A 56948-nucleotide genomic window follows, 5' to 3' on the forward strand; every position below is an offset into this window, starting at 1 on the left:
TCCTGGTGTTCATGGCGCGGTGGAACCACACTGACCCATCTCGAACTCAGAGGTGAAACGCTGCAGCGGCGACGATACTTTGGGGGTAGCCCCACGGGACAATAGCTCGATGCCAGGATAATATTAAAGAAAAGACTCCTTTGTAACTGACGAAAGGAGTCTTTTCTTATGGAATTGTGCAGTTCAATTGGCAGTATTTAAGGTTTTGACTGTTAGAACTTGAGGGGGTGTTGAGTCAGGGGGATAGAGAAAATCAACCTGGACAAGGCGACGTTGGTTGGCAGGAATATTTAGGGTTACGAGAGGTTCACCTTCTTGACCACGTCGTTGTACTAGATGGATATATTGAGTAAGGGGGCGATCGCGCTCATCGTTATACCGGATGCGAACGCTGCCACGAAAGAACACTTGACGAGCAGGTGGCTCTAGAAAACGTAATCCTTGCTTGCTAAGCGTATCCTCCTTCAAAGGTGTTTCTAGGGAAATAGCAACTGTTTGAGGTTGGTTAGTGGGATTAGTTAGCGGCAGGGTTAAGTTGTACTCCATTGCGTAATTGCCATGAGCTTGGTAAGCGGTGTCAGGATAGCGAGCTAGCAACGGAGCGCTTTGAATCTGAGTAGTTCCTAAAGTGCCAGCTAGTAGTGTGCTGAGACCATACGAAAAAGCTTCTCCAACTGCAGGAATTGTCAGGAATTGGCTAGTAGGGTTATCTACAAGTTGCGATCGCCAGGTAGATCCTTGAGCAACTCCCGCGACTCGGCTATAGATCACTTGGCCTGTCTTGACATCCGGGGGTGTGGGTGTGCGATCGCGTGGCCCTGATAAGTCACCATTGTTTAAGAGAGTTTCCCATTCTTCTAGGGTGGGAGCCTGTTCCGTGCCCTCTGTATTGGCACGCGCAAACATCCCTAAGGTAGCCATGTAAACGGGGCCGTTGCTGCGTAAGCGCATGAGAGTAGAACGACCATTGATTGGTGGGTCAAGAGTGGCTACTGGAATCGGGAGATTGAGCAGCATACGGCTTTCTCCCGGTGGAATGACCAGTTGTGCTGGGAAGTTGTCCTGCCGTTTACCTCGCAGAACATCATTCATAGCGCGATCGCCTGGGCCTGCATACACACTACCTGTTGGATTCTCAACGTAGGGAGGTAGCTCAATAAAGGGTGCATCGGGCTGGCTGAGATAACTGGCAGCTTGCAGAATGTCAACCGTGACTGGTTGGGTGCTGGAATTGTGGAGGATGGCACCCAAATAAAGTGTTTTCAGATCCTCAGGAGTCGTCGCTTTAGCGATGTGATGAGCGAAGAGATCGAAGCGGCCTTGCAATGGGACGTTGAGATGAGCAGCAGGAAAGCGCTTGCCTGTAGATGGAAAAGTTGAAAGGAGAATGCCTTCCTTTTGCACAACTTCTGGGCTGTTGCTATTGAAGACCAGAACATCGTCTAACTGACCGAGCAACGGTCTGACTTCTTGCAGCCGCACAAATTCTTCAGAGGGTGGTGGGGAAGGTGGAGCGGGAGTAGCTTGAGCCAAAGTTAATAGGGGCAACAACGAGAACATGCGATAGTTCACTCGAAACATGTCAGTAATAAGAAGTTTACGGGGTGTAGGAAGTTTCTATGATTGGGTTTGAGAAAATTTAGCTGGAGTAAATGCAGTCACCTAGAGGCTGAGCAGGCGCTGCATAATGGTTAAAAAATCTGACACCATGAATTCGATGTTCTGTGGAGTCAAAATGGGTACGTGAACAAAGAGGCAATAATTCTGTAGCTTTTGCTCTCTGCTGTATTTCAAGAGAGAGTAATAGAGCCAGTTACAAACGAATTGCCCTGCATCATGGCTAATAGCTGTGGTCGGTAAGTCTGCGATTAAAGATTCTAAATTTAGAGGGGTGGTAATAACTTCGCTGTCATGTTTGCCATTGGACTCGACCGTGAGTAGACTACGACTTTCTGCCATACCACAACAAAGAATGATGTGGGGTTGTAATTCATCTACTTTGGCTAGAAGCTGACTGGGGGCGAGATCAAAATCAACTGGAATCTGGCGGAGGAAGTGCAGTTGCTGAGGATAAGGATTTTGGTGGGAGACTATCTCCAGTAAGTCATCGGAAGAATTCGATCGCTGGTGGGGTTGCCAGGTGTCAAAAGAAGTGAGAAGGATACTTCGTGGCATGAGAGGTAATCTACAACCAACTACAATAAAAGTATGAATCAGCACAGGGAAGTGGATTAATGGCAGTCATTGCGGTCGTCGATTATGACATGGGCAATTTGCACTCCGTATGCAAAGGTTTAGAGCGAGCGGGAGCCACACCTCAAATTACTGATCGCCCCCATGAAATTGACCAAGCTGATGCCGTGGTATTGCCTGGTGTAGGAGCTTTTGATCCAGCAGTGCAACATTTGCGATCGCGCCATTTAGAAGCACCAATCAAACAAGCGATCGCTAGTGGTAAGCCATTTCTAGGCATTTGCTTAGGTTTGCAAATTTTGTTTGACGGCAGTGAGGAAGGCCAAGAACCAGGCTTAGGGATTGTGCCAGGAGTGGTGCGGCACTTTCGTCGTGAGCCTGGAATTACAATTCCCCACATGGGTTGGAATCAACTCAACTTTACGCAATCTCAGTTACCCATCTGGCAAAGCTTGCCTGCTCAGCCTTGGGTGTATTTTGTCCACTCTTACTATGTTGACCCTATTGACTCCCAAGTTCGGGCTGCCACAGTGACGCATGGCACTCAAACCGTGACAGCGGCGATCGCACAGGGAAATTTGATGGCAGTGCAATTCCACCCCGAAAAGTCTTCTGAATCAGGTCTACAGATTTTAGCGAACTTTGTCAGTCAAGTTCGATCTACTGTTTTGGCTTAGGCGCTGAGCTTAGGCGCGAACATCGCAAGCATGTTTATTCCTGCTGAGATGCCTATGGTAATCGCTCACCGTATTAATTCATGAGTTTAAGGATTTATGGCAATCGCCAACTGAAAACTTTACCTGGACAGGGCACTCGACCGACGTCAGCGCGGGTTCGGGAAGCTTTGTTTAATATCTGGCAGGGAAGGCTTGAAGGTTGCCGTTGGTTAGACTTGTGTACCGGGAGTGGGGCGATGGGCGCGGAGGCTCTCTGTCGTGGCGCTACTTTTGTCTTAGGAATTGAACAATCGAACCGAGCTTGTAGCTTGATTCGGCAAAATTGGCAGCAGGTAGCCAAACCAGACCAACAATTTCAAGTGTGGCGAGGGGATATCTTACAGCGCTTATCAGGAGCAGCGGGGAAACAATTTGACTGCATTTACTTTGATCCGCCCTATGCCAGCAATTTGTATCAACCTGTTTTAGAAGCGATCGCGCATTATCAGCTTTTAGCACCCGGTGGTGAAATTGCTGTGGAACATGACCCCCAAGGTTGGACGATCACTCAGATACCAACGCTAGAAGTTTGTCGTCAGAAAACCTATGGCAACACCGCCTTAACGTTTTACTGCCAAGCCCCAATTTGATTTGCAGGGCTAGAAACAGATTTGGGCAACCTAACAAGTAAAGACAGCTTAATAACTATGTTGAGCGATCTCTGGGGGTAATGGCAGCTTGGAGCGATCGCAACTTGTAGTCAAAAATTAGCCCTGGCTCCAAGGGTAAAACTCCTAATGAACCAGGGCGAGGTGTTACAGACCGAGCTGATTGCCGCGACGGTACTGTAGGTACGCTGCGACAAACAATCCAGCTAAGGTAATGGGAATCAAACCGAGAACAATCCCCGAAAGCAAAGGCTCTACCACGTCAAATCTCCTTATGAGTGTTTGCAGTACGTTAACGTTTCTTGCCTGTTTTTCATACTACTAGCTCTTGCTAGGAAAAAAAGAGTTTCATCAAACCTTTAGTCTTCTATGCAGCAGTGGGATCGGAGGCTTCGCTCACCCGTCTGGAAAAACTCTCCAAACTTGCCTGCACGCTTTGAAACTTTTAAGCTATGTTATTGAATGAAAAATTCTTTGTATATCTCCTTCACAGTTAGAAAACTTTTGGATAACCAGACGATTAAGCCCGAAATTTTAGTTCAGAAGATCAGCTTAATTGCGCTATCAATTTTGCTGACGATTTTGTTGGTGATTCTGGGTGTCCACCAATGGCAAGTTTCTGATCCTTATGTCAAGAGTGTGTTGTCTCTAAGAGGAGACCCAATTCTAGGCCATGCCATCTTTCAAATGAATTGTGCTGGATGTCATGGGCTAGAAGCGGATGGTCGTGTGGGTCCGAGTTTGCGTAATATTTCTCAGCGAAAGTCGAAGCTGAAGCTGATTCATCAGGTGATTAGTGGCAGAACGCCCCCAATGCCACAATTCCAGCCGAGTCCGCAAGAAATGACAGATTTGCTGAGCTATCTAGAAACGCTTTAACTAGCCGATTTGAAATTGTTGAGCATAGAAGCGAGCATAGCGATCGCCTTGGGCTAAAAGTTCCGCATGAGTCCCGGACTCCACCACACGGCCTTTTTCTAGCACCAAAATGCGATCGGCCCGCCGAACTGTGGCAAGACGATGGGCAATGATAAAGACTGTACGGCCTTGCATCAGCCGTTCTAGCGCTTCTTGTACCAAGGCTTCAGATTCGGAGTCTAGAGCTGAGGTGGCTTCATCGAGGATGAGAATGCGGGGGTCTAGGAGCACGGCACGAGCGATCGCAATTCGTTGGCGCTGCCCTCCTGATAAATTAACGCCACGTTCTCCGACCCAAGTTTGATAACCTTCCGGAAGCTGGGTAATAAACTGATGAGCATTGGCAACTTTGGCAGCAGCTTCCACAGCATCCAGGTCGAAGTTAGCGCGACCAAAGGCAATGTTTTGGGCGATCGTCCCAGAAAACAAGATCGTTTCTTGGGGGACAATCCCAATCTGCTGCCGTAAACTGCGCAAAGTGACATCGCGGATATCTACGCCATCAATCAGCACTTGCCCTACCTGAGGATCGTAAAACCGAGGTAAAAGGTTCACAAGAGTAGTTTTTCCCGCTCCAGAAGCACCGACTAGGGCGATCGCTTCTCCAGGCAAAGCTAGAAGGCTGAGGTGTTGCAGCACAGGCTGATCGGGTTGGTAGCTAAAACCAATGTTGCGGCATTCCACTTTGCCAGTTACCGCAGGCGTGGGTCGAGCATTAACTTTTTCAGTCACCGCAGGTTGAATGGCAAACAATTCATAGATCCGATCAACCGAGGCTTCTCCTTGCTTGAACTCGTTGTAGTTATCAGTAATGTGGGCGATCGGATCAATTAGTAAACCTACACCCGCCACATAACTACCAAACTCAGCTCCAGTTAGGTTGCCTTGGGAGATCTGCCAACCGCCCAACAGCAGCAGCAACAGCACGCTCAACGCATAGAGAAAACCCACCACGGGAAACTGTACCGCTCGTAACCAAGCCGCTAAATATTTGGCTTGGCGGTTGCGCTCTGCTTCGCGACTAAAGCGATCGATTTCATAGTCTTCGGCAGCAAAGGCTCGCACTAAACGAATACCACTGAAGACTTCGGTGAGCAGGGAGGACAAATCAGAGACGCGGTTTTGGCTGGTGCGAGAGAAAAGCAGCATTTTTTGACCGAACCAGCTAATCAGAACCCCCATCAGCGGGGCAACGAGAAAGGTGGCGAGGGTCAATTGCCAGTTGAGATAAATCATGTAGCCCAACACGACTACGAGTTGCAACACGCAAGGGATAAAGTCATGAAAGATTTTGTTCACAACTTCGCCAATGCGATCGATATCTTCGGTCAGGCGGTAGGTTAAGTCTCCGGTCTGAGCAGTTTCAAAATAGCTGAGGTTGAGGGTTTGCAGATGGCTATAGACTCGCCGCCGCAGGTCATAGGCGATCGCTAACGCTGCCTTAGCCATCAGCGAATCTTGCCCATACTGAGCCGTTTTCTGCACCAGAAACCCGACGGCAACTACGCCTGCGACTTGAGCCAGCTCCCTTATATCTCCTTTAGCAGTGAGACTCAGCAGCTTCCCTGCTAGCCAGACTAAAGCAGGCCAAAAAGCGGTAAATACCAGGGTGCAAGCAAAAGCTCGAGCGATCGTGCGCCAATGAGGTTTGAGATACGGCAGTAGCTGCCAATAGTGCGATCGTGTCTTCAAGGGATAGCGTCCAGCAAGTGTTCTCTCCTTTGTCTGACGCTACCAGCTTTTGGTAGTTTCTGAATGGCTTAGCCTGAGGAAACTTAGGCGCGTTTCCAGTTCTTTTTGACCACCCAAATAATAAAGGCTGCAATCAGAATGCAGAGGACGACTTTAGAGAGCGGGCCGATATATTGATCCACCAAATGATAGTTTTGGCCAAGTGCATAACCTGCGTAAGTCAACAGGCTCACCCATAAAGTGGTGCCTAGGGTGGAGTAGATCAGGAACGGTACCATTGGCATACCGCTAATACCCGCAGGGAGAGAAATCAACGTCCGGACACCAGGGACAAGACGGCAGAAAAAGACAGCTTTGGCATTGTAGCGATCGAACCAGTCATCGGCTCGGTCAATGTCTTTGCTAGAAATAGACAGCCATTTGCCATAGCGATCGGCTAAAGCCTTCAACCGTTCTTCCCCCAGTAACTTGCCTGCATAGTACCAAGGCAAGGCTCCTAATACTGTGCCCACAACCCCTGCTAAGACGGCATAGAAAAACTGCATTTTGCCCTGAAAAACTGTGAAGCCTGCCAGAGGCATGATCAGCTCGGATGGAATGGGTGGAAAGAGATTTTCCAAAAACATCAATAGACCAATACCCACGTAGCCTAGGGAGTTCATGGTGTTAGTAATCCACTCAGCCATCTGCTCAATTCCTCACGGGTGATTTAGAACATAAACAAATGGGGCGCTGAGAACGCCCCAATTTAGAGAATGCTAAAAACTAGGTTTAGGTTCCAGCAGTCCAAGAGTTAATGTACTCAATCTGCTCAGAGGTTAGCGTATCAATTTGCACACCCATTGCTTGCAGTTTCAAACGCGCAATTTCGCGATCGACTTCGGTGGGGATAGAGTGAATGCCAGGAGCCAAATTCCCCTTGTTCTTGACTAAGTGTTCGCAAGCGAGAGCTTGGTTGGCAAAGCTCATATCCATTACAGCGCTGGGATGGCCTTCTGCTGCGGCCAGGTTGACCAAGCGGCCTTCTCCTAGTACTACAACCGATTTGCCGTTTTGCAAGCGATACTCTTGGGTAAAGTTACGAACATCCTTCACTTCGGTCGCTTTAGCACCCAAGGATTTGAGATCAATTTCGATGTCGAAGTGACCAGAGTTACAAACGATCGCACCATCTTTCATGGCTTCAAAGTGCTCAGCCCGGATGACATGCTTGTTGCCTGTAACGGTAACAAAGATATCGCCGATCGCGGCAGCTTCAGACATGGGCATGACCCGGAAGCCATCCATGACTGCTTCGATCGCCTTGATGGGATCAATTTCGGTGACGACGACGTTGGAGCCTAGTCCGCGAGCCCGCATTGCTGTACCCTTACCACACCAGCCGTAACCTGCTACGACTAGGGTTTTACCAGCTAGCAGAATGTTGGTGGCGCGGATGATGCCATCCAAGGTGGATTGGCCTGTGCCGTAGCGGTTATCGAAGAAGTGCTTGGTGTCGGCGTCGTTGACGTTCATGGCAGGGAAAGTGAGCACGCCATCTCTGAGCATGGCCTGCAAACGCACAATCCCAGTGGTGGTTTCTTCGGTGGTACCAATCAGGTCAGCGATTTGATGCTGGCGCTGTTGAATCAAGGTCGCAACCACATCGCTACCGTCGTCGATGATGATGTTGGGGCGATGATCGAGCGCAATTTGGACGTGACGGTGGTAGGTGTCGTTGTCTTCGCCTTTTTGAGCATATACAGAGATACCGTGGTCAGCGACTAAGCTGGCGGCCACGTCATCTTGAGTAGACAGAGGATTGCTGGCAATGAGGATAGCATCGGCTCCACCCGCCTTGAGCGCGATCGCCAAGTGAGCAGTTTCCGTGGTAACGTGGCAGCAGGCAACGAGACGCAGCCCTTCAAAAGGCTTTTCTTGAGCAAAGCGATCGCGGATCTGACGTAGAACAGGCATTTCGCGCCCAGCCCATTCGATCCGCTGTCTGCCTTGGGGTGCAAGTGATAAATCTTTGACTTCGTGCTTCAGCCGGATGGGAGTCGCGGTCATGAAATTGCTTCCTTAGAATATTGAACTCACTGACTTAAACTAGACTAACCGCATTTGCTGATGATCTAACACCTGAAATGGGGTCTGATTCGCTGCATAGACTACAGGGGTTTCTCTTCAACCTGAGTTAAGTTTTCTGCCAGCAGAGGAGCTAGTTTGCTATTCAGGCGACCTGCTCGCACAAATTCTGCATAGGTGTCAGCTTCGATCGCCGTGAGTTCTTCCCATAGAAGCTCATGGCTAAAATCGCGTAGGTCAGGATACTCATTGTGGAGTTGGTCAATCTCACTCTGCAAATCGCTGAGCTGACCTTTGACCAATGCAGTTTGGTAGCGATAAAATTCGGGGTCAATTTCGGGGCGATCGCTTTGCGTCAAGTGTTTTTTGACTCGATTGATCGCCACCCAACGAGCGATCGTCTCTACATATTTTTGCTGGATGGGTTGATCGCTGAGGAGCCCTAGCCGCTCTAGCAAAGGTTTGACCGTGAGTCCTTGAACTAAGAGAGTGAATAGAACCGCCCCAAAAACAGTAGCAATCACTTCTTCTCGCTCTCCCAGCATCGTGGGCACACTCAAGGCTAAGGCAATAGAGACTGACCCCCGCAACCCGCCCCACCACAACACCGTCTGATCCGGTAAGGAAATGAGAGATTTAGCGACCCCATTACTCAGGGCACCTAAAGCATAGATAGCGATCGCGCGGGAGAGCAGCATGGCTCCAATGGTGATGGCGATCGTGCCTAAGTTAGCGCCCAGCACCGAAAAATGAATTTGATCACCAATCAATAAAAAGACAATCGAGTTGACGAAAAAGGCCAAGAAGTCCCAAAACTCAGTGACTACCAACCGAGTTCGAGGACTCATGCCAATGCGAGAACCAAGGTTGCCCAAAATAATGCCAGCCGTGACCACACCGATCACACCAGAGCCACCCAAATCTTCGGTAATTAAGTAGGTACCGTAGGCTGAAACGAGGGTCAGAGATTGCTCCACCAAGGGTAAATCAAACCGCTGGGTCAGATAGGAAAGGCCAAAGCCAATCAGACAGCCCACGCCAATCCCGATCCCAACCACCCCAATTAAACTAGCGAGCAGATCTGAGATATCCCAGTTGCTAGTGCCGAGGGGCAGGCCCACCAGAAACCCAAAGGCAACCACAGCCATACCATCGTTAAATAGACTTTCGCCTTCCATCAAGGTGGTCAACCGTTTACCTGCGCCTAACTCTCGAAATAAAGCAATCACAGACACCGGATCGGTGGCGGATAAGCTAGCCCCGACTAGCAGGGCTGTGGTCAAGGAGACCCCTCCTAAGTAGATCAACCCCCAAGCGACCCCGGCGATCGAAATGACCACCCCTAGCACTGCAAATAAGCTAATCGGGATCAAGTCTTGCTTGAGATTAGACCACTTGATATTCCAAGCTGCCTCGAATAACAGCGGTGGTAAAAAGATAGACAGAATCAGCTCTGGCGAGAGATTCACTAAGCGAATATCAATAAACGCCAGCCCTAGCCCCACAATCACCAACAGTAGTGTGTAGGGAATTTGGCGAAACCAGCTAATGATCCGGGGTAGGGTGGCCACACTTAAGGAAACAGAGAGCACCAGGAGGAACTGCTTGAGATTTTGCTCAATGGCTACTCCCTCTGTTACTGCTTCTACAGCCATAGTTCTGAAGTAATGAACAACAAATCACAATCGTGACTTGCTGCCATAGTGACATACTCACCCCTAATGCTATCTAGATGCTATTGGATTGAACCCAGACGCTATCAGTACATAAATACTATAATCATATAGAAGTACAACGGCTCAATTCAATCTTAAAAAACGGTTGATTTTTCAGCGTTTCAGGGTGGTTATTACCCTAAAATACGACCTCCATAGGCACCCTATATGTAGTGACTATAAACTACAATAGATCTAGTGAGATTCAAGTTCTAAATATGCAGATCGGTCGCTTTTTTTCGTTACAGCAAGGTCGCGTCGGTCAATATTTATCGCCGCGAGTTTTGGTCGTGCGTAGCCCGTTCCAGAAGCTACCAAAATCGGGTGGGCCCACTGCCGCTTGCTACTTTGGTTTTGACAAATTGAGTAAGGCTCAAGCTTTCGCTAAGTACCTTTCAGGCTTGGGTTATAACTATCAGCTCCGACGAGGGAAAATGCTGCTTCAGTACGCCTATGAGATCGCTCTACCGCAGCATACTGACCTAGCAAAGGTGTTGGCTTATTGGGATCGGATGGATGGTAAGCGGCCCAATTTGAGCGTTGATCGAGCTAATATTCGCGATCGCGCCTTGCAAGTGGTGCCTCCTGGATTAGCGGCTTAAGCGTGGCGTAGCGGGCTTGTTTTCTCTTGAAAGTGTTGTGGTAATGCACTACAATAAGGATAGTGATTCAAGTTCTTGCGCCATGACTAAGCACTACATTCTCAGCGTGGACCCAACCGCCAAATATGACTGGGACCGTTGCACCCTCCGCGACCCCATCACCGCCAATCGCCCTGACCTAGCCGAGCTGATTGCTGAGGCAGTAGGGAAAGCGGCTGGCTCCTATTTGGTAGCGGTCAATATTGAAGTTCAAGTGTTAGAACAAACCGCACCGAATGCTCAAACGAAGCGTCTGCTTCCGAGTGATCTGGACGCAGCCGTGCGATCGCAGCGAGTGCAGTTAGAAGAATTAGCTGCGTAATTTAGCTACTAGCGGGGAAGCCCCGCGCTGTACCTGAAAGGTCAGCGTCGGGATGAGAAGCGCGTGACTGAGGGTGCGCTGCCTGACCGATTCCGCAGGACAGGGAAGGTAACAGCGCCCGAAGAAACACACTATTTATAGTGCTTATCAGAAATTCAAAAATACGCTAAAATAAGGACGTGCTAAAAGCAACCAAGGTACGAATTTATCCGACTGATGGGCAGGTCATTCAGTTGTCCAAAGATTTTGGCGCAACTCGATGGCTCTGGAATCAGTCGCTTTCCTTAATGTCCGCGACCTACAAGGAAACGGGTAAAGGCGTATCTGCTTACGACATGAAGAAGCGGATACCAGAGCTAAAGAAGGAGTTCGAATGGCTCAAGGAGACTTACTCACAGTGCCTCCAGCAGTCGATCCTGAATCTGTCTCAAGCGTTTATCAACTTCTTTGAAGGGCGGGCAAAATACCCCACATTCAAAAGCAAGTTTGATAGACAGTCGCTTCAATATCCTGCCAACGTAAAACTTCACGGCGATGATGCGATTAAGTTCCCTGGAAATCTAGGCACCGTAAAAGCTAAAATCCATCGCATTTTACCTACAGGCAAGATTAAGACCGTTACGGTATCTAAGACCCCTGAAGGACACTACTTCGCCTCTTTGTTGATCGATGACGGTACGGCTAAGCCTGAAATCAGCAGCGACGGTAAAGCTGTTGGGATTGACTTGGGATTGATTGATTTTGCCGTTACTTCCGATGGCTCAAAGTTCTACAATCCCAGGCACCTCAAGAAACATGCCAAGAACTTAAAGCGCAAGCAGCAAAAGCTATCCAGAAAAACCAAGGGCAGCAAGACTCGCATAAAAGCGCGTCGCCTGGTCGCTAAAGTTCACGGCAAAATTGCCAGAGTCAGAGAAGATTTTCTCCACAAACTATCTCGCAAGCTAGTCAACGAAAACCAAGTTGTAGTGGTGGAAAATCTGGCAGTCAAGAACATGGTAAAAAATCATACTCTTGCCAAAGCCATCAGCGATGCGGGCTGGGGTAAGTTTTGCACCATGCTCAAGTACAAAGCCGAGTTTGACGGCAAAACCTATCTTGAAGTAGACAGATTTTTCCCGTCGTCTCATTTGTGTTCAAACACGCTGCTACAAATCCCCAAAATGGATCTCTCTGTCCGCTTCTTTGATTGCCCGCACTGCCAGCAACGGCATGAGCGGGATGTAAATGCGGCAATCAATATCAGAAATGAAGGCTTGCGATTACTGGCGTTGGGAATCAGCGCTACTGCCAATCGAGGGAGTGTAAATCCGAAGGGTTCTGGACGTAAAAAATCCATGAATTCGGAGGTAGCTCCCGTTGAAGTTGGAAGCCCGCGCTCTATCGTTTAGCGATGAGCGTCGGGTAATTCACGCTGATGCCTATTGCTCTCCGGGCTGGGTTGCTATTCTCCTCAGCCTCCGATTGATTCCTGACACTCACATTCAAGTTCTCAGTTTGCTTAGGAAAGATATCTATGAAATTCAGTATTAGTCAGTATCCCGCCGCGATCGCTCAAGCTGCTCAAGCGGTGAATGAGCTAGAACACCAAATTGGGGAAGCCCGCCAGCATATTGCTCGCTTAGAAGGCAATGCTGACTTGGTCGTGGCGTTTGAAACCAACTTGAAGAATGACAACCAACGCAAGGCGCGCCGCTTCGAAGTGCTGCAAGCAAATCCTGAATATCAGCATGCGATGGATGCCCTGCTGCGCCTGAGTACCGAGAAATCCAATGCCTTGGCTCATCTAGAGCACTTGCGCAATGAGTTTAGCGTCGCCAAGTTAGAAGCGCGTCTAGCGATCGCTCAGCAGCTGACTGGCCTAGAGACCCGCGAGTTTGTTGGGCTGTAGTCACCTAAGCGTTAAGCTTCTCTCCTCTCGAAGCAATTTTTGAGAGGAATGTAGTAGCAGTAGGACCCTTGTCCTGCTGCTTTTTTCTTAAATGTTGAACTGTTATTTCTAATTTGATTACTTATAGAAACAAACAGCAATAAAAAAGTGGCCCCCGCCGCGAGGTGAAGGTCACTTAGTGATTCAAGTTCTTAATTTAAGCCTAGTAGATGAGGGAGGTTTATGCAAGAAAATGTGGTGGAATTAATCCGAGAGCTGATGAAAACTCAGCAGATGAGCATTCGCAAAATCTCGGCACGAATCGCTAAAGAGCATGGAGGCAGCGCTTTGGGCTATACTCAGCAAATTAATCGAATCCTGAATGATTCGGACTACGATCCCAACTTTTCTACCGTTCAAAAAGTGCTTGCTGCTCTCAATTGTTCTTTCTGGCAATTGACAACCGCTCAGAGAAATTTTGACTTCAAAGCGATAGAAGGACGCTTAGATCGCTTTGATACGGAAATTACAGACCTAAAGTTGGCAGTTGACCAACTTCGTGGATCAGTTGAAGAATTGGTGCAAGAATTACGGCCTATTCAGCCAGAAGTAAAGCGACCATCAGCTTCTATTCGTTCGTCTAGTTAATTTGATTATGAATACAATTCTCACGCCGACAGAAATTTCTGATTTTCGCGCCGAACTGAGCGATTATCCCCAGGCTTTAGTCGCTTTAGATGTAGTTGAAGACTGTGAGGGCGATTTAGAAGATGCCGCGATCGCCCTAGCAATTCATGTCGGGCAGCAACCCACCACATCTGAGGGCTGGATCGCAGGATTGGCGAAGCGCTGGCGACCTAGGCTGTGCCAAGCTGAATTGCGAGCTGATTTAGAAACTAACCGTGTGGCAACTACCATCACACAGCTAGTCACGACAAATGCTCTACCTTGGGAACTGGCTACCCTCGTGAGTATCTACGCCGCTAAAGCTGGAATCGATGATTTCTGCAAGCCGCTAGAAGAAAAGCTCTAGTGCTTTTAGGGTTTGGGCTGGTTGGGAGGAAATTCACGAGATTGCACTTCGGTAGCAAAGGTTTGTACCGCTTGGGTAATGCTCTCTCGTAAGTTGGCGTAGGTTTTGGCGAAGGGGGGTTGCCAACTGGAAAGCCCTAGCAAATCCGCTGTGACCAACACCTGACCGTCGCAATGAGGACCAGCACCAATGCCAATAGTCGGAACGGTGAGTTTTTGCGTGATTTGCTGGGCTAATTCAGTAGGGATATGTTCTAAGACGATCGCGAAGGCTCCTGCTTGCTCAAGGGCGATCGCTTCTGCCAAAATCCGCTCCTTCGCTTCTACGGATTTGCCTTGTTGACGATAGCCCAGTTGATGCACTGACTGGGGGGTAAGACCGACATGCCCCATGACTGGGATGCCAACTTGGACTAAATGAGCAACGGTATCAGCGATCGCGGGGTAGCCACCTTCTAGTTTCACGGCTTGGGCACCTGTTTCTTTGAGGACTCGCCCTGCTGAGTGAATGGCCTGTTGCCAACTCTCCTGATAGCTCAAGAAGGGCAAATCCACCACGATCAGCGCTTGCTTCACCCCACGACGGACTGCTTTGGCATGGTGCAGCATTTCTTCTAAAGTGATGGGCAGGGTGGTGTCGTAGCCTAGCGCCACCATTGCTAGGGAATCTCCGACTAAGAGTACATCGGCCCCCGCTTGATCCAGAATTTGAGCGAAGGCGTAATCCCAAGCGGTAAGTACGACGATGGGACGACCTTGCTGTTTCCATTGGCTCAATTGCTGGATTTTGACTGTCATGGTTGTCTGGTTGAACAGGAGATCTAGTCTTACTTGTTAAGCTGGCGATCGCAACTTGGTGTTTACTTTTGGTCTAAGACCAAGATCTTGGGTGAGACCTAACCCCCAGCCCCTTCCCTGTAGGGAAGGGGAGTAGAATTCACGGGTTTTAGTCTTTGAAGCTTTTTAGGGCGGATTCGGCCTTTTCTTCGCCTGCTTTGTCACCTTGGCGTTTGAATAAGTCGCGGGCTTTTTGGAAGGTGTCTTTGGCTTCGTCTAGGCGATCGCGGCCTCTAAGAGCAACGGCTAGGTTATAGACGGTTCTAGCATCATCGGGAGCAGCTTCTAGAGCTTCGCGATAGGCAACGATCGCTCGCAGGAAGTTTTGCTCTTCTAGGTAAAGGTCGCCAATGGCGGTGTGCGCGTCGGTCAAACTGGGTTTAATGGCCACTGCTCGTTGGTAGGCTTGTAAGGCTCCAGTGCGATCGTCTTGGTTTTGCAAAATTTTGCCGATTTGCAGATGGATATCAGCGTTGCGGGGTTCCATCTGGGCAGCACGTTCTAGGGCAGTAATACCGCCACGGGTATCGCCTTGATTGAGGAACGCAACACCTAGGTTAATTTGTGTGCTGGCCCGGTTGGGGGCGAGTTGAGCAGCACGTTGTAAGGTAGAGGTCGCTTCTCGATAGCGCTTTTGCTCCAAAAATAAGGAGCCGAGGGCTTCGTAGGCTTTGGCACTGTTGGGATTAATGCCAATCACCTTTTGATAAGCGGCGATCGCGTCGTTGTTGTTGCCTTGCCGCGCCAAGACAATCCCAAGCCCTAAATAAGCTTCTGTGTTTTTGCCATCTAGCTGAGTGGCTCGCTGATAAGCAGCTGCCGCGCCTGAGTTGTCGCCTGAGCTGGCTAAGCTGTAGCCAAGGGCATACTGAAAGTCGGCGTTTTTCTCGTCTAGGGCTACGGCTTGACGGTAGGCGGCGGCAGCAGCAGGAAAATTGCCTTGGCGAGCCTGCAAGTAGCCAATCCCGGAGAAAATCTTGGCATTCTTACTGTCTAAGCTGGCGGCTTGTTGGTAGGCCGCTAATGCCCCAGAAAAATTCCCAGTGTCAACGAGTTTGCGACCTTCCTGGAGGAGACGGCTGAGTTCTTGACTGTTGGCACTGCTGGTTTGAGCGATCAGACGGTTGGCGATCAGACGGTTGGCGATCGCTGGGTGCTGGCGGCTTGCTGTCGTTGTCTGCTTTGCTTCAGCGGCTTGAGTGACGGGTGCAGCTAAGGCCAAGCTGGCTAACCACAGCGTACTCACTGCTAATAGAGTTGGTTTATACACGGCCAATTTCCTAGACGACATTTGCAAGTGTTAAGGGCTACTGGGATTTCCAAAAAGGATCAGGAAGGAGACTACCGAGATCCGTCGCAAGTTCCACTCGGAGCAAAACTTTTATGATTGAAACTAGCTGAGGAAGCTGCACCCTGACCTGAAGCTTGAACTTTTTAAGTATTGTTGCAGGAGGACAATTGATGATTTTATCAACAACTGATGTCATTCAAGGGGCAACTGTCGAAGCGTACTTGGGTATCGTGACCGCTGAAGTGGTCTATGGCAGTAATGCGCTGCGAGATTTTTTTGCGGGAATTCGAGACATTATTGGCGGGCGAACAGCTAGCTATGAGCGGGTCTTTGAGCAAGGCCAACGAGACGCACTGGCAGAGCTAGAAAAGCGGGCCGAGCGTTTAGGAGCCAATGCTGTGATTGGCATCGAGATTGATACAGGCACGATCAGCCTCGACCAGTCTGGAGTTTTGTTGTTGATTACAGCGACCGGAACGGCAATTCGGCTGCGCTAGGACTGAATCACCCTTACTACTAATGGCTGAGAAAGAATTGCTAATTACCACCTTGACTGCCAAAAAACAGTCCAAATTCTACCTAAGGACGTAGAGCTTTTTTGATAATTGGCTTATCAGCTTTCAAAACTTACTTTACCAGAAGGATAAATTTTAGAATATGTGAACATGAACTCAGGGATAGTAGTTACATTGTGATAGAGACTACTTTTCGAACTTAATTTGCCGACAATAAGATGGAGGTTTAAAGCTTAATAAAAGAAGTGAAAAAATGTGAAGCTGTCGAGCTAAAGTTAAATTAGACTCGCCTGAAAGGATTGCTACGGGGGCGATCGCCAACCTTGGTCAAAGCTCCCTAAGACAAATTAAGTTGAGCTAGATGAGAAATCTGGATAAATTAATCCCAAAAAGCTAAAAAATTTATGATCCCCACTTTCTCCAGCAAAACTAATTTTAATTTCTATATTTAGAGGGCCAATCTAGCTAAACCCTTATTCCCGGCGATAGATGCCAGTAGTTGTAGAGACGGCTTAAAGTGAGTTTCAAATGTTGATATTGCTAGAGCAAATACTTTAAGACACTTATACAGTGGGAGGGAAAAGATAGAGCTATGGCATACACAAATCGGCCAGCAGATAGCGTAGTAGAAAGATCAGCTTACGGTCCAGTGGCTGAGTATCATGATCGAGTCCGTTGGGGTCCTATTTTGGCAGGTTTGCTCACCGCTTTGGCTAGCCAATTGGTGCTGAGTGCTCTCGGTGCAGCTATTGGGCTATCTAGCATCGCTGGGTCTGGTGCTCCCCGCTCCAATGCTGGAGATGTTGGAACCGCTGTGGGCATCTGGAGCATTATTAGTTTATTTATTTCTCTGTTTATTGGTGGTTGGATTACAAGTCGCACCTGTGGTCCCATGAACCGCAGCACGGCTCTGTTAAATGGTGCGATTCTTTGGGCAACAACCCTAGCAATTAGCTCTTGGTTGTTGGCTAGTGGTGTATCTGGTACTTTTGGTTTGCTAGTGAATAGTGCTGCCGATGCTGCCTCTGCCGCAGCGCAGCCCGGTGGGATTGACATCCCTGACCCAAGCGCTATCCAAAGCCCTAATCTTTCGACTCAAGGTACTCGCGACTTAGCGGGTAATGCCGCAAAGGCAGGCTGGTCTTTCACCTTTGGCTCCTTGCTCGGTTTGGTAGCTTCGATGATTGGTGCTTCTGTGGGTGCTCGTAGTCCTCGAACCAACGGCAATCACCAGCACAGCTAGTTGAGAACAGCTAGTCATTGACTGCTAAAAAGACTGCTAAAAACTTTCTCATAGCCCTGAGCTAAAGTTAAATCCATGCTATGCAGCACTTTCTCAACTTGAGGAGGTGCTATTTTTTGCGATCGCCCTTCTTGTCTCAACTTGATATTCCGAGCCCGACTCGACTAGTGGTGACCAAAAGACATAGGTTAGAATCAGCAAGCCTTAAAATTGAGTTTTACCATGTCTCCCTGGTGGAAGTTGCCCATTGTGTCTATGACAAGTGCGAGTAAATGTTTAACGGCAAGTGAGCTGACCTCACAGGTAGAATCGCCCAAGCAGCGTCGGTCATGGCGACAGCAAGTGTTGGCTGCGGTGCTGGGGTTGGTGATTGCGATCGCGGGGTTCTGGTCGGTGGGAGCTTCACCCGCTTGGGCAGGCATCGACGACGATCGCTTTGATGGCAATATCTTTGCGCTCTATGCAGGCAATGGGGCACTGGTCCCACCGAGAACCACTTTGGCAGATTCCATTCAGCGTCATAAGCCTGCGTTACTGGTGTTTTTTGTGGATGACAGCAAGGATTGCAAGCAGTTTTCCCCAGTGGTCTCGCAGCTCCAGGGTTTTTATGGCAAGGTCGTGGACTTTATCCCCATCAACGTGGATGCCCTACCAGTTAAGTCTAGCTATAGCCCTACTGAACCAGGTTACTACTACGCTGGCATTGTGCCTCAGACAGTAGTGATCAACCAAGAGGGTAAAGTGGCGCTGAATGCGAAGGGTAAGGTTCCCTTTGAAGCAGTGGATGATGTTTTCCGAGAAGTCTTTAACCTGCTGCCCCGCTCTGAGTCTGTACCGCTAAGACGGCGCATGTTTAATGAGTTCAACTCTGAGTTGACTGAACAAGCAGCTCCGAAGAAGTAATGGGGTTGCTGAATTAGAAATGAATCTGGCCTCATCCCCAACCTTGCTCTCTAGGGAGAAGGAAGCAGAAACTCAATTCCCTCTAGGAGGTTGGGGTGAAGGTGGATCGAGTGATTTTCGACCGGACTCAGCAATATCAAATTATTGAGGTAGAGGATTGGGTAATTAGGGTCGCCAAACAGGAAATTCATTGACTGTTTCTTCGGCTTCAGAGTCGGTGATCCTCGTGTTCTCAGAGCCATCCACATTGATCGTGTAAATCTCGGTCTTCCGCTTGTACGCGATCGGTTTCAAAGCATAAACCAGTCGCTTGCTATCCGGGGACCAACTCGGAGATAAACTCCGATTACCGAATGGATTCTGCGTTACCTGAGTCTGACCAGACCCATCCGCATTCATTACATAGATGTTAAAACGCTCCTGGCGAAGTGAAGCAAAAGCAATTTGCTTACCATCCGGGGACCAGCTCGGAGAATCATCCGGTACTAGGTTATCTGTCAATCGAGTTGGGTTAGACCCATCCGCATCCACGACATAAATCTCAGTATTGACCATACTAAGGCTTGTCACATGCTGGCTAGAGGTAAAAGCAATGCGTTTGCCATCAGGAGACCAGGATGGCGACATGTCGCCAGCATCCTCGATTAGTTTGATTGGATTAGAGCCGTCAGCATCCATCACATAAATGGCACCCATCGGGAAAAAGCCCCCACTAAAAGTTACGTGGAAGGCAATCTTTTTGCCGTCAGGCGACCAAGTAGGAGCAGAACTGCTATACTCGCTTGCTAATTTGACTTCTCCAGATCCATCTGCATTCATCACACAGATTGAGATTTTACTTTTACCCACCTGGCCCGCAGAACAAGCGATCTGCTGACCATCCGGTGACCAAGCAGGGTTGTAATAGTTAACCTTAGGATTGCGGCTGATCTTAGTTTGTCCAGACCCATCCGCATTCATTACATAGAGCGCCCCTGTACCGTCCCGATCAGAAACAAAAGCAATCTCAGCATTCCCGTTAGTCATAGAAAGAGCCGAAGGAAGAGTGTCAGCGGGCTTGAAGGGTGAACTTGCAGCACCAATCTCTTCAGATACCCTATTGCCACAAGCGGGCAAGAGTAGCCCTAGTAGACAAACCGTAGCAGCAAGATAGTGCTTGGGAAGGGAATTTTCCAAAGTTGAATTTCCTGACTCTACAGTAAACTGCCCGCATGAATGACCAGCGGCTCAAGCGGCTACGAGAGCGAAGATTGTTGATGCACGGTCCGATTTCGAGAAAGGTAGTTTTAGCCTGCCTCCGCAGGCTTAGTTCTAATAGCCCCAGGCTTCAGCCTGCGAGACTTTAACGATTTATGCTAAGGGTCGGGATTGGGCTAAACCTGACACAAGACGAGGCCAAACCACTGCTTAGGATCGCTCCAAGCTTGAATTGGGTTTAAGCCTTTAGCTTTAAGGTCTTGCTGCATCAGTGACAGATCAAACTTGCGGGAGATCTCGGTGTGAATGGTTTCACCTGCGGCAAACTCCAGGGTTAAGTTGAGCGATCGCAGATGGACGGTTTGCGATCGCAAGCTCTTTAAGTAAATCTCAATTTGATGCAGTGACTGGTTATAGAAGGCAACATGCTCAAACTGCGAGATATCAAAGTCACCTTGGAAACGCCCATTGAGATGGGCCAGCATATTGAGGTTAAAGGCTGCGGTGATCTCTTGGCTGTCGTCATAGGCAGCTTCTAGAACCTCGGGTGACTTTTGTAAGTCAAACCCCAATAGGAAATACTCACCTGGTTTCAGGGAAGCTTTCACTTGGCTAAAGAAAACCTCGCATTCTGCTGGGGTGAGATTGCCGAGGGAACTGCCGAGGAAACAAATCATCCGGGTGGGCAGTTGGGCAGGCTCTAGCTTCGCCAGGGCTAGCTCGTAGGTACTGACTAAGCCGTGGACTTGCAAGGTGGGGTAGTCGATCAGCAAATCCCGCGCACTACTTTCTAGAATGCCAGCGCTGACATCAATCGGCATGTAGTGTAAAGGCTGATCCAAAGCAGCGTAAGCATCTAGCAAAATCCGGGTTTTGATGGCACTACCGCTGCCGAGTTCGACCAGCTCACAAGGTCCGGTAATTTGAGCGATCGCAGAGGCATACTGCTGGAGGATAGCCGTCTCAGTCCGAGTTAAGTAGTACTCTGGCAGTTCACAGATTTGCTCAAATAGCTGAGAGCCGCGATCGTCGTAGAAATAATGCGGGGGCAAGGATTTAGGCGCTTTGCTTAAACCCTCCACCACATCCTTTCCAGCCGTAAGCTCTTTGGCTAAAGGATTACTAGGACTGATCAGGTGGTCAATCTGCAAGCGCTGTTCTAGGGGCTGAACAACACCTTGGTCTGGGGGTTGAGACACAAGATTGCTGCCCACTGCTTTAAAAATTGACATCCTACCTCCGTAAGTGTGATGGCAGCGAGATGGCTGATGACTCGCAGCAAGTTAGCACATCCATGTAAAAGCATGAGCTTATGGATGCGAGGCTTCTTAAATAGAGAACCACACAGCTATTCTCAGCCAAATCGAACTCAAGTGAGATTTTTTGACCAATCACTGGCTCCCCTCCCGTGGATACTATGTCTATAAACAGGTTAGGGCTGGCTATACACATCAGATTCCGTGGGAGAGGGGTGACGTAGGCGGGGTGAGGTTTAGATTTGATCTAATCCAGCTTTCTTAGAGGCTCGACAACACATCCCGTGCAGCTTCTAAGGTGCGATCGATATCGGCGTCGGTATGAGCTAAAGAAGTAAAGCCTGCTTCAAACTGGGAAGGAGCTAAGTATACGCCCCGCTCCAACATGCCGCGATGGAAACGGCTGAACTTGGTGAGGTCGCACTTCTTGGCATCTTCGTAATTGTGCACAGGCCCTTCGGTAAAGAAGAAACCGAACATGCCACTGATACTGCCGCCGCAAGCCGCATGACCTGTTTCTTTAGCGATTTGCAACAGACCTTCAACCAACTTCTTGGTGACGCGATCGAGATGCTCGTAACTGCCAGGTTGCCGTAATAGCTCCAAAGTTTTGATGCCAGCGGTCATGGCCAAAGGATTACCAGAAAGGGTGCCAGCTTGGTACATCGGGCCAGAAGGCGAAACCATCGCCATAATGTCGCGGCGACCTCCATAAGCCCCGACAGGTAGCCCCCCGCCAATCACTTTACCCATCGTGGTCAGGTCGGGAGTGATGCCGAATTTTTGCTGAGCACCACCGTAGGAAATCCGGAAGCCAGTCATGACTTCATCAAACACCAGCAAAGCCCCATGCTCTTGAGTAATCTCGCGTAAGCCAGCTAAGAAGCCAGCATCGGGAGGAATGAAGCCCGCATTGCCGACGACAGGCTCTAGAATCACCCCAGCAATTTGGTCGGGGTTCTCCGCGAACAATGCTTTTACGGCATCAAGGTCGTTGAAGGGAGCCGTCAAGGTGTTGGCAGTCGTGGACTTAGGTACGCCAGGGGAGTCAGGCAAGCCGAGGGTCGCAACACCCGAACCCGCCTTGACCAAGAACATATCGGCATGACCGTGGTAGCAGCCTTCAAACTTGACGATTTTCTCCCGTCCGGTGAAAGCCCGCATCAAGCGCAACACGGACATACAAGCTTCGGTACCAGAGTTGACGAAGCGTACCATTTCAACGCTGGGTACAGCATCAATGACCATCTCAGCCAGAATATTTTCTAGCGCTGAGGGTGCACCAAAACTCGTCCCTTTTTCGAGGACTTCATGCAGAGCTTTGTTCACTTCCGGATGGGAATGCCCACAAATGGCTGGCCCCCAGCTACCCACATAGTCAATGTACTGGTTTCCGTCTACGTCCCAAGCGTAGGCTCCCTGGACGCGATCGAAAACGATGGGCTGTCCACCCACGGATTTGAAGGCACGCACTGGAGAACTAACGCCCCCTGGCATCAATTTTTGAGCAGCTGCGAAGATTTCTTCTGATTTAGTGGTTTTAAGTGTCGTGACAACCAAGGTTCTCTCCTGATGTTTCTCTTAACTTTAAAGTCTGACTTGAAACTGAAGTTTTTTAGGGCGTAGAGCTAGAGAGGCAAAATCCACTCTCTCGGCTCAAAGACTGTTGGTTTGAACGCTTCAATATTTGCTGTCAGACAGGCGTAAGCTGCAATTCCAGAAGCTATGCTAGCCAATTATCCCATTTCTAGGAGCAGCAGGGTTGCTGGGTCATGAATCTGGGACTGAGCGTAAATGGTTCCGACGATCGCCCAAAGTTTTGATGGGGCTATTTGATGGAGCTAGCAGTTTGATCGCGATCGCGCAATGATATCTTAGACGGGTTAACCTTGCGCCAACCTCCGCTGGAACTGCTGAAGTTATGTCTGCTCCTGAATCGACTGCCTTTCGTCAAGCTATCCCTGTAGACCAAATTCGCTACAACGAGCAGGGGCTGGTGCCCGCCATTATCCAAGACTATTTGGATGGCACCGTGTTGATGATGGCTTGGATGAATCGGGAGTCCTTACAAAAAACCCTAGAGACGGGCGAAACCTGGTTTTGGAGCCGCTCGCGGGCTGAGTTTTGGCATAAAGGCGAAACCTCTGGTCACACTCAAAAGGTGCGATCGCTGCGTTACGACTGCGACAGTGATGCACTGTTAGTCAGCGTGGAGCAAATTGGCGATATTGCCTGCCACACCGGAGAGCGCAGTTGTTTCCATCAAGTCGATGGTGGCATCACTCCCCCACCCGCCGATACGCTGTCCCAAGTGTTTGGTGTGATTAGCGATCGCCGCGACAACCCCAGCCCTGACTCCTACACCTGCAAACTTCTGGCGGGTGGCGACAACAAAATTCTGAAGAAAATTGGTGAAGAATCAGCAGAAGTGGTGATGGCCTTTAAGGATGACGATGCCGAAGCGATCGCGGGTGAGGTAGCCGACTTGTTCTATCACACGCTGGTCGCTCTAGCCCACCACAAAGTAGACCTCAAAGCCGTATACCGCAAGCTCCAAGAACGTCGCCGTTAAGCACAAGACGCGGTAGGGGCAAAGCATTCAGCAATCAAGTCGGAGGCAAGATAATAAATCCCGACTGAATGCTTTGCCCAGTGCAACTTGCTGAGCAATTAAATTAGTTGTCTACGTTCAAATCCTAGGGTTTAGCATTTGGAGCAAGAGCTAACGGTTTTGTCTTCCCATCAGTACCAAATGCTAAACCCCTACATGCTGTCGAGGTCTTCAAGAAATTCTGAAATCGTTACAGCCCTGAATTATCCAGGTTGAGACATTAGGCGTTGCAAGGACTGCAAAATCCCTAACGCGATCGCAACACTCAAAGCCAAGCCTAACCAAAAACTGTAAGCCACAAACTTGGACTGATCGAGTGCCCAACCTCCCAGTGGCGGGCCGATAAAATAGCCGATCGCCCAGCATTGCGAATTAATTGAGAGATAGACACCGCGTAAAGATTCTGGTGCCAGATCTACTACCAATGAGGAAGCCGCAGGTGTGTAAGCTACATTGGCGATCGCCAGTACTGCCAAACTCAAGCTCGCCCACAACCATTGCCCACTGGACGTGACACCTGTAGCCCATACCAGGACAAAGCCCACCGCCCAAATCAAGGCCGAGATCATCAAAGCACGGGGACGGCTAAAGCGGTTCAGCCAGCGGGCAACAGGAAGTTGGCACAGTACTGATAAGACTAAGTGCCCTGTAAACAACGCGCTGATTTCTTTGGGCGCAAACCCTTGGCTCGCATTGCCAACTGAAACAAAGTTGCTAAAGTACAGCGGCATGGTGCTTTGGATTTGGGAGATATAGGTGGTGAACAGAATATTCACCAGTGCATAGACCAGCAAAGCCCGATCGCGTAGAGCTACGCCCCAGCCTTTTAGCCATTGCTGAGGCTCATTTTTGGGTTTCACAGTTTCAGCGATCGCTACATAAACCACACCCAAGAAGACCACAAAGGAAATGCCATCCAGGATAAATAACGTGCGATAAGCCCCCGTAGCACTGATCAACACTCCTCCAAGTACCACACCCAACCCTAAACCCAAGCTATCGGCCAACCGAGTCAAGGCGTAAGCTTCATTGCGTTGGTCTGGAGTGGTCAGATCGGCCACGACCGCTTCGGTGGCAGGCCAGTACAAGCCTAAGCCCAAGCCCATCAACAAGTTGCCGATGACAAAGATGGGAAAGTTGGTGGTCGCAGCCAAGACAAAAGAAGCGATCGCCGAAACCAACGCCGACAAAAGTAATGTGCGTCGTCGGCCCCAACTCGGAGAGTCGCTCAAGGAACCGCTCAAGAGCCGCCCCACAACCCCAGAAATGGAGGCACTGCCTAGCCCCAAACCGACGGCGACTGCGGACAAATGCACCTGATTAACAAAAAAAATGGGGGCGTAAAATAAGGTGAAGCCGCTGCCAATTTGAGAGAGCAATCGACCGAATACCAGAATCCAAACTTGGGGATTGAGCTGGGGTAGCCAAGAAAATCGAGAATTGATAGGAATTTCTCCCGTCAGTCAAACCTTCATCCAACCAATCTTAGCGATCGCAGCCTTCTAATCATGATTCTTCCTGAAGAGGAAGCGATTTCCAGCAAGCTCCCCTTAAACTTTTCATGGACTGACCGGAGCGTAAAGAAGCTGTGACACAATTTCTATTTGTAACCGACCTGGACAACACTCTGGTAGGAGATGCAGCCGCCCTTCAGGTGTTGAATCAGAAGCTAGCCCAGCATCGCCAAGAGCATGGCACCAAAATTGTTTATAGTACCGGGCGATCGCTGTCGTCTTACCAAGAACTCAAAGCCGAACAGCAATTGCTAGAGCCAGATGCCCTAGTTGTGGCGGTGGGCACCGAAATCTACTACAAGGGCAGTGAAACCCCAGACGCAACTTGGTCAGATAAACTTTCACACCAGTGGGATCGAGAGGTGGTAGTAGCAACGGGGGCGCATTTTGGCGATCTGGTGCCTCAGCCTGAGCCAGAACAGCGTCCCTTTAAGGTGAGTTATTTCTTGACGGAGAACGCCGCCGTTGAAGTTCTGCCCCAAATCGAAGCCTTGTTAAAGGAACGCGGCCTAGAAGTAAAGCTGATTTACAGCAGTGGCAAAGACTTCGATATTTTGCCTCACCAAGCCGATAAAGGGAGGGCAATGGCGTTCCTACGGCAAACCTGGGGGATTGACCCAGCCCAAACTGTGGTGTGTGGTGATTCTGGCAATGATTGCGCTTTGTTCTCGGTGGAGAAGGAACGAGGAATAATTGTCGGCAACGCCCAACCGGAAATGCTAGCGTGGCACGAAGCTAACCCCTTCGAGCATCACTATTTAGCCAAAGCCCACTGTGCGGGCGGTATTCTGGAAGGTCTGAACTACTTCGGCTTTCTCTAAACTTTCTCCCAATGATTGGTTATCTCCAAGGCACCGTTGCCAGCATTCAAAAAAATCCCAGCAATCGGGTCACACTCACCTTAGATGTCAACCAAGTGGGCTACGACATCCAAGTGGTTCCCCGTTTAATTCAACAGCTGCCTGATTTAGGCGAGCCTATTCAAGTTTTCACGCATTTACAGGTGCGAGAAGACCAAATGATTTTGTTTGGCTTTGGCACCGCCGCTGAGCGGGATTTATTTCGGCAATTGGTCAGCGTCAGTGGGATTGGCCCCCAACTAGCTGTGGCCTTGCTGGATAAAATGGGGCTGCAAGATTTGGTACAGGCGATCGTCTCTGGCAACACGAAAGCCTTAGCCCGTACCCCTGGTGTGGGCAACAAGACAGCGGAACGGATTGCCTTAGAACTAAAAACCAAGCTAGCCGAGTGGCGACAACATGCAGGCTTGTCCAGCTTGCCCTCGGCTGGTCCTACTGCCGAAATTCAAGAAGATGTGGAGATGACGCTGCTGGCTTTAGGCTATACCAACGACGAGATTACGCAAGCGCTCCAAGCGGTGGGGCAAAATAGCAGCTTGGCGAAAAACGCTGAACCAGACACCTGGATTCGAGAAGCGATCGCCTGGTTGAGCCAATAGAAAACCACTCTTCTGACCGCTTTCTGTGCTTCTGGAGACTGATGTGGTTGCTGAGCAGGAAAATTCACACTTGGTAATAGCGCTCTCAGCGATCGCAACTTCCGTTTTCTGAAGGACTGTTATGGCAAGCCCAATTGAGTTCAGCTTATTTGCTCCCCGTGTCGAAAAAGTGGCACTGATCGGAACGTTCTCAGACTGGCAAGAGACTCCGATGACCAAAGGAGAAGATGGCTACTATCGGGCATCGGTAGACCTAGAAGACGGAGTCTATCAGTATAAATTTCGCGTGATCTCCAAGACCGAGTCCCTGCTAGGCCAGTGGCTTGACGTGAATGATCCTTACGTCACCGAGATCGACCTCAACACTCAAAATGGCGTGATGCGGGTTAAGGATGGGGAAAAGGTCAGCACGTTTTACGAATGGCAGCACGATGATCAGCCTCTGCCTGCCAACGAAGAACTGATCATTTATGAGATGCACATCGCCGATTTCGTGGGTGAAATTGAAGGGGTCACGTTGGGGCAGTATTTTCTTGCGGCGATCGCGAAATTAGACTACTTGGTGGAGCTGGGCATTAACGCGATCGAACTGATGCCCGTGACGGAATACACCGGAAATTACCGCTGGGGCTATTTGGTGCGTTACTTCCTTGCCCCTGAGTCTAGTTACGGCAACCCAGAGGATTTGAAACGCTTTATTGATGAGTGCCATGCCCGAGGCATTCGAGTCTTGATCGATGGCATCTATAACCACTGCGATGGTGAAAGTCCGCTCCTCAAGATCGATCGCGACTACTGGTACTACCACGACATGCACTACCCGGACGACCCCGACAACTTCTGGGGGCCAGAGTTTAACTACGAGCAATACGACGAAACCCTAGATGTCAAACCAGCCTGGAAGTTTATTGGGGACGTGGTGCGCTATTGGGTGCAGGAGTACCACGTTGACGGCATTCGCTACGATGCGATTCGCCAACTGGGAAACTACGACTTTTTGCTCTGGCTGACCCAAGAAGCCACCAAAGCCGCAGGCAACAAACCCTTCTACAACATTGCCGAGCATATTCCAGAGGCCATTTGCGTTACAGAACCAGATGGGCCGTTTGAAGGCTGCTGGCACGAAAGCTTCCGCATCTTCGCGATCGAGCATATTTGCAGCGACAGGTTCGATATAGCCAAACTCAAGGAAGCACTTGACGGTAAGCTTCAAGGGTTTGCGAGTGCCACTTCGGTCGTCAACTATCTCGCCAGTCACGATCGCGAACGCACTTTGACCGAACTAGGCGATCGCGGCATTTTTGACCAAGCGGCTTTCCAACGCGCCAAGTTAGGAGCTGTCCTGCTCATGACCGCAATGGGCCTGCCGATGCTTTGGATGGGGGATGAATTTGGGGAGTACAAGCGCAAAACCGAAACCACAACCCAACCCAATAAGTTGCAATGGCATTTACTAGAGCAAGACGTTAACCAGGATTTGCTCAAGTATTACCAAAAGCTGATTACTTTACGAAAGAAAATTCCTGCCCTGAAAACCAATAATGTCAATTTCTTCTACGAACATATCGAGAATAAAGTTCTAGCTTATGTGCGCTGGAATGATATGGGTTCTAGGGTGGTAGTCGTCGCTAACTTCTCCGATCAGTCGTTTCCCGAATATCAAATTCCTCAGTTTCCAGAAGATGGGAATTGGTATGAATGGCTGAGCGATCGCCAATTTCAGGCAGAATCGGGTTGCCTCACCCTGGAACTCAAAGATCTTGAAGCAAAAGTATTGATTTATCAGCCATAAAAGCTGCCTTAAACAACTCGTCTCTGAAGCCTAAGAAGTCTATACAGTTACCTCTTAGGCTTTTTTAAGAACTCCATTTTCGGTGGCGCCCCTATCTAAAGGCATAAAACAAGGTAAATCAAGAACGTGATCATCCTTACTCTAGCGGGATGATTTAATTGAGCAAAAAGCTAGAGAATCGTCCTGTATTTTACTTACTCAACTTTCAAGAGCTTTATGTCAAGCCCTATTGAATTTAATTTATTTGCTCCCTATAACGAAGGTGCTGCCTTAGTTGGGTCTTTTTCCGATTGGCAAGAGATCCCAATGGAGAAAAGCAAAGATGGTTACTTCCGCACCAAAGTTGAATTAGAAGATGGGGTTTATCAATATAAATTTCGGGTGCAATCCAAGAGCTGGTTTTTTGAACCGGATCAATGGGTTGATGTAAACGATCCCTATGCCACAGATATCGATAACCCAACTCAAAATGGGGTGGTACGGATTAAAGATGGCGAAAGAATTGTTGATACTTATGTCTGGCAACATGATGACAAACCCTTGCCACCAGACCATGAGCTAGTCATCTATGAAATGCATGTGGGAGACTTTTCGGGTGGCGAAGATGATCCTTATGCCCGTGGTCAATATAAGCATGTAGTTGAGAAATTAGATTACCTGTGCGATCTAGGCATTAACGCGATCGAGCTGATGCCCGTAAAAGAATATCCCGGCGACCATAGCTGGGGCTACAACCCCCGTTATTTCTTCGCCACCGAATCTAGCTACGGCACCACCGATGGACTCAAGCGCCTGATCGATGAGTGCCATGCCCGTGGCATTCGCGTGATCATGGATGGGATCTACAACCACTCCGAAGCTGAAAGCCCTCTGACCCAAATCGATCACGACTATTGGTATCACAAAGAACCCCGTGACCCCGACAACAACTGGGGACCTGAGTTCAACTACGAGCACTACGACGAAAACCTAGATACCTATCCCGCCCGACGCTTTGCAGGCGACACGGTGCGCTTCTGGACGGAGGAATATCATATTGATGGCGTTCGCTACGATGCCGCTCGTCAAATTGCCAACTACGACTTTATGCACTGGTTGGTCCAAGAAGCAAAGCAATCCGCAGGCAGCAAGCCGTTTTACAACATTGCGGAACATATTCCAGAAAACCCCAGCATCACCAACATCGATGGCCCGATGGACGGTTGTTGGCACGACAGTTTCTACCACTGCGTCTTAGAGCATATTTGCGGCGATACTTTCGACCTAGAGCAGCTCAAAGATGTGATTGACGCGAGACGACAAGGCTTCATGGGAGCCACCAATATCGTCAACTACCTCACCAACCATGACCACAACCACATCATGGCCGAGTTGGGCGATCGCGAAATCTTTAATGAAGAAGCCTTCAAGCGCGCCAAACTAGGAGCTGCCCTGCTCATGACCGCAATGGGAGTGCCCCTAATTTGGATGGGTGAAGAATTTGGCGAGTACAAATATAAAACCGTAGACCAAGCCAAGATCGAGTGGCCTTTACTAGCAAACGATCTGAATCGGAACTTGTGGGATTACTACAAAGGCTTGATTCACCTCCGCAAAACCAATCACGCCCTCTATACCGAAAATGTCGATTTCTTCCACGAGAACCCAGAAGCCAAAGTTCTGGCCTATACCCGCTGGAACGATGAAGGCTCCAGAGTGGTCGTGGTTGCCAACTTCTCTGACGAATTTTTGGCAGGCTATCAAGTGCCCAACTTCCCAGCCAACGGCACTTGGCACGAGTGGACCAGAGACTATGACGTAGACTCAGGAGACCATAATCTTATTGTCGATCTGGGTAGCTACGAAGCCCAAATCTTTGTTTGGCAATCTTAATTGATTCAACAAAGCCAAACCTCACCCCGCCTCCGGCACCCCTCTTTCGCGGGAGAAGGGACGGGGGAGAGGTCAGTTCAGGTTAAAAATTCCGAAAGTTATTTGCTTCAAGTCAAGCTTGATTAAAGCAGGGAAACTGGACTTTCAAGTTTCACACTTGGGGTCCAGCATCCTTGTGGTAAGATGGTAGACTGCTGAACTTACGATTAGAAATTAACTGCATCCTATGGCCCTGCTGCAAGAGCGTAAGCACCAAATCATTGACGACTACCAGGTTCACGAGACCGACACTGGTTCTGCGGACGTCCAAGTTGCCATGCTCACAGAGCGCATCAATAAGCTAAGTGAGCACCTCAAGACCAACAAAAAAGACCACGCTTCTCGTCGTGGACTTCTAAAGATGATCGGTCATCGTAAGCAGTTACTCGCTTACATCCTGAAGCAAGATCAGGGGCGCTATAGAGCTTTGATCGGTCGGTTAGGCATTCGCGGTTAGAGGGTAAGCGGTTATGGCTCCTGAATCTGATGATCGAGCACGCCTACCCTTTGAACCCACTAAAAATCGTAAAAAAGCTGCAAAACCGGAGAACCCTACGCCACAAACTGTGGTGAAGCAAGAGAGTAAGCCTAAGGCCAATGCTCCAAAATCCTCTAATCAGGAAATGGCTATCCCCGATGCGGTGAGCAAGCGCATGGCTCGTCGCATGGCTTTCTTTTGTGGTATCCCTACGAGTTTAGGGATGGCCACATTTTTTGTGGCTTATTGGGTAGTCAGTCACGACTGGATTAAGCTGCCCAATGTGGCTGTGATACTGGTGAGTATGGGCTTTTTTGGTCTGGGAGTTTTAGGGCTTACCTACGGGGTGCTCTCAGCCTCCTGGGATGAAGAAACACCGGGTAGCTTATTAGGAGCCTCGGAGTTTGGTACCAATTGGGGCCGCATGACGGCGGCGTGGCGCGCTAATAAATAGCAGGAAGATTTGCCCTAGCTGCTTCCGACGAAATTTTCTGATAAATCGCTATCTTCATAAGCATGAGGACTTTTGCATGATTGTAGTCATGAAGAGCGGCTCTTCTGAAGCCGAGGTTGCTCGTGTGGTTCAAGAGCTAACGACTTGGGGGCTGACCCCAGAAAAGATCGTCGGGAAACATAAGGTGGTCTTGGGCCTCGTAGGTGAAACTGTTGACTTGGACCCATTGCAAATTCAAGAGATTAGCCCTGCGATTGAGCAGGTACTACGAGTAGAGCAGCCCTTTAAGCGAGCTAGCCGCGAATACCGTCACGGAGAAGCTAGCGATGTCGTAGTTTCTACGCCCAACGGCCCCATCCACTTCGGTGAGCATCACCCTGTTGTAGTGGTGGCTGGCCCTTGCTCCGTCGAAAACGAAGAAATGATTGTGGAAACGGCGCGGCGGGTAAAGGCGGCAGGCGCACATTTCCTCCGAGGTGGTGCTTACAAACCCCGGACTTCACCCTATGCGTTTCAAGGTCACGGGGAAAGTGCTTTGGGTCTCTTAGCCGCCGCTCGTGAAGCAACTGGCTTAGGAATTATTACCGAAGTCATGGACGCTGCTGATTTAGACAAAATTGCAGAAGTGGCAGATGTGGTGCAAGTGGGTGCCCGCAACATGCAAAACTTCTCTCTCTTGAAGAAAGTGGGGGCTCAAGATAAGCCTGTACTGCTGAAGCGGGGTATGTCAGCCACGATCGAAGAATGGCTGATGGCCGCTGAATATGTTTTGGCCGCAGGAAACCCCAACGTGATTCTCTGTGAACGTGGTATTCGCACGTTCGATCGCCAGTATGCCCGCAATACGTTGGATCTCTCTGTATTACCTGTGCTGCGATCGCTCACCCATCTCCCGATTATGATTGACCCCAGCCACGGCACAGGTAGAGCGGAGTATGTACCCTCAATGGCAATGGCAGCGATCGCAGGTGGCACAGACTCACTGATGATCGAAGTTCATCCAAATCCCAAGAAAGCGCTCTCGGATGGGCCTCAATCCCTTACCCCCGATCGCTTTGACCAATTGATGAAAGAACTGGCCGTAGTGGGTAATGCTATGAATCGTTGGCCCCAATCTGCGGCAGCGATCGCTTAAACATCATCCATTCAATGATGAAAGGAGAAGAGTGAATCCAAACCTCTTCTCCTTTTTTCAATTAATATTCTTGATCCAGAACCTGTTTCAGAGCAGTATCTAGTGCTGGAATTTTATTGGCGACAACATCCCACACAATGTCATAGTCAACGCCGAAGTAGTTGTGAATTAGGCGATCGCGCATCCCAGCCATTGCTCTCCACTCAATAGCAGGGTATTTCTGCCGTAAAGGCTCAGGAATTTGTTTTACTGCTTCACCAATTATTTCGATACTTCGAACAAAAGCCCGTTTGAGTGTTTCATCTTGCACAAAGGTTGCTTTGGCTAGACCCGCAGAGTTTGCCAAGATGTAAGTGGTTTCGTCGAGGATGTGCTGTAAATATTCACGGGCTGACAGAGACATACTCAACTTCTTCAAGAATGCGTGGGCCAATATAGGGGCTTAAAGACTCGACCGTAAGCAAGTCAACGGCTCGGCCAAAGAGGTCTTCTAGAAAAAAAGACAAGTGCATGAAGTTGTCAAATGTCTTTTGCTCTGGCTCAAAAATGACCAAAACATCAACATCACTTTGCTCATGGATAGCAGTATCTCGCACAAAGGAACCAAAAATACCGCAACGTTTAACACCAAAACGCTGTAATTCCTGTTGATGCTGCTTCAGAAGATCGAGCACCTGAGTTTTGGTCTGAACAGGCATTTTAGCTAATACTTACTTAGTGGGCGATCGCCATTATTATCTATAACAATTCGGTTCAGCGGTAGCAAACAGCCTTGAAGCCAGCATAAAAGGCTTCAGATGTCCAATGCAACCGACTAGTTACGCCGTGGCTAAGGCAAAATCTGTTTAACCTGGTCATGCCACTTCTGAAACCACTGATTTGGCAACTCGACTTTGGAGAAGCAAAGTGTCTGAAGCTGTTTCAGACTATAAGTATTTGAGAGATATAAATCCCACTGTGCTGACACCTCTTCTGCAACATCTGCAAATACCTTGAGAGCACTATCGTCCTCAATAGTCAAATCACCATACATCAATGCTGTATGAAAACGATCGCACCAATGAGCAATATCTTGATGTGTGTAAGTCGTGCTTTCCAAGCCAGCACCTTGAGCAAGCAGAGATGCAAAATTTTCTAGTGAAAATGTCAATGGAATTTCTTGCCATCCAGTCTCTGTCCAGCTGCCGACGTACTTGTTTCTACTCTTGTTTTTTCTAGGCTGGAAAACGTAGTTACTCATAGTGAATGATTTGACATAAATGATTAAGTTATCAAATTCTGACCTCAAGCAAGCAACTCTGCGAAGTTAGCTAATTAATAGGTAGGAGTAGCCTAACAATAGTTATGCTGAAAGGTTCTGTTGATCATCCTAGAACAGAGTGGATAGATAGGTGAAAAATTTTATGTCTTTGAGATGAATCAGAATTACAATTTCTATTCTGTTTATAGCAAGGCGATCGCTCTTTTTAAGTTAAGTCATGGTGAAAGCGATCGCCCTTACTCTAAGCTAATGGCTACATAATGTAACCAAGCTTGATTTGGAGCAGTAGATATAGCAATGACCTCAGAATCTCATGTTTTTCTTGCGGGTGCCAGCCGAGGGGTAGGGCGAGAAATCGCTCGTTGTTTAGTCGAACAAGGCATCAAAGTCACAGCACTGTTGCGATCTGAAGCGGCTCGTCCAGAGTTAGAAGCGATGGGCATTACAGTAGTGCTGGGTGACGCTCTTAACCTAGCTGACGTAGAACAGGCAATGCAGGGAACTCCCATACAAGCTGTAATTAGTACTGTTGGTGGGTTGCCCAAGGATGGAGAACGAGCCGATTATTTGGGTAACAAAAACCTAGTCGATGCCGCCGTGAAAGCGGGAGCCCAAAAGTTTATCTTAGTGTCATCTATTGGCAGCGGGGACAGTATCGTGGCACTCTCACCCCAAGCCCTAGAAACCTTGAAACCCGTATTAATCGAAAAAGAGAAAGCAGAGCAGCACTTAATAGAGAGCGGTTTGACGTGCACCATCGTTCGGCCTGGTGGCTTAAAGTCCGAACCTGCGACTGGAAACGCAGTATTGACAGAAGATCCTAAAGTGTCGGGTATGATTCATCGGGCTGACGTGGCGGATCTAGTGTGCCAGTGTCTCCCATCCGATCGCGCTAACAACAAAATCCTCTCCGCGATCGATCGCCAAATGTTATTTGTCCCGGTTGAGTTTACTGAATTTTCTCTCAACTAAATCCTAAAAGTTCCCAGCAGGGCGATCGCAGTCTATCCTTACCATGTCACGACTCCCTCTTTTTGCTGCTACCCTGCGGGAACACTTTCATCCCTCATCCTACGCTTCGCAAACGGCAAAGCCGAACATCTCTCATTCTTCCTCCTTTCCCCCTCTCTCCTCACCCCTCACCCCTTACTCCTCTCTCCTCACTTTTCATCCCTCATCTTTCATCCCTCATCCTTCCCCATTCTCCCTTCCGTTCCTGCCGAATCGGGATCTCAATAATGAACTCTGTACCCTGACCAACTTGAGAAACACAGCGCAGTGAACCGCCATGTTTTTCGGTCACAATTTGGTAACTGATGGACATGCCTAGGCCCGTTCCCCTACCAATTGGCTTAGTGGTAAAGAAGGGGTCAAACAATCGATGCTGAACGGTTTCAGACATCCCTGGCCCATTGTCGGCGATCGTAATTCTTACCCGTTCGGGATGGAGTTCTTCAGTCTGAATGCAGATCTGACTAGGATGCTGTGCGATGTCTTGGGGAGAGCGTTGTTGATCTCGTTCTTCAATGGCATCAATTGCATTGCTCAAGATATTCATAAAGACTTGGTTGAGCTGGCCCACATAGCACTCAACCCCAGGCACCTGTCCATAATCTTTAACCAATTTAATAGCTGGATGCTCATGCCCTGCCTTCAGCCGATGCTGCAAGATCATCAACGTGCTGTCGATCCCTTCATGCAGATCCACTTCTTTCATCTCGGATTCATCCATGCGTGAGAAGTTGCGCAAGGAGACCACAATTTGACGAATGCGATCGGCTCCTACTTTCATAGAAGATAGCAACTTGGGCAAATCTGTCATGAGAAAATCGAGATCGATCGCTTCCACTTCCGCCGCCACTGCTGCGGCAGGTTGAGGATAATGCTGCTGATAGAGCTGTAGTAAACCTAAGAGGTCTTGAGTATATTCATTGGCATGTTTCAGGTTGCCATAAATGAAATTCACCGGGTTGTTGATCTCATGAGCCACCCCTGCTACAAGTTGTCCTAAGCTTGACATTTTTTCGCTTTGGATAATCTGAGTTTGCGTCTGCTTAAGTTCCCGAAGCGTTGATTCTAATTCCTGAGCCTTTTCTCGTAGCTGGGTTTCAGACTGGCGTAAGGCAGTTTCTGTTTGCTTTCGCTTGATACCAAGGGCAACTTCTTGGGATACAAATGCCAGAGCGTCTAGAGTGGAAGGCTTGAGGGGTTGACAGGTAAACATAGCCATCACCCCCAAGAGTTGATCTCCTGCCAAGAGTGGATAGCCTGCAAAAGCCTCTATGCCCTCTCTTTTGGCCCAAGCTTTGTCTCCCACCCGTGAGTCATCTAGGACTGTATTCGTTAAGTGGGGCTGGCGTTCTGCCGCGATCAGGCCAATCTTCAACTGACCCACAGGAACGCGAGCATGGGGTCCATTTAGATGTGTATAGAGACCAGAGCTAGCTTGCAACTCCAACACATCTGTTTCGGAGTTGAGTAGCCAAACGCGAGCAAATGCCGCATCTAAATGGTCTACCATTGCGTCAGTGCAGTGCTTTAACATGCCTGGAAGGTCGTCGCTGCGGGTCAGAGAAGCGTCCACATCAGCTCGGAAGGCTGCTAGACGGACTTGATCCATCAGTGCTTGTTCGGCTTGCTTCGCTTCGCTAATGTCTCGTGCTACCCACAACACAGATTGTTCGCTCAAGGCAACCAGTGTGGCATCAAACCAAATCAGTTGATCCTCCACAGGTAAACTGTACTCAACCTTGACAGCGGCTTGTGTCGTTAGAGCTTGCTGAATGTGTTGCAAGAAAAAGTCTGCTGCGGCTACAGGCAATACCTCATGCATGGTCTTGCCCACCAAATCGATTGAGGGGCGGTATAGGAGAGGAGCGCAACTCGGTGCAATTTTTAGATAACGGCCCTCAGCATTCATCACTAAAATCACATCTTGCATGGCCCCAAATAGAGTCATTAATTCTGCTTGAGTCATGCTTAATGCGGCTTCGGCCCGAGAGCGTTTGTCTTCGATACCCTCGAATTCGGCAGTGAGTTGATGGGCTGTGAGGTCTTGAGTAACTTGAGCAACCCCTTGGAGTTGTCCGTTGATATCAAATAGCGCGGTTACTACCACACTGGCCCAATATCGAGAGCCACCTTTACGAATCCGCCACCCTTCTTCTACACAACAGCCTTGAGCGATCGCGGTTGCCAAAATTTGGCTAGGTTTGCCTTGCTCCACATCCTCAGCCGGAAAAAAGCTAGAGAAATGCTGCCCAATTACTTCTTCTGGCTGGTAAGCTTCTAAGTTCTGAAGCCCTGCACTCCAACTGCAAACATATCCGTCAGGGTCGAGAATCATGGTTTCGCCATCTTGCATGCGCCCTAGAGAGCGGGTGGAGCCTGACTTATGAGGCTGGCAAGAAGTCGCTACTAGTGGGTGGTGCATAGGTGCTGCTTGAGAAGCTAATTTTGGGCAGCATCAGCTTCCTAAACTTTTAAGGTTGCCAAAAATTTGGGCAGAAATGCTGACACTAAACCTAAGGCTTCCCAAGCTAGCCATGACTTTTCTAAGACTGTTCACGGAATCTGCATCAGCTAGTTGGCGCTGCTTTATTAGTAATATTGCTGAGTTCAACCCAGTTTTACCTCAAGTCAAAACCGGGGAATTGGGTAAAAAAAGCCTAATTGGAATTGAATCGCTTAACCCAGCGTTGCTGAATTGCAAAGTCTAGCGTGAAACGAGCGATCGCAAATAAGCACACACTTTCGATCGCCAGCAGACCAAACGGCCAGAGTGTCCCTTGCAGGCTAAACCCCACATCAACCTGCGCTAAACCCCGGACTAAACCAAAAGCCAAGACTGCCCCCGACTTGAGGTGAGGATTTTGGTCTTCGCGGATGACGTAGCGATAGGTAACCCCAAACAAAAAACCAGCTAGAATCGCGATCGCGCCACTCATGAGCAAATTAGCGTCGATGCTGACGATTTGTAGACTAGCAAAACTAGCAAACTGGATCGCCAAAACTTGACTGTTGACTAAGGCGATCGCCGCAAAAGCAACACATACAGACAAAGCGGCTAAGGTTCCTGCCTTGAGCGATTCAATGCGTTCTGCTAAATTCAGCTCGAAAGACCCGTTTACCATGCGCAATTTTGCTCAATCCTGTCAAGGCGCGATTGTATCAGGTTGAGCCGCCCGATAGATAAATTTGAAATTAATTGTCAGGGTTGAGTTGAGTAAGCCTGCGGGCAAAATGGGTCTGATATTTTTGGGCCAGGTTCATGAGTGAGTGCCTGGATTGCTCAAGTTTTGAACTATCATAAGGGTCGGAGTAGTTTCATAGGCTGGTCTTTAACAATATGGATATTCTGACGCTAGGCTGGGTTTCTCTCCTCGCTGTCTTCACCTTTTCGATCTCAATGGTAATTTGGGGCCGCAACGGGTTTTAGGCTCTCCCCCCATCCCCTCTTTCTAGGGCCACCGTGTATACACAGCAGTCCCTAGGGAGAGAGGGACCACAGATCGGTTGAGGTCAAGCCTCAGTCAACTACCTTAAAAGTTGCTTGCTTCACGTATCCAAGCATTTTTTAAGAGCAAAACTATTTCGTCCCTGAGTAGTCTCATTCAAATCATTCAAAAGTTATTGTGGAAGCTACTATTTCTAACGTCCTAGTTATTGCTGCGTTCGGACTGCTGATTACCGTCACCGGGGGCATTGCCTACCTAACCGCAGTCGAGTGGCGCGATCGCCGTCGGCGGGAGCTAGAGCAGCGGGAAGTAGTACCCGGTCGGGTTCGTCGTGAGCAAGAGCAACAGGAAAAATCCCGCGATCGCACTCGACGTGAAAAAGACAAACGCGAAAAAGACAAACGTGAAAAGACGCAAGGCCGCCGCTCTAAAAAATCTTAGTAGAGGGTGATCAATCCTGGAGAAGGGCGCAACCACTCACCGAAACACAAAAGCATTAAAAGCTAAAAGAGAGGATACATCCATGATTAGATGTGTCCTCTCTAGTTTTTGACAGAGCAAAGATTGGCAGATGCAGAAGCAGAGTCTAGAGATCAATCCGACGGATCACTGAACCTTGTAAGTTGTCCAGCAAGTCCATCCGTAAAGGAGCAGTCGCGATCGCATCTGTAGCCCAGTCGGCAGGCCGTAAGCGAGCTGCTTTGCCAGCTTCTAGCGTAATGTTTGGCCGCACTGTCGCTGCTTCTTGATTGGAGCCAGATTGTACCTTCAGCTCAAATCTAGTATCCGGTCCAGCATTCTCTAGTAGCAGTTCTTGCCCGCCGTCCGCTAAACGAGCTTTAATTGCTTGCCCAGGAGTCATCGTCAGGTTGTTCAACTCAAATCGCTTGATCTGGGCTACATCCCCTTCTGCCCAACCTACCAACTCCAGGTTGGCTTGCTTGGCTGCACCCGTAGTCGCTGTCGCCAGAGAGATAGTTGGATCAGAAGATCCCATGCGTTCTACCGTAATCACGTCTGTAGCACTACTGGTGTTGGGTACTAGAGCCGTGGCAGACATGACCGCAGACCGCATCGCCCAGCGATATTGTCCACCTTGCCGTCCGGCGATTTCTTGTCGAATGGTGTCAGCATCACCACGTTTGTAGTACAGTTCGGGCAACTGCTGAAACGTCAAGTTGACGGCCTCAAAAAGGGCTGGGTCAATTCCCATCGTCCGCAGCAGGGGAACTCTTGCCAAGTCAGGAATGCGAGCATTTTGATCTTGACGAATTTGTTGCCACTGAGTCGGAACTGCGCCCAAATTCGGTTCATAGAAGGTACGACCGACATTGTCCGTGATTTGTTGCGTTTCCCCATCGTCACCCAGCAAGATCAAGGCGCCTGCCGTTAGGAGAGCGAAAACCTCCCAGAATGGTGTCCGAGGATGATGGCACAACTGATTGAAAGGAATGGCATACATCCGCCCACCTGACCAAGCACCACCCAACCAAATCTTACTACTACTAAATTGATAACGGAACGTATTATTCGTGGGATTGATTTCGATGCGGCAGTGGGGGTCGTCGTCGCCGTAGCGAGCTGCTGGACGGTTAGGGTCAGCAATTTTGATCACCCAGCGGTTGGGGTTGAGATCGTCCCAATCGTAGGGTCGCACCACATGACCGCCCAGCTTAAGGGATTCTGGCGTCACGACCATCACGGGGTAATCGCCTCGGTAGTGAGCGTCACGACTTTCTCGAAAGGCTCGTACTGGGTCGTGAGTATGCCCCGCAATAAATTTGCCCAAGAACCAATCAAGTAAACCACCGCTGACCTGGTAGCCATGCTTGAGGTTGATTTCGTTAATAATTTCGCGATCGCTCGGCTTATTAGGGTCAGGTTTGGAGCCATCTTGCGGGCCAAAGCGAGAAATCGGTTCTGCATAGATCGAACGGTTCACCTGAGCATACACAGACTCCAGGCACATGCCAAAGCAGTTACCCCCCGCTGCAAGCTTCTTATAAACCAGTTCATAAAAAGCTCGGTTGAAAGGATGCCAAAACCAAGATTCATCTTCTGCGACATCTCGAAAAGTCTGGGCGTACTGACTGCGGGACAACTCTGCCGTACTGAAGTTAGCAAAGGGCCAGAAGAGTTGCTGCCGAAACTTAGTAGGGTCGTAGGGCATGGGGTCGCGGAACTTATAGACCGCTAGAAAATTTCCTCGCCAGTGGGTGGCATCCTCGCTTAAGCCCCAGAGGTTATCGATGGTATAGCGCTCCTGTACCGTACCCAGGCGATCGTCGCCATCGAAGGGGCGGCCAGAGTCCGAATCCCAACCATCCAGCCGCACATTAACGACTAAATCTCCTCGAATGACAGGCACTCGAATAAAGACACGATCGATTTCTTCATCCGCACCATAGTCACCACTGGATGGCATCCGAGTGTTGAGGCGTTGGCCTGTAGAAGCACTAACGTCCACATAAACATATACATCTTGCGCTCCCCCCGCGCCATCACTCCCCTTAGAGCCAAAGCGATCCATATAGAACTCTAAGGAGAAAATCGCTCTAGTTCCGGCGTAGGCACCACCACCATGCCAAACGAGAACCCCTTTCTCAAAGTTGTTGAAGCGGCCTCCAGAGGTAGGCGTGCTGGTTTCACCAGAGGTGGGAAAACCTAAAGCTCCAGTTGCACCGCCGTACTGGTTTTCCCAGGCATCTCGAATGGCTCCGTAGACCTCCCAAGCCCCGGTGCCACCACTCCAGTAAATCGTGCCCCCCTGGAAACGGTTAAACCGCCCGACTTGGGTACTACCTTTCATCACAGCCATCTCGTCGGTGAGGGGATAGCCAAGAAATCCACCTGCACCCCCTAACAGCAACCAGCGATCGCGAATCGCTCCATAAATCGCTCTGGCTCCCGTGTCTCCGCGCCAATAGAGGTCGCCGCCATCAAAGCGCGATCGCCGCCCACCATTGGGTGCTTCCTCCTCATCGGATAAAGGCAAACCGAGGAAACCCTTGACATCATCAAACTCCCGGTAGCGACCGTAGATCATGCCGTAAACCACAAAGGCTTGACCACTGCCACGCACCACAATCATGCCGCGCTCGAAGTAAATGGCTTGACCGCCATCCCGAGTTCCAAAATAATCATGGGTTGGATAGCCAATATAACTTTGGACACCATTGCCAGCCAGCGCCACCCATTTGTTATAGAGGGCACGAGACAAAATCCGGGCACCATAAGCGGCTGAGTAAAAAATGACGGCCTGCTTAAATTCTTGGTAGGTTCCCTTACCATCGGGTGTGGGTTGAGGCTTAGAAGTGGGGTTGCCAAGGGTGCCAGCACCACCTGCTGCTTTCCACTTGCGACCAATTGGGCTTTCTTCATCCACAGTTGGAATGAGGAGAGAAAAGTTGAAATCTGGGCGAATGGTTCTGGCAACACCCAGCGCTTCAGGACTAACTTTAGTAAATTCAATGCTTTGCATAAATGGGCTCCTTAGATAAAAGCCTAGGGCTGCCATTCTGCTTGACACACGCCCTAAACTTTCATTGATCTCTAGTCACCACCATGCCTCACCTTTGAAGCGACCTGTGCTACCCCTTGGGGTACTGTTGCAGCAATAGCTCAGCTTAAATTTAGATCAGCAATTTACCATAGCCGTCTTAAATCGTTTGTGAGATTAGCGGGTTGTGATCTACAGAACTTCTACTTGTGATCTATGCGACGACGAGAGAATTTTGATTGTGATACCGTAATGGCACTTATGTAGTGAAGCGATCCCAAGAGGTAATTTTTTACACATAAAATCTAGGGCGATCGCGGTCAAGCAGCAATTTTTGGGAAGTCTAAAGTAATCTCCGGCGTAAAGTCACCTCTATGAGTATTTTCTTATCCTTGGCAATGCTGGTAGTGATCTTAGTTTTGGGTGAGTCTCCGGGTGCGGCTTTGGCAATGGGTTTGAGTGTTTGTACAGCCGCGATCGCCATTCGCTATGTGGCGCTAGATTAAACGGAGCATGGGCGACTCTGCGGTTCTCTTACTTTATAGGGATGTATAATCCCTGCCAGAAAGGATGCTTAGAATGTAAGACTAAGCGGGCAGGAGCGCTGGTATGGAAGCGTTACATCGAGTTGCCAAAAAAGTTTCTGACACGATTTGGGAGATCCCAGTTTCTTATAAAGAAGGTATGCGGGTGCCTGCCCGAATCTACGCCACCGACAAACTGATTGAAGACATAGACGAAGGGGTGATTGACCAAATCACTAACGTCGCCACATTACCAGGCATTACCCAATACGCGCTTTGTATGCCTGATGGCCATTTTGGGTATGGCTTCCCCATTGGGGGAGTCGCCGCGATGGATGTTGAGCAGGGAGGGGTAATTTCTCCAGGTGGCATTGGCTTTGACATTAATTGCGGGATGCGCCTGGTGACTACCAACCTCACCTATAAAGAAGTCAAGCCACATATCAAACAACTTGTAGACAAGCTCTATCAAAAAGTACCTGCGGGGGTGGGTAGTAAAGGGTTTGTCAAACTGTCCCGCAATGACTTCCGGCAAGTGCTGCAACAGGGGGCGCGTTGGTGTGTGGATAACGGCTACGGTTGGGAAACTGACCTCGAACTTATGGAAGAAAACGGTTGTCTCGCAGGAGCCAATCCTGACAAAGTGAGTGAGAAGGCGATCGATCGCGGCTTTAACCAAATTGGAACGTTGGGTTCTGGCAACCACTACCTAGAAATTCAAGTTGCCAAACGAGAAAATATTTACGACCGAGAGTTAGCGCGAGCCTTTGGCATTACCATCCCCGATCAAGTGGTGATCATGTTTCACTGTGGTAGCCGAGGCTTTGGGCACCAAGTCGCCACGGATTATTTGCAAGTCTTCCTGAAGGTGATGGAAAGCAAGTATGGCATTAAAGTGCTGGATCGAGAACTTGCTTGCGCTCCCTTCGACTCTCCCGAAGGCCAAGCTTACTTTGCTGCTATGCAGTGTGGCATCAACATGTCCTTCGCCAATCGCCAGGTGATTCTGCATCGCATTCGGGAAGTTTTCTCGGACGTATTTGGTCGCTCCGCCGAAGACCTCGAATTGGAGATGGTCTACGATGTCGCTCACAACACCGCCAAGCTAGAACAACATATTGTAGATGGTCAAGCGCGATCGCTCCTCGTCCATCGCAAAGGAGCAACTCGTGCCTTTGGGCCTGACATGACCGATGTCCCCGAAGCCTACAAAGTATTTGGTCAACCCGTGATTATTGGCGGCAGTATGGAAACGGGTTCCTACTTATTAGTCGGAGTACCCACAGGGGACCAAACTTTTTTCAGTACCGCTCATGGCAGTGGCCGCAAGATGAGCCGAGCCAAAGCCCGCAAAACCTGGCGCGGTGATGTTCTACAAAAGGAAATGCTGTCCAAAGGCATTTATGTCCGCAGCACTTCTGCATCCGGTTTAGCTGAAGAAGCAGGCGGTGCTTACAAGAATGTAGATGATGTGATCGAAGCAGCCGAACTCGCTGGAATTAGTAAACGGGTGGCCCGCCTAACTCCGATCGGCAACATTAAGGGTTGATGGCGGAACCTAACCCCCAGCCCCTTCCCTACAAGGGAAGGGGAGCCAGAGATTCCATCGGCAAAGGGCAATATTAAACCCATGACAACGCGCACCCCCCTAACCCTGATTACAGGCCCCCTCGGTAGTGGCAAAACTACATTGCTACGCCATATTCTCGCTACGGTATCGCAGAAGATTGCGATTCTGATGAATGAGTTTGGTGAGATTGCGATCGATGCCAAAGTGATTCAAGGCCAGAACGTGAGCATGGCTGACCTAGGCGGGGGGTGCGTTTGCTGTTCGCTCTTGGGTGAGTTTGAAGCGGCTGTAAATGAGATTATTGAAACCGTCAATCCAGATCTAATCGTGGTAGAAACCACTGGGCTAGCGGAACCGGATGCGCTGGTGTTTGACATTCAAGAGAGCATTCCTCAGGTGCGCTTAGATGGTGTAGTGACCGTGATTGATGCGGATGGTTTGGTTCAATATCCGCAAGTGGGGCATACCGGGCGGATTCAGATTGAGTCAGCCGATGCCATTTTGCTCAACAAGGTGGATTTAGTAGCGGAGAGTGAACTGGAAGCGATCGCCACTAAACTCCACCACTTTAATGAAACGGCTCCTATCTTTCAGACACAGCGTGGTCAGATTGATCCAGCCTTATTGTTTGGGATTGCCAAAGCTGAGCGATCGCTCCAACCACCCCATCACATCCATCAGCCAGAGTTTGACTCCTTCAGTTACACCTCGCCTGCCACCTTCGATCGCACCTGTTTTGAAGAATTTGCGGATAGTCTAGCGCCAACGGTCTACCGAGCTAAAGGTTTTGTACGCTTTGTAGATGATATTTATCTATTTAACTTTGTAGCGGGTCGCTGGGACTTTGAACCCTTTGAGCAAGAAACGACAGAGCTAGTCTTTATTGGTAAACAGGTGAATGAACACCAAGCAGAAATTCTGACTCGTCTCAAAGCCTGTGAGCACTAAGGCAAATCGTATCCTTATGAATAGCATGAGCCAAAATCGATTGGTTAAACTCTAGGCTGGGCTGTTGCTACTGACAGTCTGTTCAAAAGGACGGAGGTTAGAGCATTTTGGAAGTTGCCCTCTCTCAACTCCGGAACTATGGTAGCGCTGTGTTGCTGGTTGCGATCGCCTCACTACTAATTCTGCTAGCCCCCGACTCGACAATTGCAGAAAGTCCTTGGCTGATCGGTTTTGCTCCGGTCATTTTGAGTGCAAGATATGGGGGTCTAGGGCCAGGTCTCCTCGCTACAGTGCTAGCTGGTTTTGCTTGTGCCTACGGCCTGCCGTCATTCAACGGTGCGATCGCTTTTGTGCCAAGTGACCTAGTTGCGCTAGGGATATTTGGGCTAGAAGGCCTCTTGATCAGTGCGTTTCTCCATAAGCTCCATACGACTCTACCCCAACAGCAGCGGGGGCCATATTCCGAGCCGCAATTAAGAGCTATTTTAGACAATGCTCCAGTGGGACTGTATGTCGTAGGCAGTTCTAGCTATGAGTTTGTCAACCAGTACTTGTGCTCTTGGTTAGGGCTGACTTCAGAACAAATTTCGGGTAGTGGTTGGATAGATAGCATTCATCCAGACGACAGAGAATGGGTGGTGCATGCGACTACAGCAAGCCTGACAGGAGGCCATGCCTTTGAAGCCGAGTATCGGATTCTAGACCAAAGTGGCACAAGCTATTGGATCTTAGATCGGGCTGTCCCAGTGCGAGATCAAGCAGGTCAACTACTGTTCTTCCAAGGGTCTTGTGTAGATATCACCGCCCGCAAGCAGGCTGAGGAGTGTTTACAGACATTGGCAAACCAATTGCAAGAGCGAACCGCAGAGCTTTCTGCTGCACGAGCCCACACTCAAGCCATTCTGGACTACACCCCCGCCATCATCTACATCATTGATACCGATGGCTATATGAGGTTTGCCAACGCTGAATGGTATCGGATCTTTGGAGCCGTACTCGGAAACCCCATTGAAGGTCGCAATCTCTATGATTTTTTGCCTCCGGAAGCAGCGGCTGTGTTCTTTCGTGAGAATGAAGAGCTTTTTAACTCAGCCAAGGTCATGACGTTTGAGAATGATATGACCCTACCCGATGGCGTTCATAGTTTTATCCGCATTAAGTTTCCGCTTCAGGACGCCAACGGAGAAGTTTACGCCTTCTGTGGAGTCTCACTTGATATCACCGAGCGCAAGCAAGCCGAAGCCCAATTGCAAGCTCTCACGCGCCAATTACAAGCGCAAAATGAACAATTGACAGAAGTATCGCGTTTGAAGTCAGAATTTCTCACCAATATGTCGCATGAGTTGCGCACGCCTCTCACTTCGATCCTAGGCTTCTCCAGCGTTTTGCTACAAAAGAATTTTGGGCCGTTGAATCCTAAACAAGAGCAGTATTTATCCCTGGTTCATTCTAGTGGCGAACATTTACTCACGCTGATCAATGATTTGTTAGATCTAGCCAAAATAGAAGCAGGCAGACTAGAGCTTTATGTGGAGGAGCTCAATCTTGCAGCATTATGCCAAGCCGCTCTAGAAATGGTGCAGGTGCGAGCATTGAGTAAACAGCAGCAGTTATCTCAAGAACTCCCCCTAGCTTGTGAATTTATCCTAGGCGATCGCCAACGCATTTTGCAGGTGTTGCTGAACTATCTATCCAACGCTATCAAGTTCACGCCATCAGGCGGCACCATTACGCTAAAGACTCAACTTGCGACTGCTGTGGAGTTACAGAGCCTCAATGTGTTGGAGTCAGAGGGAGATGTGGCTTTGAGTGGTGTCTCTCCTTCTATGTTTGTAGGTTTATCAGTGAGTGATACAGGGATTGGTGTCCCGCTCGAAGATCAACATTTACTGTTCCAAACTTTTCAGCAAGTGGATGGAACGACCGATCGCCAGCATGAGGGAACAGGCTTGGGTTTAGCGCTGACCAAGCGTTTAGTCGAGTTACATGGAGGCAGGGTCTCGTTTACCTCCACCTGTGGAGTTGGCAGCACTTTCTCCGCTTGGTTTCCCTTACTTGAGACCAGCGTAGAACCAGTTTAGATCTGCAAATATAGAACTTAGTAATTACCTTTAACCTAAATAAACTAACAAACCTATGTCTTACGAATTTTTAGAAGATATTGCGATCGCGGATATTGCCTTTCAAGCTTGGGGCAAGGATTTGCAGGAAGTATTCTTGGCGGCAGGAGATGCGGTCACCAATACCATGATTGATAACCTAGAGGCGATCGCACCTCAAGAAACTCGCACCTTTACCCTAGACAACGACGAGCTAGATCTATTGCTCTTTAATTTCCTGCAAGAGTTCATCTACTACAAAGACAGCGAACTCCTCCTCCTGCGTCCTCAACAGGTAAAAATCGAGCAAAAGGATATGATTTATTACCTAACGGCGATCGCAAAGGGAGAAGAACTCGATCCAGAACGACACGAGCAGCGAGTTGATGTAAAAGCCGTAACTCTTCACCGCTTCAAGCTAGAACAAACGCCCGACGGCTGGACGGCACTGGTCATTTTAGATATTTAAGAGTCGTGTGACAGTCGTAGGAGGTATTGTACTTCGATGATACGCGCTACAAAGTCGGCAAGTACATCCCATAAATACTTTTAGTTGAGTTGCCAGTATGTTTATTGATTTGTTTTTTACTTTGAGGTGAGGTTTTAACCTTGGTTGGAGATGACGATAGTGGCAAAAATAAAACAGCAATACTTGATAGTACGCTAATTATAAATGCCACAACTATACTCCATAGAATTTTATCTCTTAGTTCTATAACCCTAGAATATCTTTCAATTTCTTTTTCTATTAAAATAAATCTTTTTCATATAATTTAGACATCATTAATCTCACTAAACCATAGGGTAGCAACATTGCAAGAATTAAAACATACAAGAAATATGGCTGCTCAAAAAAAGTTCCTTTTGGATATTTGTAGTCTGGGTAAGTGGAAATAGAAGACTGCGGAGTGTGAATTCTTTCTCTAATTAAAAAGTCTAGTTTCTCATTTGTATTTTTAGTGCTCAGGGCTTGATTTGCTGCTTTGTTAGTCTTTGCAATTTCTTCTTGTACTTTTTTGTCTCGTTCCGTCTCCCATTGAGCAAGGCTTTTATCATATTGTTTTTGATATTGCTCAACTCTGTGCACCTGTAAAGAAGGTAAAGTTGCAGTCCAGGCTACAAGAACGGAAACAAAAAAAATAGCAAAATTCCTTGTAGAGAAAATCCTCTGAAGATTGCTTATTCCAACTGCATTAACTTCATTTCGTAGGTATCTGTCTAAATCTGAAAATATAAGAAACACAAAATCTCGATTCTCCCCCCCAATTGTAAGCTGTGTTATTGAAGAAAATGTTAATGAAAGTGATAACTCCTTCTCAAAACTCATTTCGATTTGAATTGCTTCTATTCTTTGTGTTTTTGAGTTGCCTTCGCTTAAAATAACTTGGATATCATTCGTGTCGAAAACAAAAGAGTCTGAGCGAAATACTCTGTATTTTGGTTTGCAATCATGATTGATAGCTTGACCGCGGTTAGTTAAGATTTCGTGGATTTTTTGTATCCGTTCTTCAGTTAGAATAAATCCATCAGTATTTTGATAAGTAGAATAAGCTCCCATATATCACTTCCTTTAGAAACCCCATTACCTAAAGTAATACTAGCGTCTTGATCGAGATAAAATAACTTATTCATAAAGATTCTACATAGTAAATTACCTTAATAACCTTAGTACTATATTTTTTGTTATAATAATTCCTAAGCCTAACTTCTGCTATTAGGCTAGGGCGCTCGTATTTATTCTGATTCAAATAGTTGCGATCGCTGTGCAAAAAGAAGTTTTCAAAGATTGATCGCACTACACCTTAACCAGAAATGTTTTCCTCTGGAAGCCAGTCTTCTGTAAGCACTAACTTCAGCGGATATGGACAGGTTTCTGGAAAAACCTCAAGGGATATTCCGGTTTGCTTAGCGGCTTGTTGTCGAGCGCGTTGATAGCTTACTTCCAGATATTCTGCTGGGTAACTTTTGAGAGTAGGGCTGTCTTCAAGAGCCAAACTGATTTGAGTCCGAGCATCCGTAATAGAGTCTAGCCAGCTATCAGAGCGGCGTTGCGGTTGATATTGCCACTTGAGCAAGTGCAGTAGGAGGCGAATCAATTGACTGGTGACTCCCCGCCGTTCACTCTTGCCCAAATCTTCAATTTCCTCAATCAGATGCTCCAGATCAACTTCATGCCAACGGCGATCGCGGAGTAGCTGGGCTGTTTGTTTGATCCATAAATCAAAATCTGCGGTGTAAGTTATGCTCATAACTCGCTCCTTCTGCTGGAGTGCCCTTAGCTTTACCCAGTGCCATCCCAATCATAGCCTTCTGATGCTGGAAGCAATTTTCTGGGATGAGCGATCGCCCTAATTCTAAGGCGGAGCGATCGCAACTCGGGATAAACCTGATCTCTAAAGTCATGATGAACTGATTTTTCGCTCGGCGACTCTCCGGTTAAACTAGGTTTTGGTGTGAAAAGTATACAGAGTTTAAGTAATTACTCTGAAACGGGTGTAGATACTGGTCATGGGGAGATAACATCGCAAGCAACTAGGAAAGGGTAATGCATCGAGAAGCCGCCAACTCGTTTGAGCGTTCCACCCGTCATTTTTTCTCAAACGGTATTCGATTTCTACTGCAACTACTGAATAGAAAAACCGTTTTGATTCTGACTCTCCTGTTCATTGCTGGGGTGTCTGGAGCTTTGTGGAATATGTCGCGGCTCTCATCTAGCTTGATAGAGTCTCAGGCACTTCAGAGCGCTGCTTTGTATGCTCAAGCCATTGAAGAAGCTCGCACCCTCTACAGTTCCGAAGCAGTCAGGCGAGTCGCAGGTGTTCCCGGAGTTACAGTGACGTATGACTACACAGATACGCCGGGTGCGATCCCAGTACCAGCCACCTATTTGATCGAGCTGAGCCATCACCTGAGCGACAAAAATCCTGGCATGTCGGTACGGCTGTATAGTGCCTACCCATTTCCTCAGCGCAAAGCTGAAGGTGGCCCTAAGGATGACTTTGAGCGCGAAGCTCTGCGTTATCTAACCCAACATCCTGAGCAACCGTTCTATAGAATCGAAACTTTTCAAGGTCGTCCTGCTCTGCGCTATGCCCAAGCGGACATCATGCAGGCTAGTTGCGTCAGTTGCCATAACAGTGACCCCAATAGCCCTAAACGAGATTGGCGGGTAGGAGATGTACGAGGTGCGCTGGCGATTAGTCGGCCACTAGATACGTTTATGGCTCAAACCAATGCTGGCTTACGTGGCACCTTCCTCATGCTCAGCACTCTGTCACTTTTAGCGTTGTCAGGAATCGCACTGGTGATCGGTCGCTTGCGTCAAACTTCTAAAGAGTTGGAGTTGCGCGTAATTGAGCGTACAGCCCAATTGCAATCTGCAAATCAGGAATTGGCTACCGAACAAGGAAAATCGGAACGCTTGTTGCTGAATATTTTGCCTCCACCCATTGCTCAAAAGCTCAAAGACGGTCAGAGCAATATTGCGGATGGTTTTGCCTCGGCCACAATTTTGTTTGCGGATCTGGTCAACTTTACCCAATTGGCCGAACAAGTGCCTCCTGAAGAACTCGTGGCGATGTTGAATGAGATCTTTTCCGCCTTCGATCGCCTGAGTGAACAATATGACCTAGAAAAAATCAAGACAATTGGAGATGCTTATATGGTGGTGGGAGGCTTACCCACGATACGACCTGACCATCCCCAAGCGATCGCCGAAATGGCTCTGGCTATGCGCGAGGAGATCCACAAATTCAATCTCCGCTATCACCAAAATTGCAGCCTCCGAATTGGTATTAATACGGGGCCAGTAGTAGCTGGGGTGATTGGCACCAAGAAGTTTATCTACGACCTATGGGGCGATACGGTCAATGTTGCCAGTCGCATGGAATCTCATGGCTTACCAGGGGAAATTCAAGTCACTGCTGCTACCTACGAATGCCTCCGGGATGACTACAGCTTCGAGTTTAGAGGTTCAATTGAGGTCAAAGGGAAAGGAGCCATCACGGCCTATTTGCTGACAGGCAGGAAAAGCCATGCCAACCTTTATCTGACTCCTGCATCGGTAACTTGAAGTAGGCGATCGCTCTATTAACATTTTCAATCATTTTTATAGCAATCCCAAATGGATTGGGAACAGGGGGTGGGGGCTTTGTCCCCACGCAAGGGTTTTACCTCTGCACCCCATTCAAGAATCAAAAAGGATTGCTATATAGCGATAGATTTAATTGACTGAGGAGCGTATCAATTGCTGCAAAATGTTACTTTGCTGGGTGTTTTAGCTATTGCGATCGGTGCAGTCCCAGGTGCCGTAAGTCGCTATTACTTGACTGAGTTTTGCAAAAAGTCCTTCGGCACAGATTTTCCTTACGGAACTTTTATTGTCAATTTCACGGGCTGTTTATTAATGGGTTTTTCCGTTACTTTGTTTATGGCAATTCCAGGGTTTCCACCAGAAGCAGATTTGTTGGTCAGAACTGGTTTCTTGGGTGCCTATACAACCTTTTCAACTTACGGTTACGATACAGTTTCGCTGTGGAAAAATCGCCAGAAAGCAGCCTCTCTCTTTTATTGGCTAGGTAGTGCAGTTTTGGCGGTAGTTGGTATTGTAGTGGGTCGTTATTTGGCAACCCTAATTGTGGGATAAGAGTCATCCACTTGAGTAAAAATATCAACTCCAAGCCAATCTATTTAACTATCAAAGAAACTTTTGACCATGCAAAATGCTTTTGTTCGTACTGTTATGGCGATCGCCTTAGGTGCAATTCCAGGTGCTTTAGGACGCTACTTTATCACTGAAATCACTCAGGCAGCGATTGGCAAAGATTCCTATTACGGTACATTTTTCATCAACGTAACAGGCTGTTTTATGATTGCCTTGTTTTACACTCTAAACGAAAAGAGGCTTGAAAGCTTTTCACCTGAAACTCGGTTGGCGATCGCGACTGGTTTTTGTGGTGCCTATACCACTTTCTCAACTTACGGATTAGAAACCTTTACTCAAGTGGATCAAGGTAATGGTACAGTAGCCTTAATTTATTGGTTGGGCAGCATAGTGTTTGGGATGCTTGCGGTGCAAGCGGGTATCCTTTTAGGTAATCTAAAATCCCAATAGGCTAATCTCTAGATTTATGGTTAGGATGTGCCACCAACAGGCTGCTTACCCCGTTGCCTGACTTATGGAGCGTAGTCTGGATAATGCAGGACTGATTCAGTCGCTTGCTCGGATTTGCTCATGCTGTAGCTGAATCAGGATATAACTGGCGAACTCGCGATCTGCTGCCAGCTTAAATCCCATCAACCGTTCTAAGGCTTCACTCCGATTGGCCGCAATGGGGTTCACTTGGTTAACCACCAATAGGTAGCCTACTTGCCAATTGTTGATTACTAAACTTTCTACTTGGTGTGGCTCTTGCCGTCGGCCCGCATAAACCAGCAAGCCATTCGCCTCTAGGTCGCAGATAGCTCTGTTTAGAGCAAATTCGGCCTTGGTTCTATCTGGGCTAGTTCTATCTGGACTAGTTCTTTCTGGGCTAGTTCTTTCTGGCTTGGCGATCGCATCCCAGCCATTCAGCTGCTCCTGGATGTTTTGCAGGAAACTGCTGGCTAGTTCAGTCCTGTCACTATCCAAATTGTCCTGATGGAACCGAGAAGCGTGGCTACCGCGCAATAGGGATATCAGTTGGATGCCAGTCTCCATTCTATAGAGCAGCAAAGGAGATGGAGTGGGTTCTGCTGCTGGCAGGTTTAGCTTAAGGGTATCCCGTATCCAGGTTTCATGCCGATGCTTGATCTCTTTCAGCATGTCCACAGGATATGTGTGAGGCTGAGCATCAATCAGTTGATGATGGATTTGACAGAGCAAAATGAGATTGGCGTAGTCATCTCGCTCCTCCACAGTCAGCGAAAAACTACCACGGGGGCCACCTGGTTCGGGTGCCACAATATGACATTCATTGCCGATCGCCGACTCTAAGTATGATTCAGTGGCGTGCATGACCAATCGACGCTGACAAACAGCACAGCGATCGCCTGAGCGTCTCCAAAGGATCTTGCGTGTCTTATTCGAGATGGCCATCGTGAAAATTTAATAAGTCTAGGCAGTGGAAGGTGATTAACTGTAGCCAAGCCGCTGACAGGCAAGCGCCACTAACTAATCCACCCATCCCAGTATTCCCTCCCTAGATTGGGTTCTAACCAGACTTGAGATGAGTGTGATGACTGAATATGTCTTACCGCGTGCCTTTAGGAGCGCTTTTGGAAAGTGTAGGAAACTTGCAACAACCCCGTCTCATAAGTTCGGGTATCCTTCAGCTCCAGGATTGTCTCTAAGGTGGGGTCCTGGGCAATCAGAGGAATACCACTGCCCAGAATCATCGGATGAATCGAGAGAATCAGCTCATGGACAAACTCATGCTGAAGACAAAAATGAATGATTTCGGAACCACCCACTAACCAGATATTTTTGCCATCTCCCTGACACAACTCGTTCAGAAAGATAGCCTCATCAGAACTGACAAATTCTACATTTTCATCTCGCTGCTGGAGCTGAGTTTTAGAGAAAACATATCCTTGTTTTTCTGAATAAGGATATTCCCCAAAACTCAAAACCTGCTCATAGGTTTTACGCCCCATCAAGACTGTATCGACTTGCTCAAAGAATTCGCTGTAGCCGTAGTCTTGGTCTGTCAATAGCCAATCGACGGCTCCTGATGTTCGGGCAATATAGCCATCTAAACTCGTAGCAATAAACAGTTGGATTGAGCGCATCTTCCTCGGTTAATAAGTACTAGATTCTAAAGCAGCTCGATCCCAACCACCTAAATCAGCAGCAGCTTCATAAGTGCTTTGCAAAAAGGCAAGAAGCATGGCATCAGGATCGGTTGCTTGCTGTAGGGCTGCGTAGGGCAAAACAAATTCTTGGAGATCAGGGCTATAGAAGGCTTCTACAGGTTGAATCACATAATCTCGAAACCCTTCAGGCCCAGGATAAGCATAAGCGTAGAAGATCGGCTCTGCCACGGTGCCGCCTCCGGGCCAAAAGCCACAACTGCTCACCTCATGGGAGTAAGCTTCTCTAGTCACCCAATCGGCCATGTGAGGAACGCCACCGGGATGTTCTGGGGCAAGACGGCCAGAGAAGCGAGTCACAGCCAAATCAAAGCTGCCCCAAAAGAAATGTACCGGGCTCGCTTTACCGATAAAGTGGGAGCGAAATACAGTCATCACTCGGTGTGTTTGCACCAAAATCTGCCAAAGCCGCTGAGCATACTCTGGATCATAGGTGGCATGTTGATGATCTTGTTCAAAGCGAATCGGGTCTGCAATTTCCTGCGGCATCGTCCATATTTGAACTGCAATCCCTAGCTCCTGCAAGGTGCCAATGATCTCTTGGTAAAAATCTGCAACAGAGCGAGAAACTAGAGGGATATTTCTGGTCATCCCATCGCTCGTTTCAATAAGTAAGTTGTGATCGAGAAAGTCAAAACTAATCTGAAAGAGACGGGTTTGGCAGGGAATAGCAGAAGTCGTCAAGCCTCTGGGTGTGACGTACAGTGTGGAATGCCACCAATGATTGAGTTTAGGAGTCAGGGTGAGCCGAATCTTACCGACAATCTGAGTCCACAGGTGCAGGGTTGCATAAGTGTCTTGCCATGCCGCTACTGGCAGGCTCGGCCAAAGACTGCTGCTAGCGGTGTTATGAACAGGAGCTGTCATTGAGAAACCTCTAGATAACCCTGTCCCCATTAAACTGGTCAGATCGCAGCAACCCACTTTCCTTAGCAATTTATTCGGTTAAGTTGTGGCTCAATCTGCGATCGCGTCAAGACGCAAAAGCCCCTGAGTGTCAGCAATGATGCCAATTTGTGTTGCTGCTTGCATGACTGGCTTCTCCATCGTTTGCTTTGCTGCCTAACCCTACTTCGACTATGCTGCCTGAGCTAAAGGAGAATTGTCATAGTGAGCTAAGAGATCGGCTGGGTCGTTGTAAATGGCGATCGCATCCACTAGCTGCTCATCTGAGAAGCCACCAGAACGCACCGCAATTACCCCGACTCCCGCTTTGCCTGCTGCCTCAATGTCATAAGGTGTATCGCCTATCATCACAACTTCTTCTGGAGCCATTTGGCTTTTAGCTAGAGCTACTTCCACAATATCTGGCGCAGGTTTGGAATGTTCGGCATCCCCAGAGGCGGTGGCTTCATGGAGTAGATCATCTACTTGAGCGACTTTTAGTAGTATTTTCAGTTCTTCCTTAGTAGCGGAAGTCGCAATAATCAGGTGTAGGCCTTGTTCCTGCATCTTCAAAACAAGGTCTCGGCTACCATTGGCGGAATCTAATTGCTTGCCAAATTTGTTGAGAATCAGCTCTTTGCGGCGAGTACTAATCTCTTTTCCCACCCCTTCTTTGTTATTTAGATCGGACACCATCTGCGGAATGATTTGATCGCCACCCATGCCAATCAAAGGCCGCACTTTCTCAAAAGGAACTTCATAACCAGAAGCAGCAAAGGCTTCCACCCAAGCCTGAGCATGAGCATCGTTGCTCAACACTAGCGTTCCATCTACGTCCAGAATTACACCTTTAAGTGCCACTGCAATTTCCCTTTTGAGCAAATTCCTTGCATAGTGGCATAGTCTACAAATCACTTCATCAGTCTTGGAGATGAGAAGATTGAGACTCGATACTGTAGCGAGAAACCTGCATGGATTTGGCAGGGTTGCTGCGGAATAAGCGGACGATTCGGGTGATTGGGTTTGAGGTTGTATCTATGCGCGATCGCCTTTTTACAGAAATCGCCGTAAAGCCCACATGCTAAAGCATGTGGGCTAAGTACAGGACAAAAGCTTGCAAACACATCTAAGGGAAGGGTTTCATGAGAATTACTACATTCCGAGCATGAAACCCTTATGCATCAGGTTACTTTACTTCGAGATGCCTTGCGTCCCCACCTCACTTGGCATGGAGCTAGACTGAGTTTTCTGGCCGCTTTCCTGATCGCTCTGCTGCGAGTTAAAACCATCAACTTTGCTGAACTCGCCACAGCCTTCAGTAGCAATGCTCAAACTGATTCCCACTACAAACGACTCCAGCGGTTTTTTCGCCACTATGCCATCGATTATGCTGAGATCGCCCAGGCAGTGATGGCTCTGATGGCGATTCCGGAACCGTGGGTGCTCTCCCTCGACCGGACGCAGTGGCAATTTGGGGAGCACACCTTCAACATTCTGATGCTGGGTGTGGTGCATGAAGGTGTTGCCTTTCCTGTCGTCTGGTGCCTCCTCGACAAACCCGGCAATTCCAACACCGATGAACGCATCAAGTTGTTCAACCAGTTTCTAGAGCGCTTTGGAGAGCGATCGCTGGCCTGTTTGACTGCCGACCGAGAGTTCATCGGCCAAGACTGGTTCCGCTACTTGCTGCAAGAGCCACGAACTCCCTTCCGCATCCGCATCTGCCACAATCACATCTTGGGCAAGGGTCGTCAACGTCTGAAGGTCAGCAGCGTCTTTCAAGCACTTCAGCCTGGACAGCAACAGGTGCTCCGACACAAACGACGATTGTGGGGACATTGGCTCTACATCGCGGCGTTGCGCTTGGAAGATGGCACCCTGCTTGTGGTTGCAACTCAGAGTGCTCCTAAGTCTGCAATTACAGATTATGCCAAGCGCTGGGGGATTGAAACCCTGTTTGGCAGCTTCAAAAGCCGGGGGTTCTGCTTGGAATCGACCCATCTAAGCGATGGGGAGCGACTCAATAAACTGCTGGCGCTGCTTTCCTTAGCCCTTTGCTGGGTCTTTCTGACTGGGGAGTGGTTGCATCAGCTCAAGCCGTTGGTGGTGAAGAAGCATGGGCGCAGAGCCAAGAGTTTATTTCGCTATGGATTTGACTATCTGCGTAACATCGTCCTCAACTTGGAACAGAAAGGAGATCAGTTTTCCAAGGCTCTACAGTTTTTGTCCCGTACCTAGGCGGTGGGATATAAGGCGGTGAGCCGGAGACGAACAACTATCTTGAGCGCTGAGAATCAATGTATCGACGAATAGTATCCCCAGAAACACAACCAGCCGTAGAAACAAAATAACTACGAGTCCAAAGGCTAGGTAGCTTGGTTTTTAGCCAAGGAAACTCTTGCCTCAGTTCATGAGAAGTAAACCCCTTGATGCGCTGAATGATTTGATTTGGAGCCAGGGTTGGCAAGCAATTAATGAATAGGTGA

General features: G+C 48.7%; 56 protein-coding genes, 1 rRNA gene and 2 pseudogenes (1 of these 59 running past the window's edge). 32 read left to right on the forward strand and 27 right to left on the reverse strand.

What is annotated here, in order from left to right; translation table 11 throughout:
* Nucleotide 1: 1 nt before the first annotated feature.
* Nucleotides 2-118: ribosomal RNA gene (rrf, locus tag KME12_18060) — 5S ribosomal RNA — on the forward strand.
* Between the two features lie 65 nt (nucleotides 119-183).
* Here rrf and KME12_18065 read toward each other — a convergent pair.
* Together KME12_18065 and KME12_18070 are read right to left on the reverse strand one after the other, a co-directional pair.
* A complete protein-coding gene (locus tag KME12_18065; protein ID MBW4489692.1) occupies nucleotides 184-1560 on the reverse strand; it encodes a DUF3370 domain-containing protein in 1377 nt (458 codons plus the stop codon).
* 102 nt (nucleotides 1561-1662) lie between these two features.
* Complete coding sequence (locus KME12_18070) at nucleotides 1663-2175, reverse strand: peptidase C15 (GenBank protein MBW4489693.1); 513 nt, start codon at nucleotides 2173-2175, stop codon at nucleotides 1663-1665.
* A gap of 59 nt (nucleotides 2176-2234) precedes the next feature.
* On the opposite strand from KME12_18070, the gene hisH reads away from it, so the two are divergent.
* Both hisH and rsmD read left to right on the forward strand, forming a co-directional pair.
* Entirely contained in the window at nucleotides 2235-2870 is a 636-nt protein-coding gene (gene hisH, locus KME12_18075; GenBank protein MBW4489694.1) for an imidazole glycerol phosphate synthase subunit HisH, read from the forward strand.
* An 80-nt stretch (nucleotides 2871-2950) separates the two neighbouring features.
* Complete coding sequence (gene rsmD, locus KME12_18080) at nucleotides 2951-3499, forward strand: 16S rRNA (guanine(966)-N(2))-methyltransferase RsmD (protein MBW4489695.1); 549 nt, start codon at nucleotides 2951-2953, stop codon at nucleotides 3497-3499.
* Between the two features lie 165 nt (nucleotides 3500-3664).
* On the opposite strand, the gene petG is transcribed toward rsmD, so the two are convergent.
* Nucleotides 3665-3778 (reverse strand): cytochrome b6-f complex subunit PetG, encoded by a 114-nt coding sequence (gene petG, locus KME12_18085; GenBank protein MBW4489696.1) that lies wholly within the window; start codon nucleotides 3776-3778, stop codon nucleotides 3665-3667.
* 201 nt (nucleotides 3779-3979) lie between these two features.
* Between petG and KME12_18090 the strand changes: the two genes are divergently transcribed.
* A complete protein-coding gene (locus tag KME12_18090) occupies nucleotides 3980-4396 on the forward strand; it encodes a cytochrome c (GenBank protein MBW4489697.1) in 417 nt (138 codons plus the stop codon).
* Here the strand turns inward: KME12_18090 and KME12_18095 are convergent, their stop codons facing one another.
* The 4 genes from KME12_18095 to KME12_18110 form a co-directional block, all read right to left on the reverse strand.
* Nucleotides 4397-6127, reverse strand: coding sequence for an ABC transporter ATP-binding protein/permease (locus KME12_18095; GenBank protein MBW4489698.1), 1731 nt, complete (start codon nucleotides 6125-6127; stop codon nucleotides 4397-4399). It abuts the gene before it with no gap.
* Nucleotides 6128-6210: 83 nt separating this feature from the next.
* The gene (locus tag KME12_18100) at nucleotides 6211-6813 is read right to left on the reverse strand and encodes a DedA family protein (protein MBW4489699.1); all 603 of its coding nucleotides are present in this window, start codon (nucleotides 6811-6813) and stop codon (nucleotides 6211-6213) included.
* Between the two features lie 85 nt (nucleotides 6814-6898).
* On the reverse strand, nucleotides 6899-8176 hold the full coding sequence (gene ahcY, locus KME12_18105; GenBank protein MBW4489700.1) for an adenosylhomocysteinase: 1278 nt from the start codon (nucleotides 8174-8176) through the stop codon (nucleotides 6899-6901).
* Between the two features lie 101 nt (nucleotides 8177-8277).
* Nucleotides 8278-9849, reverse strand: coding sequence for a sodium:proton antiporter (locus tag KME12_18110; protein MBW4489701.1), 1572 nt, complete (start codon nucleotides 9847-9849; stop codon nucleotides 8278-8280).
* Between the two features lie 278 nt (nucleotides 9850-10127).
* Between KME12_18110 and KME12_18115 the strand changes: the two genes are divergently transcribed.
* The 6 genes and pseudogenes from KME12_18115 (at nucleotide 10128) to KME12_18140 (ending at nucleotide 13775) form a co-directional block, all read left to right on the forward strand.
* Nucleotides 10128-10511, forward strand: a complete 384-nt coding sequence (locus KME12_18115; protein ID MBW4489702.1) for a hypothetical protein — start codon at nucleotides 10128-10130, stop codon at nucleotides 10509-10511.
* An 82-nt stretch (nucleotides 10512-10593) separates the two neighbouring features.
* Nucleotides 10594-10782, forward strand: a pseudogene (locus tag KME12_18120) (hypothetical protein).
* Nucleotides 10783-11051: 269 nt separating this feature from the next.
* Nucleotides 11052-12263 carry a transposase gene (locus KME12_18125; protein ID MBW4489703.1) on the forward strand — a complete coding sequence of 404 codons (1212 nt, stop codon included), beginning with the start codon at nucleotides 11052-11054 and terminating at the stop codon, nucleotides 12261-12263.
* Nucleotides 12264-12388: 125 nt separating this feature from the next.
* Nucleotides 12389-12763 (forward strand): hypothetical protein, encoded by a 375-nt coding sequence (locus KME12_18130; protein MBW4489704.1) that lies wholly within the window; start codon nucleotides 12389-12391, stop codon nucleotides 12761-12763.
* A 222-nt stretch (nucleotides 12764-12985) separates the two neighbouring features.
* Nucleotides 12986-13390: a helix-turn-helix transcriptional regulator gene (locus tag KME12_18135; protein ID MBW4489705.1), complete on the forward strand. Its 405-nt coding sequence runs from the start codon at nucleotides 12986-12988 to the stop codon at nucleotides 13388-13390.
* 7 nt (nucleotides 13391-13397) lie between these two features.
* Nucleotides 13398-13775 carry a hypothetical protein gene (locus tag KME12_18140; GenBank protein MBW4489706.1) on the forward strand — a complete coding sequence of 126 codons (378 nt, stop codon included), beginning with the start codon at nucleotides 13398-13400 and terminating at the stop codon, nucleotides 13773-13775.
* A gap of 5 nt (nucleotides 13776-13780) precedes the next feature.
* On the opposite strand, the gene panB is transcribed toward KME12_18140, so the two are convergent.
* A complete protein-coding gene (gene panB / locus KME12_18145) occupies nucleotides 13781-14572 on the reverse strand; it encodes a 3-methyl-2-oxobutanoate hydroxymethyltransferase (protein ID MBW4489707.1) in 792 nt (263 codons plus the stop codon).
* Nucleotides 14573-14720: 148 nt separating this feature from the next.
* Nucleotides 14721-15902 carry a tetratricopeptide repeat protein gene (locus KME12_18150; GenBank protein ID MBW4489708.1) on the reverse strand — a complete coding sequence of 394 codons (1182 nt, stop codon included), beginning with the start codon at nucleotides 15900-15902 and terminating at the stop codon, nucleotides 14721-14723.
* Nucleotides 15903-16072: 170 nt separating this feature from the next.
* Between KME12_18150 and KME12_18155 the strand changes: the two genes are divergently transcribed.
* The 3 genes from KME12_18155 to KME12_18165 all read left to right on the forward strand — a co-directional run bounded on the left by KME12_18155 (nucleotide 16073) and on the right by KME12_18165 (nucleotide 18563).
* On the forward strand, nucleotides 16073-16399 hold the full coding sequence (locus KME12_18155) for a heavy metal-binding domain-containing protein (GenBank protein ID MBW4489709.1): 327 nt from the start codon (nucleotides 16073-16075) through the stop codon (nucleotides 16397-16399).
* 610 nt (nucleotides 16400-17009) lie between these two features.
* The gene (locus KME12_18160; GenBank protein ID MBW4489710.1) at nucleotides 17010-17660 is read left to right on the forward strand and encodes a hypothetical protein; all 651 of its coding nucleotides are present in this window, start codon (nucleotides 17010-17012) and stop codon (nucleotides 17658-17660) included.
* Nucleotides 17661-17915: 255 nt separating this feature from the next.
* Nucleotides 17916-18563: a thylakoid membrane photosystem I accumulation factor gene (locus tag KME12_18165; protein ID MBW4489711.1), complete on the forward strand. Its 648-nt coding sequence runs from the start codon at nucleotides 17916-17918 to the stop codon at nucleotides 18561-18563.
* A 165-nt stretch (nucleotides 18564-18728) separates the two neighbouring features.
* On the opposite strand, the gene KME12_18170 is transcribed toward KME12_18165, so the two are convergent.
* From KME12_18170 to hemL, 3 genes are all read right to left on the reverse strand, one after another.
* The gene (locus tag KME12_18170; protein MBW4489712.1) at nucleotides 18729-19589 is read right to left on the reverse strand and encodes a PD40 domain-containing protein; all 861 of its coding nucleotides are present in this window, start codon (nucleotides 19587-19589) and stop codon (nucleotides 18729-18731) included.
* Nucleotides 19590-19936: 347 nt separating this feature from the next.
* Complete coding sequence (gene egtD / locus KME12_18175; GenBank protein ID MBW4489713.1) at nucleotides 19937-20992, reverse strand: L-histidine N(alpha)-methyltransferase; 1056 nt, start codon at nucleotides 20990-20992, stop codon at nucleotides 19937-19939.
* A 285-nt stretch (nucleotides 20993-21277) separates the two neighbouring features.
* Nucleotides 21278-22576 carry a glutamate-1-semialdehyde 2,1-aminomutase gene (gene hemL, locus KME12_18180; protein ID MBW4489714.1) on the reverse strand — a complete coding sequence of 433 codons (1299 nt, stop codon included), beginning with the start codon at nucleotides 22574-22576 and terminating at the stop codon, nucleotides 21278-21280.
* 361 nt (nucleotides 22577-22937) lie between these two features.
* Here hemL and KME12_18185 point away from each other — a divergent pair, with 361 nt between their 5' ends.
* Nucleotides 22938-23588 (forward strand): bifunctional phosphoribosyl-AMP cyclohydrolase/phosphoribosyl-ATP diphosphatase HisIE, encoded by a 651-nt coding sequence (locus KME12_18185; protein MBW4489715.1) that lies wholly within the window; start codon nucleotides 22938-22940, stop codon nucleotides 23586-23588.
* Between the two features lie 242 nt (nucleotides 23589-23830).
* Here KME12_18185 and KME12_18190 read toward each other — a convergent pair whose 3' ends face one another.
* Nucleotides 23831-25006 (reverse strand): MFS transporter, encoded by a 1176-nt coding sequence (locus KME12_18190; protein ID MBW4489716.1) that lies wholly within the window; start codon nucleotides 25004-25006, stop codon nucleotides 23831-23833.
* Between the two features lie 209 nt (nucleotides 25007-25215).
* Here KME12_18190 and KME12_18195 point away from each other — a divergent pair, with 209 nt between their 5' ends.
* The 7 genes from KME12_18195 (at nucleotide 25216) to aroF (ending at nucleotide 32370) form a co-directional block, all read left to right on the forward strand.
* Nucleotides 25216-25962: a sucrose-phosphate phosphatase gene (locus KME12_18195; protein ID MBW4489717.1), complete on the forward strand. Its 747-nt coding sequence runs from the start codon at nucleotides 25216-25218 to the stop codon at nucleotides 25960-25962.
* A gap of 11 nt (nucleotides 25963-25973) precedes the next feature.
* Nucleotides 25974-26600, forward strand: a complete 627-nt coding sequence (gene ruvA, locus KME12_18200; GenBank protein MBW4489718.1) for a Holliday junction branch migration protein RuvA — start codon at nucleotides 25974-25976, stop codon at nucleotides 26598-26600.
* 121 nt (nucleotides 26601-26721) lie between these two features.
* Entirely contained in the window at nucleotides 26722-28392 is a 1671-nt protein-coding gene (locus KME12_18205; GenBank protein ID MBW4489719.1) for an alpha amylase C-terminal domain-containing protein, read from the forward strand.
* Between the two features lie 216 nt (nucleotides 28393-28608).
* Nucleotides 28609-30264 carry an alpha amylase C-terminal domain-containing protein gene (locus KME12_18210; protein ID MBW4489720.1) on the forward strand — a complete coding sequence of 552 codons (1656 nt, stop codon included), beginning with the start codon at nucleotides 28609-28611 and terminating at the stop codon, nucleotides 30262-30264.
* A gap of 226 nt (nucleotides 30265-30490) precedes the next feature.
* Nucleotides 30491-30760, forward strand: a complete 270-nt coding sequence (gene rpsO, locus KME12_18215; GenBank protein ID MBW4489721.1) for a 30S ribosomal protein S15 — start codon at nucleotides 30491-30493, stop codon at nucleotides 30758-30760.
* A gap of 13 nt (nucleotides 30761-30773) precedes the next feature.
* On the forward strand, nucleotides 30774-31235 hold the full coding sequence (locus KME12_18220) for a PAM68 family protein (GenBank protein MBW4489722.1): 462 nt from the start codon (nucleotides 30774-30776) through the stop codon (nucleotides 31233-31235).
* 76 nt (nucleotides 31236-31311) lie between these two features.
* Nucleotides 31312-32370, forward strand: a complete 1059-nt coding sequence (gene aroF / locus KME12_18225; protein MBW4489723.1) for a 3-deoxy-7-phosphoheptulonate synthase — start codon at nucleotides 31312-31314, stop codon at nucleotides 32368-32370.
* Nucleotides 32371-32431: 61 nt separating this feature from the next.
* Here the strand turns inward: aroF and KME12_18230 are convergent, their stop codons facing one another.
* The 3 genes from KME12_18230 to KME12_18240 form a co-directional block, all read right to left on the reverse strand.
* Nucleotides 32432-32773, reverse strand: a complete 342-nt coding sequence (locus KME12_18230; GenBank protein MBW4489724.1) for a DUF86 domain-containing protein — start codon at nucleotides 32771-32773, stop codon at nucleotides 32432-32434.
* Nucleotides 32754-33068 carry a nucleotidyltransferase family protein gene (locus tag KME12_18235; GenBank protein MBW4489725.1) on the reverse strand — a complete coding sequence of 105 codons (315 nt, stop codon included), beginning with the start codon at nucleotides 33066-33068 and terminating at the stop codon, nucleotides 32754-32756. Before KME12_18235 ends, KME12_18230 begins: the two co-directional genes overlap by 20 nt.
* 131 nt (nucleotides 33069-33199) lie before the next feature.
* Nucleotides 33200-33610, reverse strand: coding sequence for a hypothetical protein (locus KME12_18240; protein MBW4489726.1), 411 nt, complete (start codon nucleotides 33608-33610; stop codon nucleotides 33200-33202).
* A gap of 318 nt (nucleotides 33611-33928) precedes the next feature.
* Here KME12_18240 and KME12_18245 point away from each other — a divergent pair, with 318 nt between their 5' ends.
* The gene (locus tag KME12_18245; GenBank protein ID MBW4489727.1) at nucleotides 33929-34603 is read left to right on the forward strand and encodes an SDR family oxidoreductase; all 675 of its coding nucleotides are present in this window, start codon (nucleotides 33929-33931) and stop codon (nucleotides 34601-34603) included.
* Nucleotides 34604-34805: 202 nt separating this feature from the next.
* Here KME12_18245 and KME12_18250 read toward each other — a convergent pair whose 3' ends face one another.
* On the reverse strand, nucleotides 34806-37064 hold the full coding sequence (locus tag KME12_18250) for a PAS domain-containing protein (GenBank protein ID MBW4489728.1): 2259 nt from the start codon (nucleotides 37062-37064) through the stop codon (nucleotides 34806-34808).
* Between the two features lie 235 nt (nucleotides 37065-37299).
* Complete coding sequence (locus KME12_18255) at nucleotides 37300-37764, reverse strand: hypothetical protein (GenBank protein MBW4489729.1); 465 nt, start codon at nucleotides 37762-37764, stop codon at nucleotides 37300-37302.
* A 215-nt stretch (nucleotides 37765-37979) separates the two neighbouring features.
* Here KME12_18255 and petN point away from each other — a divergent pair, with 215 nt between their 5' ends.
* Nucleotides 37980-38069, forward strand: coding sequence for a cytochrome b6-f complex subunit PetN (gene petN / locus KME12_18260; protein MBW4489730.1), 90 nt, complete (start codon nucleotides 37980-37982; stop codon nucleotides 38067-38069).
* Between the two features lie 196 nt (nucleotides 38070-38265).
* Nucleotides 38266-38529 carry a hypothetical protein gene (locus KME12_18265; GenBank protein ID MBW4489731.1) on the forward strand — a complete coding sequence of 88 codons (264 nt, stop codon included), beginning with the start codon at nucleotides 38266-38268 and terminating at the stop codon, nucleotides 38527-38529.
* A 145-nt stretch (nucleotides 38530-38674) separates the two neighbouring features.
* On the opposite strand, the gene KME12_18270 is transcribed toward KME12_18265, so the two are convergent.
* On the reverse strand, nucleotides 38675-41569 hold the full coding sequence (locus KME12_18270; GenBank protein MBW4489732.1) for a hypothetical protein: 2895 nt from the start codon (nucleotides 41567-41569) through the stop codon (nucleotides 38675-38677).
* A 627-nt stretch (nucleotides 41570-42196) separates the two neighbouring features.
* On the opposite strand from KME12_18270, the gene KME12_18275 reads away from it, so the two are divergent.
* The 4 genes from KME12_18275 to KME12_18290 all read left to right on the forward strand — a co-directional run bounded on the left by KME12_18275 (nucleotide 42197) and on the right by KME12_18290 (nucleotide 47197).
* The gene (locus tag KME12_18275; GenBank protein MBW4489733.1) at nucleotides 42197-43660 is read left to right on the forward strand and encodes an RtcB family protein; all 1464 of its coding nucleotides are present in this window, start codon (nucleotides 42197-42199) and stop codon (nucleotides 43658-43660) included.
* Between the two features lie 81 nt (nucleotides 43661-43741).
* Nucleotides 43742-44629 carry a GTP-binding protein gene (locus tag KME12_18280; protein MBW4489734.1) on the forward strand — a complete coding sequence of 296 codons (888 nt, stop codon included), beginning with the start codon at nucleotides 43742-43744 and terminating at the stop codon, nucleotides 44627-44629.
* A 107-nt stretch (nucleotides 44630-44736) separates the two neighbouring features.
* Nucleotides 44737-46710: a PAS domain S-box protein gene (locus KME12_18285; GenBank protein ID MBW4489735.1), complete on the forward strand. Its 1974-nt coding sequence runs from the start codon at nucleotides 44737-44739 to the stop codon at nucleotides 46708-46710.
* 55 nt (nucleotides 46711-46765) lie between these two features.
* Entirely contained in the window at nucleotides 46766-47197 is a 432-nt protein-coding gene (locus tag KME12_18290; GenBank protein MBW4489736.1) for an archease, read from the forward strand.
* 279 nt (nucleotides 47198-47476) lie between these two features.
* Here the strand turns inward: KME12_18290 and KME12_18295 are convergent, their stop codons facing one another.
* The 3 genes from KME12_18295 to KME12_18305 all read right to left on the reverse strand — a co-directional run bounded on the left by KME12_18295 (nucleotide 47477) and on the right by KME12_18305 (nucleotide 49131).
* Nucleotides 47477-48286 carry a hypothetical protein gene (locus tag KME12_18295; protein ID MBW4489737.1) on the reverse strand — a complete coding sequence of 270 codons (810 nt, stop codon included), beginning with the start codon at nucleotides 48284-48286 and terminating at the stop codon, nucleotides 47477-47479.
* Between the two features lie 244 nt (nucleotides 48287-48530).
* Nucleotides 48531-48977, reverse strand: a complete 447-nt coding sequence (locus KME12_18300) for a DUF29 domain-containing protein (protein ID MBW4489738.1) — start codon at nucleotides 48975-48977, stop codon at nucleotides 48531-48533.
* A complete protein-coding gene (locus KME12_18305; GenBank protein MBW4489739.1) occupies nucleotides 48949-49131 on the reverse strand; it encodes a hypothetical protein in 183 nt (60 codons plus the stop codon). Before KME12_18305 ends, KME12_18300 begins: the two co-directional genes overlap by 29 nt.
* A gap of 142 nt (nucleotides 49132-49273) precedes the next feature.
* Here KME12_18305 and KME12_18310 point away from each other — a divergent pair, with 142 nt between their 5' ends.
* From KME12_18310 to crcB (KME12_18320), 3 genes are all read left to right on the forward strand, one after another.
* Nucleotides 49274-50800, forward strand: coding sequence for a DUF3365 domain-containing protein (locus KME12_18310; protein MBW4489740.1), 1527 nt, complete (start codon nucleotides 49274-49276; stop codon nucleotides 50798-50800).
* Between the two features lie 192 nt (nucleotides 50801-50992).
* Complete coding sequence (gene crcB / locus KME12_18315) at nucleotides 50993-51373, forward strand: fluoride efflux transporter CrcB (GenBank protein ID MBW4489741.1); 381 nt, start codon at nucleotides 50993-50995, stop codon at nucleotides 51371-51373.
* Between the two features lie 69 nt (nucleotides 51374-51442).
* A complete protein-coding gene (crcB, locus tag KME12_18320; protein MBW4489742.1) occupies nucleotides 51443-51841 on the forward strand; it encodes a fluoride efflux transporter CrcB in 399 nt (132 codons plus the stop codon).
* 96 nt (nucleotides 51842-51937) lie between these two features.
* Here crcB (KME12_18320) and KME12_18325 read toward each other — a convergent pair whose 3' ends face one another.
* The 4 genes from KME12_18325 to KME12_18340 all read right to left on the reverse strand — a co-directional run bounded on the left by KME12_18325 (nucleotide 51938) and on the right by KME12_18340 (nucleotide 55323).
* Complete coding sequence (locus KME12_18325) at nucleotides 51938-52804, reverse strand: hypothetical protein (protein ID MBW4489743.1); 867 nt, start codon at nucleotides 52802-52804, stop codon at nucleotides 51938-51940.
* Nucleotides 52805-52971: 167 nt separating this feature from the next.
* Nucleotides 52972-53496, reverse strand: coding sequence for a dihydrofolate reductase family protein (locus tag KME12_18330; protein MBW4489744.1), 525 nt, complete (start codon nucleotides 53494-53496; stop codon nucleotides 52972-52974).
* Nucleotides 53497-53505: 9 nt separating this feature from the next.
* Entirely contained in the window at nucleotides 53506-54444 is a 939-nt protein-coding gene (locus KME12_18335; protein MBW4489745.1) for a hypothetical protein, read from the reverse strand.
* Nucleotides 54445-54654: 210 nt separating this feature from the next.
* Nucleotides 54655-55323 carry an HAD family hydrolase gene (locus KME12_18340; GenBank protein MBW4489746.1) on the reverse strand — a complete coding sequence of 223 codons (669 nt, stop codon included), beginning with the start codon at nucleotides 55321-55323 and terminating at the stop codon, nucleotides 54655-54657.
* 315 nt (nucleotides 55324-55638) lie between these two features.
* On the opposite strand from KME12_18340, the gene KME12_18345 reads away from it, so the two are divergent.
* Nucleotides 55639-56700 carry an IS4 family transposase gene (locus KME12_18345; protein MBW4489747.1) on the forward strand — a complete coding sequence of 354 codons (1062 nt, stop codon included), beginning with the start codon at nucleotides 55639-55641 and terminating at the stop codon, nucleotides 56698-56700.
* Between the two features lie 37 nt (nucleotides 56701-56737).
* Here KME12_18345 and tnpA read toward each other — a convergent pair.
* Nucleotides 56738-56948 (reverse strand): annotated as a pseudogene (gene tnpA / locus KME12_18350) (IS200/IS605 family transposase); it runs 202 nt beyond the window's last position.

Source organism: Trichocoleus desertorum ATA4-8-CV12, from assembly GCA_019358975.1.
GTDB lineage: Bacteria > Cyanobacteriota > Cyanobacteriia > FACHB-46 > FACHB-46 > Trichocoleus > Trichocoleus desertorum_A.

Excerpts from the sequence above, each read along its gene's own strand:
- KME12_18150 (MBW4489708.1), bottom strand. The coding sequence starts at position 15,902 with ATGTCGTCTAGGAAATTGGCCGTGTATAAACCAACTCTATTAGCAGTG.
- KME12_18230 (MBW4489724.1), bottom strand. The coding sequence starts at position 32,773 with ATGTCTCTGTCAGCCCGTGAATATTTACAGCACATCCTCGACGAAACC.
- ruvA (MBW4489718.1), top strand. The coding sequence starts at position 25,974 with ATGATTGGTTATCTCCAAGGCACCGTTGCCAGCATTCAAAAAAATCCC.
- KME12_18250 (MBW4489728.1), bottom strand. The coding sequence starts at position 37,064 with ATGCACCACCCACTAGTAGCGACTTCTTGCCAGCCTCATAAGTCAGGC.
- KME12_18330 (MBW4489744.1), bottom strand. The coding sequence starts at position 53,496 with ATGCGCTCAATCCAACTGTTTATTGCTACGAGTTTAGATGGCTATATT.
- KME12_18300 (MBW4489738.1), bottom strand. The coding sequence starts at position 48,977 with ATGAGCATAACTTACACCGCAGATTTTGATTTATGGATCAAACAAACA.
- KME12_18165 (MBW4489711.1), top strand. The coding sequence starts at position 17,916 with ATGACAAGTGCGAGTAAATGTTTAACGGCAAGTGAGCTGACCTCACAG.
- aroF (MBW4489723.1), top strand. The coding sequence starts at position 31,312 with ATGATTGTAGTCATGAAGAGCGGCTCTTCTGAAGCCGAGGTTGCTCGT.
- KME12_18345 (MBW4489747.1), top strand. The coding sequence starts at position 55,639 with ATGCATCAGGTTACTTTACTTCGAGATGCCTTGCGTCCCCACCTCACT.
- KME12_18280 (MBW4489734.1), top strand. The coding sequence starts at position 43,742 with ATGACAACGCGCACCCCCCTAACCCTGATTACAGGCCCCCTCGGTAGT.
- KME12_18245 (MBW4489727.1), top strand. The coding sequence starts at position 33,929 with ATGACCTCAGAATCTCATGTTTTTCTTGCGGGTGCCAGCCGAGGGGTA.
- KME12_18335 (MBW4489745.1), bottom strand. The coding sequence starts at position 54,444 with ATGACAGCTCCTGTTCATAACACCGCTAGCAGCAGTCTTTGGCCGAGC.
- KME12_18325 (MBW4489743.1), bottom strand. The coding sequence starts at position 52,804 with ATGGCCATCTCGAATAAGACACGCAAGATCCTTTGGAGACGCTCAGGC.
- petN (MBW4489730.1), top strand. The coding sequence starts at position 37,980 with ATGGATATTCTGACGCTAGGCTGGGTTTCTCTCCTCGCTGTCTTCACC.
- KME12_18065 (MBW4489692.1), bottom strand. The coding sequence starts at position 1,560 with ATGTTCTCGTTGTTGCCCCTATTAACTTTGGCTCAAGCTACTCCCGCT.
- KME12_18255 (MBW4489729.1), bottom strand. The coding sequence starts at position 37,764 with ATGGTAAACGGGTCTTTCGAGCTGAATTTAGCAGAACGCATTGAATCG.
- KME12_18240 (MBW4489726.1), bottom strand. The coding sequence starts at position 33,610 with ATGAGTAACTACGTTTTCCAGCCTAGAAAAAACAAGAGTAGAAACAAG.
- KME12_18100 (MBW4489699.1), bottom strand. The coding sequence starts at position 6,813 with ATGGCTGAGTGGATTACTAACACCATGAACTCCCTAGGCTACGTGGGT.
- KME12_18275 (MBW4489733.1), top strand. The coding sequence starts at position 42,197 with ATGGAAGCGTTACATCGAGTTGCCAAAAAAGTTTCTGACACGATTTGG.
- KME12_18110 (MBW4489701.1), bottom strand. The coding sequence starts at position 9,849 with ATGGCTGTAGAAGCAGTAACAGAGGGAGTAGCCATTGAGCAAAATCTC.
- KME12_18270 (MBW4489732.1), bottom strand. The coding sequence starts at position 41,569 with ATGCAAAGCATTGAATTTACTAAAGTTAGTCCTGAAGCGCTGGGTGTT.
- KME12_18130 (MBW4489704.1), top strand. The coding sequence starts at position 12,389 with ATGAAATTCAGTATTAGTCAGTATCCCGCCGCGATCGCTCAAGCTGCT.
- KME12_18295 (MBW4489737.1), bottom strand. The coding sequence starts at position 48,286 with ATGGGAGCTTATTCTACTTATCAAAATACTGATGGATTTATTCTAACT.
- KME12_18070 (MBW4489693.1), bottom strand. The coding sequence starts at position 2,175 with ATGCCACGAAGTATCCTTCTCACTTCTTTTGACACCTGGCAACCCCAC.
- KME12_18140 (MBW4489706.1), top strand. The coding sequence starts at position 13,398 with ATGAATACAATTCTCACGCCGACAGAAATTTCTGATTTTCGCGCCGAA.
- KME12_18160 (MBW4489710.1), top strand. The coding sequence starts at position 17,010 with ATGGCATACACAAATCGGCCAGCAGATAGCGTAGTAGAAAGATCAGCT.
- KME12_18115 (MBW4489702.1), top strand. The coding sequence starts at position 10,128 with ATGCAGATCGGTCGCTTTTTTTCGTTACAGCAAGGTCGCGTCGGTCAA.
- KME12_18185 (MBW4489715.1), top strand. The coding sequence starts at position 22,938 with ATGTCTGCTCCTGAATCGACTGCCTTTCGTCAAGCTATCCCTGTAGAC.
- KME12_18305 (MBW4489739.1), bottom strand. The coding sequence starts at position 49,131 with ATGACTTTAGAGATCAGGTTTATCCCGAGTTGCGATCGCTCCGCCTTA.
- KME12_18290 (MBW4489736.1), top strand. The coding sequence starts at position 46,766 with ATGTCTTACGAATTTTTAGAAGATATTGCGATCGCGGATATTGCCTTT.
- KME12_18205 (MBW4489719.1), top strand. The coding sequence starts at position 26,722 with ATGGCAAGCCCAATTGAGTTCAGCTTATTTGCTCCCCGTGTCGAAAAA.
- rpsO (MBW4489721.1), top strand. The coding sequence starts at position 30,491 with ATGGCCCTGCTGCAAGAGCGTAAGCACCAAATCATTGACGACTACCAG.
- rsmD (MBW4489695.1), top strand. The coding sequence starts at position 2,951 with ATGAGTTTAAGGATTTATGGCAATCGCCAACTGAAAACTTTACCTGGA.
- KME12_18135 (MBW4489705.1), top strand. The coding sequence starts at position 12,986 with ATGCAAGAAAATGTGGTGGAATTAATCCGAGAGCTGATGAAAACTCAG.
- hisH (MBW4489694.1), top strand. The coding sequence starts at position 2,235 with ATGGCAGTCATTGCGGTCGTCGATTATGACATGGGCAATTTGCACTCC.
- KME12_18310 (MBW4489740.1), top strand. The coding sequence starts at position 49,274 with ATGCATCGAGAAGCCGCCAACTCGTTTGAGCGTTCCACCCGTCATTTT.
- panB (MBW4489707.1), bottom strand. The coding sequence starts at position 14,572 with ATGACAGTCAAAATCCAGCAATTGAGCCAATGGAAACAGCAAGGTCGT.
- egtD (MBW4489713.1), bottom strand. The coding sequence starts at position 20,992 with ATGTCAATTTTTAAAGCAGTGGGCAGCAATCTTGTGTCTCAACCCCCA.
- KME12_18090 (MBW4489697.1), top strand. The coding sequence starts at position 3,980 with ATGAAAAATTCTTTGTATATCTCCTTCACAGTTAGAAAACTTTTGGAT.
- KME12_18170 (MBW4489712.1), bottom strand. The coding sequence starts at position 19,589 with ATGACTAACGGGAATGCTGAGATTGCTTTTGTTTCTGATCGGGACGGT.
- KME12_18210 (MBW4489720.1), top strand. The coding sequence starts at position 28,609 with ATGTCAAGCCCTATTGAATTTAATTTATTTGCTCCCTATAACGAAGGT.
- ahcY (MBW4489700.1), bottom strand. The coding sequence starts at position 8,176 with ATGACCGCGACTCCCATCCGGCTGAAGCACGAAGTCAAAGATTTATCA.
- crcB (MBW4489742.1), top strand. The coding sequence starts at position 51,443 with ATGCAAAATGCTTTTGTTCGTACTGTTATGGCGATCGCCTTAGGTGCA.
- KME12_18155 (MBW4489709.1), top strand. The coding sequence starts at position 16,073 with ATGATTTTATCAACAACTGATGTCATTCAAGGGGCAACTGTCGAAGCG.
- KME12_18220 (MBW4489722.1), top strand. The coding sequence starts at position 30,774 with ATGGCTCCTGAATCTGATGATCGAGCACGCCTACCCTTTGAACCCACT.
- KME12_18235 (MBW4489725.1), bottom strand. The coding sequence starts at position 33,068 with ATGCCTGTTCAGACCAAAACTCAGGTGCTCGATCTTCTGAAGCAGCAT.